Source organism: Inquilinus limosus (assembly GCF_051487185.1).
GTDB classification, from domain to species: Bacteria; Pseudomonadota; Alphaproteobacteria; order DSM-16000; family Inquilinaceae; genus Inquilinus; species Inquilinus limosus_F.
Window position 1 is genome coordinate 1 of sequence record NZ_JAHVDK010000028.1, and the last position, 57,035, is coordinate 57,035.

The window sequence follows — 57,035 nt, forward strand, 5'->3', positions numbered from 1 at the left end:
TCGATGAGCTCGAGGTCGATCTTGCCGGGGTTCTCGAGCTTGTGGTCGGTGCCGATCGGCAGGTAGACGGCCTCGTTCTCGCGCAGGATGCGGGACTGGCCCTCCATGGTGACGCGGGCGGTGCCGGAGAGCACGACCCAGTGCTCGGAGCGGTGGTAGTGGCGCTGCAGGGCGATGGCCTGGCCGGGGTGGATSAGGACGCGCTTGACCTGGAAGCGGTCGCCGGCGTGCAGCGACTTGACGGTGCCCCAGGGACGGTAGATCTCGCGGTGGATGACGGCCTCGGGGCGCTTGGCCGCCTTGAGTTTGTCGGTGACGGCCTTGACGTCCTGGACCTTGTCCTTGGCGGCGACGAGGACGGCGTCGTCGGTGGCGATGACGATGGCGTCGTCGAGRCCGATGACGGCGGTGAGGATGCCGTCGGAGCGGACCAGGCAGTTGCGCGAGGCCAGCGCCAGGGCGTCGCCCTGGGTGAGGTTGCCGTCGGCGTCGCGGTCGCCGATCTCCCACARGGACGACCAGGAGCCGACATCGGTCCAGCCGATCGCGGCCGGGACGATGCCGGCGCGGTCGGTCTTCTCCATCACCGCGTGGTCGATCGAGATCGAGGGGGCCTGGACGAAGGCGGCGGGGTCGAGGCGSAGGAAGGTGAGGTCGCGCGAGGCGGCCTTGAGCGCGGCGTCGGCGGCGGCGAGCACGGCCGGGGCGTGGCGGGCGGCCTCGGCCAGGTACTGGCCGGCGGKGAACAGGAAGATGCCGGCGTTCCACAGGTGGCGGCCCTCGGCGAGGAAGCGCTCGGCGGTCTCGCGCGGCGGCTTCTCGACGAAGCGGGCGACGGTGCGGGCGCCGGGGGCGYCCGGGATCTCGTCGCCGGGCAGGATGTAGCCGTAGCCGGTCTCGGGCGCGGTCGGCCGCATGCCGAAGGTCATGAGATGGCCGGCGCGGGCGGCCGGGGMYGCGGYGGCGATGGCGGCGCGGAAGCCCTTGGGGTCGGCGATGTGGTGGTCGGCCGGCAGCACCAGCATCAGGGTGTCGGGGTCGCGGTCGGCGAGAAAGCGGGCGGCGACGGCGACGGCCGGGGCGGTGTTGCGGGCCGAGGGCTCGAGGATGATGGCGTCGGGCGCGACGCCGATCTGGCGCATCTGCTCGGCGACGACGAAGCGGTGGTCGTCGGCGCAGATGAACACCGGCGCGGCGAAGCCGTCGGCCTCGCCGACCCGCACCACCGTCTCCTGGATCATCGTCCGGCCCGACACCAGCGGCAGGAACTGCTTGGGATAGCCCGCCCGCGACAGCGGCCACAGCCGCGTCCCGGACCCGCCCGACAACACCACCGGCACCACCGCCGAATTCAACACTGCGAAACCCATCTAATTCCGGGAAAATCTTCCGATATTCCGAACTTCTTCCGGTGATGACATACCGAATTATGAAGTCCGGGAAGCGGAGCACTCTCCCGACATCCGATGGTGTGGGGTTTCCGCCGCTGGACCGACACGAAACCAGATTTCGCGTCGTTATAATTTGAATTTAGGTGCGCTGCAGCATAGTCTTCGATTCCGGACGGCGCGTCCAGTCGCCCGTTCAAAACCATGGTTTCCCCGGTCGAAGGATCGTCGGCGATGAAGATTCAAGCCTTGGTCGCAGCTGTGATTCCTGATGCCTCCGGTTCGGCGATCGATCCCAACGAGTTGCAGGATCTGATCGATGCGGCGGATTGGGACGGCGTGAATGCGCTGTCCCGGCAGTCCCGCACCGCCTCGTCCCGGGACGAGGCGGCGGGGATGCCACCGACCCGGCGCACCGCCCTGCTCGACCGGCTGTACAGCGTGGCCCGGGATTCGGACGAAGATTTCGACCCCGCGGCTGCGGCCAAGGCGGCCGCGGCGCTGTGCCTGTCGCAGCACAACCATGTGCTGTCGCCGCTCGACCAGCCGGCGATCGGCGGCATCTTCGTCGAGGACGGCATGCTCCATCTCTGGGGCATCAACCAGCTCGACCCGGCCCAACCGGTCGATCTCGGCCTGGTGATCGACGGCCGCCGGATCTTCGACGCACGGACCGATCCCGCCACCGGCCGGGTGGCCTTCGCCGCCACCCGCATGCATGGCCGCCACCGCTCGCTCGGCTTCGAGCTCGACGGCACGGTGGTCCCCGGCCCCGCCTTCACCGGCCTGTCCTTCTGGAAGGATCCGGACGCGCTGCACGAGCTGGCCGACCACCTGACCGACATACTCGGCCGCACCGCCTATCTCGGCGCCCGCTACAAGTCCAAGTGCGACCTACCGAAGACCATGGCGCGCCTAGACGCCAATGGCGACGACAAGGTCAAGGGCCGGATCCCCGAGTTCGTCCGCTATATGGCGAACAAGTACGATTGCGACACCAAGAACCTGGTCGGCTACTACGGCACGGCGCAGTGGATCATCTCCGACATCATGGAGTATGCCGACCGCCGCGCCATCTTCTGCATGACCAACGAGATCCATGAGGCGCTGTCCGAGGGCGTGTTCAACAAACGCGCCCTGAAGAACGACGTCTCGCTGGCGCTGTTCGCCTTCTGGCGCCGGCACTACCAGCACATCGACATCTTCAGCGACGAGGGGCTGCGCAAGGTCCAGTACAAGTTCGCCACCGCGCCCTTCATCAGCGACAAGAACAACCAGCTGCTGATCTCGAAGGCGCTGAAGGAGCGGCTGAGCCAGGTGGTCGACGCCTACCGCACCCGGGCCCTGCCCTGGAGCTGGTACTGGCTGTTCCGGCATGAGGACGAGGGCACCACCCACAAGATGATGGAGGCCGGCTACGCGCTGACCCTGTCGTTCAAGGAGGTGCTGGCCGATCTGGTCGAGGAGAACCGCTGCTCCTTCAACCCGCGCAACTGGATGTCCTACTGGGGCTCGACGCCGCCGGAGGTCACGGGCCACTTCACCCGCTTCGACCTGGCCCTGATCTCGCTTCTGAACGGCCGGTCGGTGCCGGAGGAGCTGATCGCCGAGCGCGGGCCGGAGGCGCTGCGCCAGCAGCTGATCGACGCGGTCTACAGCCGCGCCCCGCGGCTCGCCGCGATCTCGGCGGTGGCGCCCGAGCTGGCGGCCGCGCCGGCGGCGGAGCCGGCGATCCAGCGCGTCGACCTGGTGATCATCGGCCATGCCAACGGCACCGGCCTCGGCCGCAACCTCAACATGTTCGTCGAGGCGCTGTCGGACTTCGATCCGCTGGTGTTCAACGCCGATGACGGCCAGTGCGTCAACTCCGAGGGGCGCTATCGCGAGGACATGAATCTGCGCGCCCGGGTGGTCCTGCTCTGCGTCAACGCCGACCGGGCGCCGGAGATGATCGCCCGCTTCGCCCCGATCTGCGAGGACGCGCACATCATCGGCTTCTATCTCTGGGAGACCGACACGCCGCCGGAGACCCATCTCCTCGGCGCCAATGCGGTTGACGAGATCTGGGCCCCGTCCGGCTTCGTCGCCGAGGGCTACCGCAAGATCACCTCGACCCCGATCAGCAACGTCCGCAAGGGCCTGGCGCAGCCGCCGGCCCGGGTGTTCAGCCCGTTCCTCGACCGCTTCCGGCGCAGCCCCAGCGAGTTGATCTTCCTGTCGCTGGCCGAATTCGGCTCCTCGATCGTGCGCAAGAACCCGCTGGCCGTGGTCAAGGCCTTCCAGCAGGCCTTCCCCGAGGGCGAGGAGGAGGTCCGGCTGCTGCTGAAGATGCGCGAGATCGACCCCGCGCACTGGAGCAACTTCGACGGCTATTGGGAAGAGGTGGAGGAGCGGATCACCGGCGACAGCCGGATCGAGATCGTCGAAGGCAACCTGACCGACGCGGAATACTGGTCGCTGATCGCCTCCTCCGACGTCTTCGTCGCGCTGCATCGGGCCGAGGGCTTCGGCTACGGCATCGCCGATGCGATGATGCTGGGCAAGCCGGTGATCGTCTCCAACTACTCCGGCACCCAGGACTTCTGCGATCCGGACAACTCCTTCCTGGTCGGGGTCGATATCGTGCCGACGCCGCCGGAGCAGATGCGCAGCAAGTCCTATGTCGGCCATTGGGCCAGCCCGCGGATCGATCAGGCGGCGGCGGCGATGCGCGCCATCCTGACCAACCCCGAGGGGGCCAAGGCCCGGGCGCTGAAGGGCCAGGCCCGGATCCTTGCCGACTACAACTTCGACGACTGGAAGAGCGGTCTGTCGACCCGGATCCGAGACCACCTCGCGCGGCTGGCCGGCTGAGGGCACCGAAACCTGGTCTCTGCAATGACACTGTAGGTCGGGTTCGCCCGCAGGGCGAACCCGACATCCCGCCACCCGCTCATGGTGTCGGGTTCGCTACCGCGACCCGACCTACGGTCCGAATCCCTTCGCCTCTCCCGCCCCGCGGGAGGGGGCGGAGGCGCTTGCCCTCAGGCCGCGGCGCCGGCCAAAGGCGCGTCCAGGGCGCCGGTGGCGAAGGCCTTCTCCAGCTCCTCGATCGCGCAGATGATGTGGTAGAAGCTGCTGGCCGGCGCCGGTTCCTCGACGAAGGTGCCGTCGGGCTGCAGCTTGTCGCGCCACAGGCCGGGTACCGGCACCTCGAGATAGGTCAGCAGCGCGGTCACGCCGGCGACGATCCGGCCGCGCCACAGCGCCTTCTCCCGCTCGGTCGCGGCGATACCGGCCAGGGCCACCGCCGCCTTGATCCGCTCGGTCTGCGGCCACAGCCGGGCGCCGGAATCGACCGGCGCGCCGTCGTCGAGGATGGCGTTGACGGCGACGTTGCGGATCGGGTCGACGCCGGTGGCTTCGGCCGCCTCGGCCATGCGCCGGGCGGCGGCGATCGCATCGTCGCGGCCGCGCAGCCTGCCCCAGCGGACCAGCAGCCAGGCCCATTCGAACAGGTGTCCGGGCTCGACGATGCGGCCGTCCCGGCCGGGTGCCGGCCGCCAGTCGCCGTCGAAGAACTCACGCAGATAGCCGGTCGCCGGGTCGATGAAGCGGGACAGCGACAGCTCGGCGATCTCATCGGCCAACTTGTGCCAGGCCGGCTGGTCCGGGCCGGAGCCGAGCTCGACCCAGGCCAGCGACGCCTCCAGCAGATGCATATGCGGGTTGGCCAGCAGCGGCAGCTTGCGCGGCGCCGCCTCCTCGAAGCCGCCCAGCGGGTGCTTCAACGTCGCCTCCAGCCGTTGCCGCAGGCGCGTCGCCGCCGCGGTCAGCGGCGCCGGGTCGGCGACCACGGTGCCGGCGACGGCCAGGGCGAACAGGGCGAAGGCCTGGTCGTACAGCACCACGCTGTCGTCCAGCGTGGCGCCGTCGGGCCCGACCAGGGTGCGGAAGGTCCCGTCCGGCCGCTCATAGGCGCGGCGGAAGAAGGCCAGGCCGTGCTCCACCGCCTGGCGCGACGGGCCGGACCAGCCCAGCCGGCCGGCGACGGCATAGGCGAAGACCTGCCGCGCCTGCACCCGGGCGCGCCGCGGCTCGATGCAGGGGTTGCCGTCGAGTGCCAGCCGCTCGTGGAAACCGCCGCGCTCGCGGTCGGCGCCGGTCTCCCACCAGATCGGCAAGGCCTGGGTGGTCAGCCAGGTCATCAGCCGGTCGCGCAGGCCCTGCAGGGCGGCACTCTGCTCGGTCGGGGTCGGGGTGGTCATCATCGGCTCCAGCGGCAGGTCACTCTCAAATCGTCTGATTGTAAGCGCCGACTTCGGGATTCTCACGCAGCACGCCGTCGACGGCCCGGAACATCTCGTGCAGCCGGTCCTTCGATACCGGGCTCTCGACCACCACCACCAGCTCCGGCTTGTTGGAGGAGGCGCGGACCAGCCCCCAGGTGCCGTCCTCGGTCGTCACCCGGATGCCGTTGACGGTGACCAGATCGACGATGCGATGGCCCCCCGGCAAGCCGCCATTGGCGGCGATGTCCTGGAAGCGCTTCACCACCCGGTCCACCACCTCGTACTTCACCTCGTCGGCGCAGTGCGGCGACATGGTCGGCGACCCCCAGGTCTGCGGCAGGGCGCGGTACAGATCGGCCATGGTCTTGCTGGGGCTGCGGTCCATCATCTCGCAGACCGCGATGGCGGTGACGAGGCCGTCGTCATAGCCGCGGCCGATCGGCGGGTTGAAGAAGAAATGGCCGGACTTCTCGAAGCCGGCCAGGGCGTTCAGGTCGCGCACCCGGCGCTTGATATAGGAATGGCCGGTCTTCCAGTAGTCGGTCTTGGCGCCCTGGGCCTGCAGCACCGGGTCCGCGGCGAACAGGCCGGTCGACTTGACGTCGACCACGAACTGGGCGCCGGGATGCAGCGCCGACAGGTCGCGCGCCAGCATCACCCCGATCTTGTCGGCGAAGATCTCCTGGCCCTCGTTGTCGACCACGCCGCAGCGGTCGCCGTCGCCGTCGAAGCCGAGGCCGAAATCGGCGCCGGTCTCCTTCACCTTGGCGGCGATGGCGTGCAGCATCTCCATGTCTTCGGGGTTGGGGTTGTAGTTCGGGAAGGTGTGGTCCAGCTCGACGTCTAGCGGGATCACCTCGATGCCGATCGCCTCCAGGACGCGCGGGGCGAAGGCGCCGGCGGTGCCGTTGCCGCAGGCGGCGACGACGCGCATCGGGCGCGTCACCTTCCGGCCCTCGGTCAGCTCCCGCACATATTGCTCGGCGAAGCCCTTGACGAAGCGGTAGCCGCCGCCGGAGCGCGGCGCGAAGGCGCCGGACAGCACGATGTCGCGCAGCCGGCCCATCTCCTCCGGCCCGAAGGTGACCGGGCGGCTGCAGCCCATCTTCACCCCGGTCCAGCCATTGTCGTTGTGCGAGGCGGTGACCATCGCCACGGCCGGGACGTCGAGCGCGAACTGGGCGAAATAGGCCATCGGCGAGACCGCCAGCCCGATGTCGTGCACGGTGCAGCCGGCCGCCATCAGCCCCTGCGCCAAGGCGATCTTGATGGCCATGGAATAGCCGCGGAAGTCGTGGCCGACCACCACCTCGGGCCGCACCCCGGCCTCATGCAGATAGGTGCCGAGGCCGAGCCCGAGCGCCTGCACCCCCATCAGGTTCAGCTCCGGCGGCTTGTCCGATCCGGGATGCCCGAACCACCAGCGGGCGTCGTATTCGCGGAAGCCGGTCGGCTTCACCAGCGGCGTGGTCTCGAAGGCATAGGTGTTCGGAACCAGCGAGGCGGAAGGCTTCGGAAACATCGGGATCCTCGGCGGCGGGAGGGGCGGGGATGGGCAACAGGGACTGGTTCGCCGGCCCGGCCGGGCCGGCGGCTACCAAGCGCAGCTCGCGGGAGGGGCCTGCACGCGGAACCCGGCGGGTGCGGCTGGGTCCCGGTGCGGCGGTCTCAGCCGTTCAGGGCTTCGCGGACCGGCTTCGACGGGCTGAACACCACCTTCTTCGAGGCGGCGATCACGATCGGCTGCCCGGTGGTCGGGTTGCGGCCTTCGCGCTCCGGCCGGATCGCGACCTTGAAGCGGCCGAAGCCCGAGATCGAGACCTGGTCGCCCCGCGCGGCCGAATCGGTGATCGCCTGGAAGATGGTGGTGACGATGCGCTTCGCCTTCACGCGCGACAGATTATGGTCCTGGGCCAACAGCTCGATCAGTTCAGAGGTGTTCATCGAGGGTCCTCTAGATGGCAGTGGGCGCGTCGCACCCGGTGGAAGGGCATGGGCGCTCGATCCCAGGCCCAAGGCGCATGCTCGCGGCGAGCATGTCGGGAAGGCCGGCGGGCCGGCGATCACGGCGTCGGCACCGGCAACTCGTCATCTTCCTCCTCCTCGACGTCCTCGATCGGCGGATCGTCGTCGGTGGCCGGCTCGTCGGACTTGAACGCCAGGATGGCGTCGCGCACCGAAGAGAAGGTCTGCAGCCGGGCGTCGGACAGGATGGCGCCGGTATCGGCGAAGCGGCGCAGCAGGCGCGGCCGCTTGGTGGTGAAGACCAGCGTCGCCTGCTGCCGCCGAGCGTCGACCAGGCGCTCGCACCAGTCGCGGAAGCCGGGTGGGCCGCCGATCAGCGATTCGTCGGCGAGATAGATGTCGAAGGGCAGGGCGTAGGCGGTGGTGAACAGAAGGCGGCTGCGCTTGTCGCCGGTGAAGGCGGAGAAGGGCTTGTCGAAATCGGTGCCCAGCCCGGCATGCGCCTCGACGAAGCGGATCACCTCCCTGGCGTCGGCGCCGTAGAGGCGGGCGGTGAACCAGACATTCTCGCGCCCGGTCATGGTGGTGACGAAGGGGCCGGCGGTGCCGACCAGGAAGGACACCCGCCCCCGGCGCAGCACCCGGCCGGAATCAGGCGGGATGGACCCGGCGATCAGGCGGATCAGGGTCGATTTGCCGGCGCCGCGCTTGCCCAGGATGCCGACCGTCCGGCCGGATTCGAACACGGCGCTGACATCGTCGAAGACCAGCTTGCTCTGGCCGGTGCCGTGCGAGCGGTAGCGCTTGCTGACGCGGTCCAGCACGATCATTTCGCCGCCATCCTGCGGTTCCGCAGCGCCCGCTCCATGGTGAGGCCGAGGAAGATCGAGCCGAGCGCCCAGGACAGGAGATAGGTCTTGTCCAGGCACAGCGTCGGATAGGTCGGGTAGAAGCCGGTGCGGAACCACTCCACGCCGTGCAGCACCGGGTTCCAGACCAGCCAGTCGCGGATCTGCGTCGGCATGTAGTCGGGCACGTAGAACACGGCGCTGAGGAACAGCAGCGACCGGCCGAACACGCCGTAGACCACCGCCCACAGCCGGAAGAAGGAGCCGATCACGCCGTTGACGATGCCGACGCCGATCGCCGCGGCCGTGATCGCGGCGAAGGCGGAGATCGCCGTCAGCGGTCGGGCCGGCCAGGCGTCGCGCACCCCGATCACGACATAGATGAAGCTGAACAGCAGCATCGCCACGACCGCGAGCTGCAGCGTCTCCAGGAACGACCGGGCCAGCATCAGGTCCAGCGGCTTCACCAGCGGCACGCTCTTGGTCAGCCCGCTGCCACGCACCGCGCCCATCGCCTTGGAGGAGATGTGGACGAAGGTGAAGTACGGGATCATGCCGGTGCCGAGGAACAGCAGCATGCTGGTGCCGAAATCCGCCTGCCGGCCGATCGCGGCGAACACCGTCATCATCATGGTCAGCTGCAGCATCGGCTCGAGCATCTCGAGCAGGTAGCTGAGGCGCGAATGCTTGGCGTGCATCCGCATCTCGCGCAGCATCAGCGACACCACGACCCGGGCCTGGACCCCGATCGCCTGGCCGAAGCGCGGCGGCGCCAACGCAGTCATGCCGCGGCTCCGGACATGGTTCGGGAAAGGCGGGCGCCCGTCGGCATCGTGCGGCCCGCCTCAGAGGCCGTTTTGGAACTCGCTGCGAGGAGTCGGCTGGCGTGGTTTTCGAGAACCGGAGCGCAGCGGATATGGAGGTCCGTGAGCACCGGAAGCGCAGAAAACCACGTCAGACGGCCGTCGCAGTAGAGGTTCAAGGCGGGCTCTCAGATCATGTGGTCGCGCACGGCATAGACCGTGAGCATGGTGATGGCCCAGGCCACGCCGGCGATCAGCAGCACGATCAGCACGTCCTCGACCCGCGCCGGATACAGCGGGTACTCGGCCATGGCCGGCTCGACATAGGGCATCAGATAGGTGCGGTCCGACATGGCGCTGCTGCGCACCTGGTCGAGCGCCGTCAGCATGTTCTGATAGCTCTGCTGGGCGAATTGCAGCTCGAGCCGGATGTCCTCGTAATCCGACAGGGTCGCGGCGTAGCCTTCGTCGGTCGGCTTGGCGCCCTGCGCCACGCCGGAGCCGAGCTCGCCCTCGATCTTGTTGAGCTGATCGCGGGTGGCGGCGATGTTGTTCTTCAGGACTTTGATGGTCGGCGCATCCGGCGCCATATGGGTCGACAGCGAGGTCAGCTGCGCTTCCATCTGCGCCAGGTTGGTGCGCAGCTGCAGCGACAGGCCGAGGGTCGAGGACGCGCTGGTCGACAGGTCCGGGCTCTGCTGCACGTTGCGGAACTGGCGCAGCTTGGCGGTGACGTCGCGCAGCCGCTGCTCCGCGCTCCTCACGTCCCGCTCGGCGAAACGCACCGCATCCTCGCGGGCCCGCTCGGCGATGCGGTTGACCAGGTCTTCGCTGGAGGCGATCAGCGCCTTGGCGACGCGCAGCGCATCCTCGGGCGAGAAGGCCCTGACCTGGACGATCGAGATGCCGGTCGACACGTCGAAGCTGGCGTCGACCCGGTTCTGCCAGTATTCCACCAGCTTCTCGACCGGCACGTTGGGGTCGAGCTTGGCCAGGAAATCGGCCTTCGGGTCGCTGTAGATCTGGCGCAGGTCCACGGTCTTCAGCAGGTCCGACACCGCCTCGCGGCTGCTGATGTAGTCGGCGACGATGAAGTTGTCGCTGAAGGCGGACAGCCGGGCCGACTGGCCCAGCGCGGCGCCAACCAGATCGGTGGTGGCGGAGGAGGCCGAGGCGTTCGACGACTTCACCGCGAAGCGGAACTCGGAGACGTACTGGTCGGCGGCGACGAAGAAATAGTAGTAGGCGGCCAGCCCGGTGGGCAGCACCACCATCAGCAGCAGCGACAGCCAGAATCCGACCGACAGCCTGGCCTTGCGGCTGGGCAGCTTGAGCGGCTCGGTCGCCGCGTCGACGCGGCGGTCGGGGAGGCGCCTGGCCGTCGGCGGCGGCGCCGACCGCACCGGGACATCGCGGACGAAGCTGGTCATCGGCTCCTCGGCAGGCGGCCGCCGGCGGGGCAGCGAAGTGATGGTGGCATCGGTCGGCGGTGTGTCCGCCTCCGTCTCAGGGCCGGAGACGTCCCCGGCGCGGCGGGCCGCCAGCCGCGCCCGGGCGGCGCGCAGCTCGGCGATCGACCGGCGCGACACCCGCGCATCAGCGGAGTCCGGGACCGAGGCCTGCTGGTCCAGCTTTTCGGAGAGGTCTTCCGAGGGATTGTCCGGTGTCTTGCCCAAGCCATACCTCACGACAGTCGGGGCGGCTGCGCTTCCGTTCGCTGCACCGCAGCATAGCAGACGAGGTGCGACGAGGAAACCTGCGAAACCACCAAACCTTTCCGCTCCGTTCCCAATTCCTCAACGAAACCTTTGATCTCCATCCGCGAGAACCGGCGTTCCGGCCGCCGGCTCCGGCGCCGCCGCGGCCGGCGCCTGTTCTCCGGCCGGCAGCAGTCGCCGGTACATCTCGGCCAGCCGGCCGCGGTAGCGGTCCGGCGAATACAGAGCCGCCTGGCGGCCACCGCGCTGCGCCAGATCGCCGCGCAGCTCGGCATTGGCATCGAGGGCGCGGATCGCTTCCGCCAGCGCGTGGGTGTCGTAGGGGTCGACCAGCAGCGCCGCGTCGCCGGCGACCTCCGGCACCGCGCCCTCGGTCGAGGCCAGGACCGGCGTGCCCAGGCGCATCGCTTCCAGCACCGGCAGGCCGAAGCCCTCGTACAGCGACGGGAAGGTCACCGCCTTGGCGCCGCGGATCAGGCTGACCAGCAGCGGGAAGGGGGCATAGTCGATGCGCAGCACCCGGTTGCGGGTGAAGGTCAGGGTGTCGACCTGCTCCAGGTAGCGGATCGTCGAGTCGTTCAGGAGCCGCAGCTCCTGGTCGGTCTTCCAGGCCAGCTTGCCGATGATCACCAGCGGCGTCTTGATCTGGCTGGCGAGATAGCCCTCGATCAGTCGGCCGATGTTCTTCTTCGGCTCGATCGCGCCGAAATAGAGCAGGTAGTCCTTGTAGACCAGGTTGAAGGTGCCCTCGACCTCGCGCTTGACCGCCTCCTCCGGCTTCTCGGCGTATTTCGCCGGGATGTCGACCGCCTGGTAGGTGTTGGTGATGCGCTCCTCGGGATAGCCGAACAGGTCGACGATGTCGCGCTTCGAGGTCTCCGACACCGTGACGATGTGGTCGGCGCGGCGCAGCAGCATCCGCACCAGCTTGTGATAGCGGCGCTTGTTGTCGAGCGTGGTGTAGGGCAGCCGCAGCGGCACCAGGTCGTGGATGGTGTAGATGTTGCAGGCGCCGGCCATGCGCAGCGGCAGCGGATAGGTCCAGTGCATCAGCCGCGGCGCCTGGCGCGCGGTGACCGTCATCCGGTTGCGGTAGATGGCGAAGTGCCGGTACGAGCGGTTCCACAGATCCGGCACGGTCCAGATCCGGTCGTAATAGGGCAGGCGCGACCGGTAGGTCTTGGCGATCACCTTGCCGGTGATCGGCACCGGCTTGGCCCGCACCCCCGCCGGCGAATAGATCAGCTCGTTGACATAGCGCAGGAACTCCAGCCAGCGCGGCGTGTCGCCGACATTGGCCGGGTCGAAGAAGGCGATCTCGCGCAGCAGCTGCTGGGTGCTCGGCGCCGCCCGGCCGCCATACAGCACCTCCGTGCGGTAGCCGATATTGTGCAGCTCGTAGCTGAGGTTGCGGGCATAGGTGGCCACCCCGGTGCCGGTTTCGAGGCCGAGATTGTAGCCGTCGATCATGATCGTCTGAGGCGTCACGGCGTGGTCCTGTGCTGTCCAGCGACTCGGAACGAAGGCTTCGGCAGCCCCCGATGACGAAGGCCGTATCGGAACACAGCCCCGCCGACATCGCCATCGGAGATTTGGCGTGCCCCTATAGATATAAAACCTAAAGCGGTCTACGAAAACAGGAATTTGAGGTTGAGAGTCCTGGAAGCCGCGCGGTGCCTTGGATTCCGGATTCGAATGTGAAAGTGTGGTTGCATGGAACATTGGCTCCCGCGTCCGAAATCTGGTATGCACCCAAGCATTCGCGCTGCGGCGCTCAGCAGAGAGACGACGTCTCAATGACTTGGCGACTGGCTTGGCTCGTTCCCGCCGTTCTCGCGCTTCCCGCCTGCGGTGAGCTGCCGAGCCACGGCCCCCTGGCAGGCCAGATCCTGGCGTCGGGCGAGAAGGCATCGGCTGCGGAGGCGGCCCAGGCCGTCGATACCCGATATGCCATCGTCGATCTCAACGAGACGACGCTCGCGGCGCTGAATCGCGCCCCCCGCCCCAGCCTGATGCAGCGGTTCGGCGACAAGGCGCCGGCGCCGATGCAGCAGATCGGCGTCGGCGACGTCGTCTCGGTGCAGATCTGGGAGGCCGGCACTGGCCTGTTCGCCGCCGGCGGCGGCGTCACCCCGACCGGCGCCGAGGGGGCGCACAGCGTCACTTTGCCGCCCCAGGTCGTCGACCAGCGCGGCAACATCACGGTGCCCTATGCGGCGAAGCCGATCCGCGCGGTCGGCCGCACGCCAACCCAGGTCGCCGAGGCGATCGAGCAGGCGCTGACCAGCCAGGCCAGCCAGCCGCAGGTGATCGTGACCGTCCCCCAATCGGCCTCCGCCTCGGCCTCGGTGCTGGGCGACCAGACCGGCGCCGCGCGGGTGCCGCTCAACATCAAGGGCGACCGGCTGCTCGACGTCGTCGCCCAGGGCGGCGGCATCCGGTCGCTGCCGGCGGAGACCTTCATCACCCTGACCCGGGCCGGGGCGTCGGAGACGGTGGACCTTCCCACCGTCCTGAAGGACCCTTCGGAGAACATCTACATTCAGCCCGGCGACGTCATCTACGTGACCCGCCACCCGCAGACCTTCACCGCGCTCGGTTCGGTCAGCAGTTCCGGCGAGCTGCCGATCGATCAGGAGCCGTTCACCCTGGCGCAGGCGGTGGGCCGGGCCGGCGGGCTGGCGCCGAACGCCGCCGATGCCAGCGCCGTCTTCATCTTCCGCTTCGAGTCGCGGGCGGTGTTCCGCCAGATCCGGGACAACTCGCCGCTGCTGGCGACGCGGCAGCCGGTCCCGGTGGTCTATCGCCTCAGCTTCGAGGATCCGCGCGGCTTCTTCTATGCCCAGCAGTTCCCGGTGCGGAGCCGCGATCTGATCTATGTCGGCACCGCGTCCTCGGTCGAGTTCCTCAAGTTCCTGTCGGTGGTGCGCGGCGCCATCTCGGTCGGCACCCCGGCGACCACGGTGGTGTCGGGCGGCGGCTGAGCGCGGCCGCGGAAGGAGGCGGCGCCATGCCGGTCGCACCCGAGTTGATCGGTCTGGCCGGCGGCGCCGTCGCCTGGGAGGCGGTGGACTCGCTGGCCCGGCCGCGGCGGGGGACCTTCGGCGGCAGCCGCGCCGCCCTCCTCGGCCGCGCCGTCGTGTTCCTGCTGCTGCTCGGCGCCTGGCTCGGCCTCCTTGGCCGCTTCTGGTTCGCGCTCGTGGCCAGCCTGATCACCCTCGCCATCCTGGTCGCGATCTCGAACGCCAAGCACCGTGTGCTCCACGAGCCGCTGGTGTTCTCGGATTTCGCCTTCATCCTGCCGATGCTGCGGCATCCGAGCCTGTTCTATATCGAGCGACGTGAGGGGCTGGTCCTGGCCGGCGGCGTCGCAGTGCTGCTGGCGGTGATCGCGGCGTGGATCGGGCTCGAACCGCGCAGCATCCCGGTGCCGGCGCAGCTGGCCCTGCTGGCGGTCGAGGCGGCGCTGCTCGGCGCCGCGGCTGCCCTCATCCCCTGGCCGAAGGCGCTGACCTTCGCCGATGCCTGCGACCCGCGCGGCGCGGTCCGGCGCTTCGGCCTGGCCCTGTCGCTGCCGACCGCCTGGCTGCGCTGGCGCGGCGAAAGCCGCCGGCCGCTGCCGGCGCTGCCGCCGCCCGGCCCCGGCACGGGCGTCGACGCGGTGGTCGCGGTCCAGTCCGAATCCTTCATGGATCTGCGCCGCATCGGCATCGCGACCGAACTGCCCGAATTCGACCGGCTCAGGCCCCGTGCCCTGGTGCATGGCCTGCTCGACGTGCCGTGCTTCGGCGCCTACACGCTGCGCCCGGAGGTCGCGGTGATCACCGGCCTCGGCGCCGAGGACCAGTCCTTCGACGGGCTCCACCCCTATCTCCGGCCGCAGCGCTTCGCCCCGGCCTCGCTGGCGGCGGCGCTGCGCCGCCGGGGCTGGCGTACGGTGTTCCTGCACCCCTATGACGAGCGCTTCTTCCGGCGCCGCGAGGCGATTCCGGCGCTGGGCTTCGACCGCTTCATCGGCCAGCGCGACCTGCCGGGCGCCGAGCGCTGCGGCTACTACATCTCCGACGCCGCCGTGGCCGGGGTGATCGAGGACGAGCTGCGCCGGGCGCGGCAGGACGGGGTCAGGCTGTTCCTGGTCTGCGTCACGATGGAGGCGCACGATCCCTTCCGCCCGGGCCGGGTGCCGGGCAAGGACGAGCCGCTGCAGCAATATCTGCACCATATCGGCAACGCCGATACGATGCTGGCCCGGCTCGCGACCCATTTCAATACAGCGGCGGACCGGGTGCTACTGGCCTTCTACGGCGACCACGCACCGGTGCTGGCGGAGGTGGATCCGGAGCGCGAGCGTCGCACCGACTTCATGATCCTGGACTGCGGTCGCGCCGCGCCCCGGCCGGGCGGGCAGGGCAGGGCTTCGGTGCAATGGCGGCCGGAGCAGATCAACAGCTTCATCCGGTCGTGGCTGGACGGGGGCGCCGGCTGACCGGGCGCCCGGCCTGCCGCGGCGGGAACCGGTCCCACGATCCAGCCGTCATAGCAGGAGCAACCGCGTGGGGAACGCTCATGCTGACTCTGGATCGCCGCTTCGAGTTTCGCGGCCAGGCTGTGGCCTGGGGCGCGATTGGTGACGGGCCGCCGCTCGTCCTGCTGCACGGCACGCCGTTCTCATCACAGGCCTGGCGCCGGATCGCACCGCTGGCCGCGAGCCGCCGGCGGGTCTACGTCTTCGATCTGCTGGGCTACGGCCAGTCGGAGCAGCGCGACGGCCAGGACGTCTCGCCAGCCGTCCAGACCGTGCTCTTCGCCGCCCTGCTGCGCGAATGGGGGCTCGAGGAGCCGGAGATCCTGGCGCACGATTTCGGCGGCATGACCGCGCTGCGGGCCTGCTATCTCGAAGGCTGCCGCTACGGGCGCCTCACCCTGGTCGATCCGGTGGCGCTGGCGCCGTCCGGCTCGCCCTTCTTCCGCCACGTCGCCGCGCATGAGGCGGCCTTCGCCGGGCTGCCGGACCACGCCCATGACGCGCTGCTGCGGGTCTATATCCAGGGCGCGGCGCGGAATCCGCTCACCGAGGAGGCGATGGGCATCTACATGCGGCCCTGGCAGGGGGAGACGGGGCGCCCCGCCTTCTACCGGCAGATCGCGCAGATGGATGACCGCTATCTCACCGAGATCGAGCCCCGCTATGCGGCGATGGGCTGGCCGGTCGAGATCCTGTGGGGCGAGCAGGACGCCTGGATCCCGATCGCGCAGGGCGAGCGGCTGGCGGCGAAGCTGACCGGCGGCAGGCTGACCCGCGTCCCCGATGCCGGCCATCTGGTGCAGGAGGACGCGCCGGAGGCGATCGTCGCGGCCCTGTTCCAGGGGATGTGAGCGCCTGTCTCAGAGACCGTTTGGAAATGCGCTGGCGTGAGTCGGCTGGCGGTGGTTTCGAGAACCGGAGCGCAGCGGACATGAAGGTCCGTGAGCACCGGAAGCGCAGAAATCGCCGTCAGACGGCCGCGCCAGGTGCATTTCCAAGCGGTCTCTCAGCAGATGCTGTATTTCCGGCGCACGTCGGAGACGACGTCGTCGAATATGTTGAAATGCCGGTCCCAGGTCGGCGCCTTGAAACGGGCCAGCCGCGCCATCTGCGCCTGGCGGCGCGGCGAGTTCGGCTTGGCGTAATCGATGATCGTCTCCATCCAGCCGGGGCCGTCCAGCGGGTCGAGATATTCCGGGATGCCGCTGCCCAGTTCGTGGAACACCGGCAGGTCGGAGCAGATCACCGGCACCGAGCAGGACAGGCCTTCGACCAGCGGCAGCCCGTAGCCTTCGGCGAAGGAGGGGAACAGCACGGCGCGGGCGCCGATCAGCAGGCGGTGCAGCACCGCGTCGGGCACCCGGCCGCATTCGATGACATGGTCGGCGATCTGATCGCAGCGCTCGATCATGTCGATCACGTTCTCGTTTTCCCAGCCGCGGCGGCCGACGATCACCAGCTTCGGCGCCGCCTTGCCCAGCTTCTGCACCAGGGCGCGCCAGACCTGCAGCATGAACAGATGGTTCTTGCGCGGCTCGATGGTGCCGATGATCAGGAAATAGGGCTCGCTCTCCAGGTCGTTGACCTTCTGCGGCGCGAAGCGGTGGTCGACCCCGAGCGGTGCGACATAGACGCCGTCCATGCTGCCGTGGTGGCGCTGCACATGCTTCATCAGGTCGCGCTTGGTCTGCTGCGAATTGACGATGGTGGCGGCGGCGGTGGTCGAGATCGCCTCGATCCGGGCCACGTGTCGCGCGGCATAGCCGGGGCGGACATATTCCGGATGGTCGATCGGGATCAGGTCGTGCACCAGGTAGATCGGCGCCAGCTTGCGCCGCGACACCAAGCGCTGCAGCGTCGCCGGCTGGTGCAGCCCCTCATGCGAGACATTGACGTAGATCGCCTGCTGCCGCCGGGCGCTGATGCTGATCATGCGCGACAGCAGCCCGCGGGCGCCGAGCAGGGCGTCCATGCCGAGCTGCAGCAGGGGCGCCGAAGGCCGCAATGACGGGGCCGGCGTCACTGCCGTCCGGCCGCCGCTGAACTGTTCCGGCGGCACGCCGATGAAACGCGCGATTCGGTCCGCCTCGTGGCTGCGGATGCGCTGGGCGCCGAAGCTCCAGCGTTCCAGCCGGTTGGCGACGAACTGGGCGAAGGCGGGGGTCGAGAGCTGCCAGTAGCGCGAGCGCCAGCGGGCGATGAACTGGACCTCGCCGGGATAGCGCTCGAGCATGTGCCGGCCGTAGGTCAGCTCAACCCGGTCGACGCCCGTCGGCGTCGCGCTGCCGGATCGACGCACCAGCCGGGTCACATCGAACAGGATCTGGTCCTGAGCCATACGTCCTGCTCCTTTCCAAGCTGTCGTCCGGCCGCCGGAACCGGCGGCACGGTCGTCATGGGGACAAGTCGTCCGAACCGAAATCTTCGGGACGTTGCGCTCCCCCTGGTCCGCCGGCGCCCGGATCTTGGGGGATCCCGACGCCGGCGGCACGGCATTACGACGACCGCTTGTGCATGAACCCGAAACCATAGGCTATGTAAGCTATCATCAGTCTCCGCGAAATAGGAAATCCTTTCCGCATTGCAAAACAATCGACAATCTGAGCATTAAAATCTGCAAAATCCAATCAAATCGAATCCTTCCGATAGGGCTTCGCCCAAATGCATCCGGCCGTGCCCATGGCAGCGGAATGCGGTAACTAAGGGCGAAGCGAATCGCGTCTCCCCAGGTTCCGCAGGCATCGCGCCGTCCTGCCCTCGCCCATCGGAGAGATCGGAATGAGCCTGTCCATCGCCCAGCGTCTGCATCGCCTGGACGCCCGCATCGCCGAGATTCTGTGCTGGCGGGAGCGGGCGAGCGAGCCGATCGAGCATTGGCGCTGCGACGGCCGGGGCCTGGCGCTCGGAGATCCCTGGCCGCACAAGGAAGGCGTCCTGGCCTTCGCCGCCGAGGCCGAGGTGCCGGCCGCCTGGCCGCTGGACGAGACCCGGCTTCATCTCGATGTCGGCGGCGAAAGCCTGCTGACCCTGCATGAGGAGGGTGTGGGGACCACCCGCTTCGGGCTCGACCCGAATCACCGCGAATTCCCGCTGCGCGCCCGCCGGATCCGGATCGAGACCGAAAGCGTGCCGCGCCTGCCCTTCGGCCAGCCGGTGCACCATCCTCGGCTGAACGAGGCCCGGCTGGTCTGGATCGACCCGGTGGTGCACCGCCTGGCCCTGCTGCTGCGCCAGGTCTGGGAGACGGCGCTGGCACTGGAGGAGCACGAGGCGGTGCCGCATCTGCTGGCGGCGGCCGAGGCGGCGCTGCGGTCGCTCGACTGGCCGTCGGCGACCGGAGCCTATCTCGCCCGCACCGCGCGGCTGCCGCAGCAGCAGGCGATCTGGCAGCTGCCCGAGCTCGACCGCCGGCCGCCGGCGCTGGGCGAGGCGGAGCGGGCGGCGGCGGCCGCGGCGCATGACGGGCTGGTGGCGGCGCTGCGCGGTCTGCGCGAACGGTTCCCGCCGCAGGGCCGGCTCGCCATCACCGGCCATGCCCATATCGATCTGGCCTGGCTGTGGCCCTATGCCGAAACGCGGCGCAAAGCCCGGCGCACCTTCCACACCGCGCTGCGGCTGATGGAGCGGTTCCCGGGTTTCGTCTTCAACCAGTCGACCGCCGCCTATTACGTCCAGGTCGAGGACGACGACCCGGAGCTCTTCGCCCAGATCCGCGAGCGGGCGGCGGAAGGGCGCTGGGAGACGATCGGCGGATTGTGGGTCGAACCCGACACCAACATGCCGACCGGCGAAAGCCTGGTGCGCCAGATCCTGTACGGCCAGCGCTATTTCGAGCGTGTCTTCGGCCGGCGCCACACCGTGTGCTGGCTGCCCGACTGCTTCGGCTTCTCGCCGGCCCTGCCGCAGCTGCTGCGCCAGGGCGGCATGGACAGCTTCTTCACCATCAAGGTGAACTGGTCGGAAACCAACCGCTTCCCCCACGACCTGTTCCAGTGGGAAGGGCTCGACGGCAGCCGCGTCCTGGTCCACACCTTCGACAACCCGATCCAGGGCTACAACGGCACCATCCGGGCCGATTGCGTGCTGCCGACCTGGCGCAACTTCCGCGGCAAGACGGTGCATGACGAAAGCCTGCTCGCCATCGGCTTCGGCGACGGCGGCGGCGGGGTGACGCCGGAGATGCTGGAGCGCCAGGCCCAGCTGGCCGATTTCCCGGCGCTGCCGGAGCTGCGGCTGGCGCGGGTCGATGAGTTCTTCACCCGCATCCGCGAGCGCGTGGCGGTGGAGGAGCTGCCGGTCTGGCTCGGCGAGATCTATCTCGAGCTGCACCGCGGCACCCTGACCAGCCAGGGCCGCACCAAGCGCCTGAACCGGCAGGCGGAGCGGGCGCTGATCGCGGCTGAGGTCGCCGGCAGCCTTTCGGCGCTGCTCGGCGGGCGCCGTTTCGACGGGTTGGAGCCGGCCTGGCGCGGCCTCTTGAAGAACCAGTTCCACGACATCCTGCCCGGCTCCAGCATCCGCGAGGTCTATGAGGATGCGGAGCGTGAGCTGGCGGCGGCGCGCGACGCCGGCCTGGCCCGCCAGGCCGAGGCGATGGCGGCGATCGCCGCCGCCCTGCCGGCGGGCGGCACCGCCGACGCGCTGGTGGTGGTGAACCCCGACCTGTCGCCGCGCCCGCTGCGGCTGGAGCTCGACGGGCAGGCCGCGGCCCCCGACCTGACGGTGCCGCCGCTCGGCGTCGTCGTGCTCGACCGTGCGGCGCTGGAGGCGGCGCCCGGGTTGTCGGCTGGGTGGTCGACCACGGGCAGCCATCTTGAGAACCGTTTCCTGCGGGTGGAGATTGGCTCCGACGGCACCATCGCCCGCCTGCTGCACAAGCCGACCGGCCGCGACGCGCTGGCCGGGCGCGGCAACCAGCTCTGGCTCTACCCGGCCGACAAGCCGCGCAGCTGGGACGCCTGGGACGTTGAGGCGGATTACGATCGCGAGGGCTTCGAGCTGACCGGGCTGGAGGCGGCGGAGCTGGTCGAGGACGGGCCGCACCGGGCGGCGCTGCGGCTGGTCCGCCGGTTCCGCGACTCGATCATCACCCAGACACTGACGCTGTGGGCGAACTCGCCGCGGCTCGACATCCACACCCGGCTCGACTGGCACAACCGGCGGGTGCTGCTCCGCGCCCTGGTGCCGGTCGCGGTGCGGGCGGAGACGGCGAGCTTCGAATGCGCCTTCGGCGTGGTGCGGCGGCCGACCCACCGCAACACCTCCTGGGACCAGGCGAAGTTCGAGGTGCCAGGCCACCGCTTCGCCGATCTGTCGGAGCCGGGCTTCGGCGTCGCCCTGTTGAACGACGGCAAATACGGCCACAGCGCGCTCGGCAACGTGCTGGGCCTCAGCCTGGTCCGCGCGCCGATCTACCCCGACCCGCTGGCCGATGAGGGGGTGCAGGAGTTCACCTATTCAATCCTGCCGCATGAAGGCGACTGGCACGAGGGCGGGGTGCGCGAGGCGGCGGAGGACCTGAACCAGCCGCTGCTGGCGCTGCCGGCCCGCAATCTCGCGGTCGGGCTCCACACGCCCCTGATGATCTCCGGCATCAGGGTCGGCCTGGCCGCCCTGAAGCCGGCGGAGGAGGGCGACGGCCTGGTGCTGCGCCTCTATGAGCCGGCCGGGGCGCGTGGGCCGCTGTCGATCACCGTCCCGGAGGGCTGGCGCCTGGGCGAGCCGGTGTCGCTGCTGGAGGAGCCGGCGCCGCGCGACCGGCCGCACGACCTCGAGCCGTTCGAGCTGCGGAGCTGGCGGCTGTTGCCGGACCGCTGATCAGGGTTGGGTCAGGGCAGCTCAACGGCCTTCCTTCGGCTTCGCCGGGGCCGATCGGCGGTCCTCCCCCGCTCCGGCGGTGCCGGGGTTGAAAGAGGGCGGATCGCTCGCGTCCATGCTCTCGGCCGAGGCCTCGTCGACCTTCCGGTTGGCCGCCTTCCGGTCCTTCTCCGGACGCGCTTCTTTGGTGGGCTTGCGGGGCGTCGTCATGCTGGCCTCCTCGCCGACGGAACGGCGGCGGAGGCGCGGCGGTTCCGTCGGGCGGGAAGGCTTGCAAATAGGGGGGCCGGCAACCCTGGAACGGTGCTTCCCTTCGTTCCAAGCTGGCCTCAGGTGCCCTCCGTCCATGACGGCGCCATAGCCCGGCCCGAGGCTCCCCCCACCACGCCTCGGGCCGGGCTTCCTTTTCGCCCCATTGGCGTCGCTGGTGCCGGCCTTGTGCATTTGCGATCCTGCCGCAGGGTCGGCATGGCAGCCGGATCGGGATGCAGCGAGGGCGGGCTAGGCGTGCAACTCCGACATCTGAAGACATTCGCGGCCGTGGCTGCGCGCCTCAACATGACGCGGGCGGCCGAGGAGGTCCATCTGGCCCAGTCCAGCGTGACGGAGCAGATCCAGGCGCTCGAAGCGGATCTCGGAACGCCGCTGTTCGACCGGTCGCGGCGCCGGCTTCGGCTGACCGAGGCCGGCCGGCGGCTGCTCGACTACGCCGGTGATCTCCTCGCCCTCGCCGACGAGGCGCGCTCGGCGGTGGCGGATGCGGCGGGTCTGGCCGCCGGGACGCTGACGATCGGTGGGCTGGAGACGCTCGCCACCAGCCGGCTGGCGCCGCTTCTGGCCACGTTCGGCCGGGCGCATCCCGCCATCGCTCTGCAGCTGAAGGTCGCCGGCAGCGGCGAGCTGCGCCGGGGCGTGCGCAGCGGCGAGATGGATGTCTGCTTCGCCTTCGGCGGTGTGCCCGAGCCGGAACTGCAGAGCGAGCCCGTTGCACAGGAGAGGCTCGTCGTGATCGCCCCGCCGGGCCACCGGCTGGCGGGGCGCGACACGATCGGGACCGGTGATCTCCTGGGCGAATCCTTCCTGGTGACGGAACAGGGCTGCGTCTATCGGCAGATGTTCGAGAGCGCGTTTCCCGCGGAAGCCCCGGGCCGCCCGGGCGTGGCCGGGGAGTTCAGCAGCATCAACACCATCCGGCGTCTCGTCGAGATGGGGGCCGGATGCGCGCTGGTTCCCGGCCTGGTCGCCGCGGAGGCCGGCGGGAGCGTCGTCGCCTTGCCATGGGTCGGCGATATCGACTTCGTTCCCGTGTCCATGATCTGGCGCCGGCGGCGCGTGCAGCCGCCGACCCTGCGCCTGTTCCTGGACGCGGCCCGCGACGGCTTCAGGCTCTCAGACCAGCCGATGCCCGCCCTCGACATGCAGCACCGTCCCGGTGACGAAGCCGTTGCCGATCAGGAAACGGATTGCATCGGCGATGTCGGCCGGCCGTCCAACCCGTCCGACCGGCAGCTTCTTGGCCATGGCCTCGAGCGTCGCGGCCTTGGCGTCGCCGGCGACGAATTGCCAGATCGGTGAATCGACCCAGCCCGGCGAGACCACGTTGACCCGGATCGGCCCGAGCTCGACCGCCAGCGCGGCGGCCAGCGAAGCCAGCGCGCCGTTGATCGCGGCGACGACCGAGCCCCGCGCCGCGGGACGATAGGCGGCGATGCCCGAGGTGAAGGTGATCGAGCCCGTGGGCGAGAGCGCCGGCGCGCCGTGTTTGGCCAGGAGCAGCGGGCCGATGAGCTTGGAATCGATGACCCGGCGCGCGGCGGCGAGCTCCAGCGAGGGCAGGAGCTGATAGGCGCCTTCGATATCGGCCGCGGTGGTGACGATGTGATCGAGCGGGCCGCTCTGCTCGAACAGCCGCACGACCTGGTCTTCCCGGGCGATGTCGGCCGCGATCGTGCGCAGCCGCTCCTGGTGCAGCAGGCTCGCCCGGGCCGCTGCGAGCCGGGCCGCGCCCCGGCCGACGATCGTCACCTCGGCGCCGTCCGCCAGCAGGCGTTCGGCCAGCGCCAGCCCCATCCCGGAACTGCCGCCGACGATCAGCACGCGTGGCTTCGCTGTCTCGATGTTCGAACTCATGGGACCTCCATCCTGGGCTGCCGGACGGATCGATGGGACGGCAGCGCCTCGCGGCGGTTCTCCCGTGGCGGCGGCAAGAAGGGAAACGGGAATGCCCGAAACTCATCATCGGGGATTCCGATGATCGCGCATCAGGCTACGCCAAGCATCGACGAGCTCGGCACCGTCGTGCTGTTCTTCGCTTCGAGTCGGCCGGCTGCATCACCGGCCGGTGGATGAATCTGGACGGTGGACGATGAGCACGGTCGAAACCCTGCTGCTGGACCGGTTCGAGCGGCATGTCGAAGAGCTGAAGCAATACTGCTCGATCCCGAGCGTCAGCACCGATCCCGCCTATGCGCCGGAGGTGCAGCGGGCGGCCCGCTTCATCGCCGACCGCATGGCCCGGGCGGGGCTGGAGAGGGTCGAGATCCTGCCGACCGACGGCCATCCGGCGGTGGTGGCGGAATGGTGCCACGCCCCGGGCGCGCCGACCGTGCTGGTCTACGGCCATTACGACGTGCAGCCGCCCGACCCGGTCGAGCTGTGGACCTCTCCGCCCTTCGCGCCCGAGATCCGCGACGGCCGCCTCTATGCCCGCGGCGCCTCGGACGATAAGGGGCCGTCGCTGATCCCGATCCTGGTGGCCGAGGCCTTCCTGGAGCGCGAGGGCCGTCTGCCGGTGAACCTGAAGTTCCTGTATGAGGGTGAGGAGGAATGCGGCAGCGCCCATCTCGAGGCGCTGGTCGCGGCCGAGAAGAAGCGGCTGGCCGCCGATGTGGTGCTGTCGGCCGACGGCGCGATGTGGCGGCCCGACCTGCCGACCGTCACCGTCGCCAGCCGCGGCATGCTGGCGCTGGAGCTGGAGCTGCATGGCGCCGCCAAGGATTTGCATTCCGGCCGGCACGGTGGCAGCGCCCCCAACCCGCTGCCGGCCCTGGCCCGCCTCTTGGCGACGCTGCACGACGAGGCCGGCGAGGTCGCGGTCGAAGGATTCCATGACGGCATCACCCCGCCGGATCCGAAGCTGGTCGAGGCCATCCGCGCCTCCGGCTTCGACCCGCAGGGCTATTTCGCCGCGATCGGCGCGCCGGCGCCGCAGCCGATGCCGTCGGCCGAGGATCTTCTGATCCGGCAATGGCTGAAGCCGACGCTGGAGCTGAACGGCATCACCGGCGGCTATGGCGGGCCCGGCACCAAGACGGTGATCCCGGCCAGGGCCGGCGCCAAGCTCTCCTGCCGCCTGGTCGCCGGCCAGGACCCGGAGCGGGTCTTCGCCGCGATCGAGGCGCATCTGCGGCGGCACGCCCCGGCCGGCTATCGCCTCGAGATCCGGCGCCACGGCCCGGGCTCCCCGGCCTTCGCCCTGCCGGCCGACCAGCCGGTGCTGGGGCTGACCGAGGCGGTGCTGGGCGAGCTGTTCGGCCAGCCGCCGCTGCGGGTGGCGATGGGGGCGACGATCCCGATCGGCACCGTCTTCCGCCGCGTCCTGGGGATCGAGACGGTGTTCTTCAGCTTCTCGACCGCGGACGAGGACTACCACTCGCCGAACGAGTTCTTCCGGCTGGAGCGGTTCCGCGACGGAATGCTCGGCTGGGCCCGGCTGCTGCCGCGCCTGGCCGGCCACAGCCCGGGCTGAGGTGCGGCCGGAACAGGAAGGGCGGAGAAACGGGGATCCGTCTCTCCGCCCTCATCATCTTGTCTTGTCAGGGAAATCCGCGGCACGCGGTTCCAATCTTGGTAGCTGGGGAGGGATTTGAACCCCCGACCAAGGGATTATGATTCCCCTGCTCTACCACTGAGCTACCCAGCCATCGGGCCCGAGCGTATACGCGCCCGCCGCCGCCGCTGTCAAGCCGCCCGGAAAGCCCGGCGCGACGGCGCGCCGGCTTGCGGCGCCGGTGGCGCTTCCGGTACCAAGGACGCATGACCGCGATGCGCCTCTCCCTCCGCCGGCTCGCCGCCGCCCTGGCCCTGGGCGTCGCCGTAGCCATGCCCGCCTTCGCCCAGGAAACGGCGGCGCCGCCCTCAGCCCCGCCGGCAGGCGGGCCGCCGCTGGCGGCGCCGGCGCCGCTGCCCGACGACCTCCGGATCGCACCGCAGGCCCGCAGCTTCATCCTCGACAACGGGCTGCAGCTGATCGTCATCCCGGCCGGCACCGCCCCGGTGGCGACGCAGATGGTGTGGTACCGCGTCGGCGCCGCGGACGAGGCGCCCGGCCAGTCCGGCATCGCCCATTTCCTCGAGCATCTGATGTTCCACGGCACCACGTCCAAGCCGCAGGGCTATTCGCAGGAGCTGGCGGCGCTGGGCGGGGTCGAGAACGCCTTCACCACCGCCGACTACACCGCCTACTACCAGTCGGTGGCGAAGGAGAACCTGCCGCTGGTGATGCGCTACGAGGCCGACCGGATGCAGAACCTCGTGCTCGAGGAGAAGCGGGTCAACGCCGAGCGCGACGTGGTGCTGGAGGAGCGGCGGATGCGGATCGAGAACGAGCCGTCCTCGCGGCTGGGCGAGGCGATGAACGCCGTGCTCTACCTCAACCACCCCTACCGCGCGCCGGTGATCGGCTGGCCGGCGGAGATCGAGGCGCTGCGGCGCGAGACCGCGCTCGCCTTCTACGACCGGTTCTACACGCCGAACAACGCCACTGTGGTGATCGCCGGCGACGTCGATCCGGACGCAGTGCGCAAGCTGGCCGAGGAGATCTACGGCCCGGTCCGCCGCCGGGCCGAGCCGCCGCCGCGCATCCGGGCGAAGGAGCCGGAGCCGCCGGCGCCGCGCCGGCTGGAGCTGACCGACGCCCGCGCCGGCCAGCCCTATCTGCGCCGCAACTATCTCGCCCCGTCGGTGGTCACGGCGGCGCCGGGCGAGGCGGCGGCGCTGCAGGTCCTGACGGCGGTGCTGTCGGGCGAGACCGGCCGGCTCTACCGCGCCCTGGTGACCGGACAGGGCAAGGCGGCGATGGCCGGTGCCGGCTACGACCCGGACATGCTCGACTACAGCCCCTTCGCCATCTACGCCGTGCCGCGCGGCGACACGACGCTGCCGGAGCTCGAGGCGGCGATGGATGCGGTGCTGGCTGAGGTGCGCGACGAGACGGTGCCGGAGGAGGAGCTGGCGCGGGCCAAGCGCCGCCTGCTGGCCGGCGCGATCTACGGCCAGGACGATCCGGGGGCGCTGGCCCGGGTCTTCGGCGAGGCGGCGGCGCTGGGCCGCAGCGTCGCCGACGTGCAGGGCTGGCCGGCCCGCATCGCCGCGGTCACCGCTGCCGACGTGCAGCAGGCGGCACGGACTTATCTGCAACTGCCGCGCTCCGTCACCGGGCTCCTGACCCGCCCGGCGGATGCGGTCCAGGCGAAGCAGCCCTGAACGCGCGAGGATGATGCCGATGAAGCCGACCCTGTCCCCGCTGCGCGCCGCCCTGGCCGGGGCCGGGCTGCTGCTCGCCGCCGCCACGCTGCCCGCCGCCGCGACCACGATCGACCGCGTGGTCAGCCCGGGCGGCATTGAGGCTTGGCTGGTCGAGGACCACACCGTGCCGGCCATCACCGTGTCCTTCGCCTTCGAGGGCGGCGCGGCCCAGGATCCGGAGGGCAAGGCCGGCCTGGCCTCGCTGCTGGGCGAGATGCTGACCGAGGGGGCCGGCCCCTACGACGCCGCCGGCTTCAAGGCGGCGCTGGCCGACCGCTCGATCCAGCTCAGCTTCTCCACCTCGCAGGACTACAGCGGCGGCCGGCTGAAGACGCTGACCACTGAGCGCGACGCCGCCTTCGAGCTGCTGCGCCTGGCGCTGGCGGAGCCGCGGCTGGAGCAGGACGACCTCGACCGGATCAAGGCCGGTCGCCTGGCCGAGCTGAACTTCCAGGAAAACGACCCCGGCACCATCGCCGACGACCGCTGGTCCGCCGCCGCCTTCCCGGGCCACCCCTATGGCCGGCCGACCATCGGCACCAAGGACAGCGTCGTCGCAATCACCCGTGACGACCTGGCGGATTTGCGCCAGCGCCTGTTTGCGCGGGACGGGCTGCGCCTGGGGGTCGTCGGCGACATCGATGCCGCCACGCTGGGCCCGGTGCTGGACCGGATCTTCGGCGGCCTGCCGGCCAAGGGCGACCGCCGGCCGGTGCCGGAGATCACGGTGGCCGCCAAGGGGGCCGAGACCGTGCCGATGGCGGTATCGCAGGCGTCGATCCAGCTCGGCGTCCCGGCGCCGCGGCGCGACGACCCCGACTATTTCCCGTCGATCGTGATGAACCACATCCTCGGCGGCTCGACCTTCACCTCGCGGCTCTACCGTGCGGTGCGGGAGCAGCGCGGCCTGGCCTATTCGGTCGACAGCGACACGATCCAGCTGAAGCGCACCGGGCTCCTGCTGATCACCGCCGGCACCCGGGCCGACAAGGCGGGGGAGAGCCTGTCGGTGATCCGGGACGAGATCGCGCGATTGGCGGCGGAAGGCCCAACCGAGCAGGAGGTGGCGGAGGCCAAGAGCTATCTGATCGGCAGCTATCCGCTGGGCTTCGCCTCCCATGATGCGCTCGCCGGCTATGTGCTGTCGCTGCAGCTCGCCGGCCGCGGCCGCGACTTCATCGACCGCTATCCCGGCCTGATCGGGGCGGTGACGCCGGAACAGGTGAAAGCGGTCGCCGCCCGCATCCTGCAGGTCAAGGACCCGACCGCGGTCGTGGTCGGCACGCCGGGCACGTAGGCGGGCCGGGCCGTCGCTTGGGGCAGCTTGGCAGAGTTCTTCGGCGACCTCCTTGCCTGAGCGCTGCACCAGCGTGGCATCGCCACAGCAAGGCTGCGACCGTTGCCGCATGTCTGGGAACAGGTGGTACGGCTCAGGTTTCTTGACATTCGGCATGTATGTACATACATGGATAAGGATCCACAGGTGCGGTGGCTGAAGCGTCCGGCTATCCACCGCACTCAATAACCAAGTCGGACGCACGAGTAGGGGAAGACGTGATGCGCAGAAAATTCTGGCTAAAGCCATCAAAAAGGGACTTGCATCGTGGAATACCTCTACCAATGGGACAAGAGGAAGGCCGAGAAGGTGTGGAGGGACCGCGGCATCGCGTTCGAGGACCTTCCTGAGCTGATTGAAGGGCGCGCGACGTTGACCTCTTATTCGCCTCGCAACGGCGAAGACCGTTTCGAAACGATTGGAGCGCTTACAGGTCACGTGCTCGTCGTTATCTGGATGTACACAGAGGAGCCGAAAGTCCGGCGGATCATCACCGCCAGGAAGGCTAGGCCCTACGAGAAGGAGTTGTATCGTGACCGCATCGCCCGAGAAGGGCCGTCGGAAGACGGATTGGGCTAAGGTCGAAGCGACAACGGCGGAGGAGATCGACGCACATCAAATCGAAGACGAAGGTCGTGTGCGTCATCTCGACAAGGAGTGGTTTGATCGCGCTTCCCGAGACGTTCCCGAGCCCAAGGTCTCCATCACCATCAGAGTGGACAAGCACGTTTTGGACTATTTTAAGGGTGAGGGAGCTGGTTATCAGACTAGGATGAATGCCGTCCTGGCCGCCTTTGTGGCTGATCAAGAGCGCCACTCACGCCCATCTAAGAGCCGACGGTAAGAGAGGGGCCGCCGATGGGTGAGCCCTCTCCCTTTGCTATATGCGGCGACGATTATGCCGTTCCGGGCTGGCCAGCTACGCGGGCTTGGCCGTCGCCCGCGTCCGGCCGGGCAGTGTCATCGCGGCGACGCCGATCACCACCAGCACCAGCCCGGACAGCGCGGTCGGGGCCGGGGTCTCGCCCAGGAAGACCACGCCGATCGCGACCCCGATCGGCACCCGCAGATAGGCCTGCGCCATGGTGGCGACCGAGCCGAGCGAGGCGATCAGCCGGAAATAGATCACGAAGGCGAGGGCGGTCGAGACCACGGCCAGCCCGGCCAGCGCGCCGAGTGAGGCAGTGGAGGGCGCCAGCGCCCAGGGCCGGTCGAGGAGGAGGCTGAGCGGGATCAGCATCGCCGCGCCCGCCAGCATCGACCCGGCGGCCGGCACCATCGGGTCCAGCCCCTTGAAGTTGCGGCCGAAGATGGCGGCGATGCCGTAGCACACCGTGGCGGCGACGATCGCGAGCTGCGGCAGCAGCTGTTGCCCGGCGCCGGACAGGGCGTCCAGGCCGATCACCAGCGTGATCCCGGCCACGCCGGCGGCCACACCGAGCAGCTTGCGGCCGGTCACCGCCTCGTGCCGGGTCACCGCCCAGGTGAACAGGAAGGTGAAGATCGGCGAGGTCGAGTTCAGGATCGCCGCCAGCCCGGCATCGACCCGGGTCTCGCCCCAGGCGATCAGGACGAAGGGGATGGTGCTGTTGACCAGCGCCTGCACCGCGAACAGCCGCCAGGTCCGCCCGTCGCTCGGCAGGGCGATGCCGCGCAGCCGCAGCACCAGCAACAGGATGGCGCCGGCGATCAGGGTGCGCGCCGCGATCAGCGTCACCGGCGGGATGGTGGCGACGCCGAGCTTGATGAAGCTGTAGGAGGCGCCCCAGAGGGTGGCAAGCAGCGCCAGCAGCAGATAGTCGGCGACGGGCGGCGCGGCACGGTCGGCGGGCATGGGGGGCCTCCTCGGTTGCCGGTCCACCATGCTCTGCGCGCGGGCGCGTGTCGCGCGTCGACGCTGCGGTGTCCGTCGAAGTGTCGGAGGGCCGGCCCTCAGTCGTCCAGCAGCGCCGCCAGCTTCATGCCGACGGTGAGCGACCCGTTGGCTTTGATCTTGCCGGTCATGTAGGCCATGGTCGGGCTCAGGGACCCGTCGATCATCCGCCGTAGCGTCTCCGCCTTCATGCTCAGGGTCACGTCGGCCGGGGCGTCGCCGATCGAGACGGCCGGCGCCGGGCCGGTGCCGTCGAGCACGATGAAGCCGTCGGCGCCAAGGTCGAACTTGACCCGGGCATCGAGCGGGGCGCCACCGGCGGCGCGGCCGCGCACGGCTTCGGCGAGGGCGTCGAGCGACATGGGCGAAGGTCCTCTCTGTCCGTGGGAACGTGGGATCAGGCGGCGGCGCGCTCGGCCCGGGCGATGAAGCCGCCGCCGAGCACGCGGTCGCCGTCATAAAGCACGGCGGCCTGGCCGGGCGCCACCCCGTGCTGCGGCGCGTGCAGATCCAGCACCGCCGAATCCGGCCCGGTCAGCCGCACCGTCGCCGGCACCGGCGCCTGGGCGGAGCGCAGCTTGGCCTCGACCTGCCGGCCCTCGGGGCCGGGCGCCCGGTCCAGCCAGTTCAGCTCGGTCAGAGCCACGCTGTGCCGGGCCAGCGCCGACCAGGGGCCGACGATCACCCGCCGCGCCTCGGGGTCCAGCCGGACGACGTAGAGCGGCTCGTCATCCGACTTGCGGCCGCCGATGCCCAGGCCCTTCCGCTGGCCGATGGTGTAGTTGACGATGCCCTGGTGCCGGCCCAGCACGGTGCCGTCGAGATGCACGATGTCGCCCGGCCCGACCGCGCCGGGGCGCAGCCGCGCCACCACCTCGCCGTAGCGGCCCTCGGGCACGAAGCAGATGTCCTGGCTGTCCGGCTTGTCGGCGACGGCGAGGCCCAGGCGCACGGCCTCGGCCCGGGTCTCGGCCTTGCTGTTGCCGCCGAGGGGGAAACGTAGAAAGGCCAGCTGCTCCGCCGTGGTGGCGAACAGAAAGTAGCTCTGATCCTTGCCGGGATCGACGGCGCGGTGCAGCTCCGGCCCGTTCGGCCCCTCGACCCGGCGGACATAATGGCCGGTGGCCAGGCAGTCGGCGCCCAGGTCGCGCGCCGTCTCCATCAGGTCGCGGAACTTGACCCGCTGGTTGCAGCGGATGCAGGGGATCGGCGTCTCGCCGCGCAGGTAGCTGTCGGCGAAATCGTCCATCACCGCCTGGCCGAAGCGGCTCTCGTAGTCCAGCACGTAATGCGGAATGCCGATGCGGTCGGCCACGGTCCGGGCGTCGTAGATGTCGGCGCCGGCGCAGCAGGCGCCCTTGCGCTGAATGGCGATGCCGTGGTCGTAGAGCTGCAGCGTGATGCCGACCACGTCATAGCCCTGCTCGGCCAGCTGGGCCGCGACGACGGAGCTGTCCACGCCGCCGGACATGGCGACCACGACCCGCGTCGCGGCCGGGGGCTTGTCGAAACCGAGAGAATTCATGGCCGGCAGAATATAGGGATCGCCGCCGGTTTCCGAAACCCGCCCGATCGACTGCTGCTCAACCGGAAGAATGGCGGTTATTGTCCGACATGATGCGTCGGTCCTACACTTCGGCCGAATCGAGGAGGAAACCCCCGGAATGTTTCGCCCCAACCGGTTGAAGGAAAGGCTGCGCCGCGGTGACAAGCTGTTCGGCGCCTGGGTCGGCAGCGGCTCGCCCACGGTGGCGGAGATCATGGCCCATGCCGGCTTCGACTTCGTCATCCTGGACACCGAGCACGGGCCCGGCGGCATCGACGACACCATCGACCTGCTGCGGGCGATTCAGGCCGCCGATACCCCGGCGGTGGTGCGGGTGCCGGCGCATGACCCGGTCTGGCTGAAGCGGGTGCTGGATGCCGGCGCCGACAGCCTGATGGTGCCGATGATCGAGAGCGCCGCCGATGCCGAGGCACTGGTCCGCGCCTGCCGCTATCCGCCAGCCGGCCGGCGCGGCTATGCGGCGCCGGTGGTGCGCGCCTCGACCTATGGCTTCGAGCCGGACTACATGCGCAAGGCGAACGACAACCTGCTGCTGCTCGCCCAGATCGAATCCAGGGAGGCGGTGCCGGAGGCCGCGGCCATCGCCAAGGTCGACGGCATCGACATGGTGTTCATCGGCGTCAACGATCTCGGCGGCTCGATCGGCCTCTTGGAGCAGCTGCACGACCCGCGGGTGCAGGATCTGGTCAAGCAGATCGAGGATGCGGTGCGGCCGACCGGCACGCCGCTCGGCACCGTGCCCAGCTCCGCCGCCACCTGGGCCGAGCTGTTCGACCGCGGCTATCAGATGGTGACGGGCGGCGGCGACGTGCCCTATCTGCGCCAGGCGGCGTCCGGCTCCGTGGCCGCGTACAAGGCCTATCGTGAGGGGGCGGGCCTCAAGGAGGCCAAGGGCGGCGGCTACTGATCCAGGCGCCGCACCTCGAACCCGGCGCCAAGACCGGGAGTTGACCAGACATCACGACAAACAGAAGGGGGAAACCATGCTCAAGACCGTGATCGCCGGCCTCGCCGGCACCGTGCTGGCCGCCGTGGCGGCGCCCGCCGCGCAGGCGGAATGGCCGGAGCGGCCGATCACCTACATCGTGCCCTGGGCCGCCGGCGGCGGCACCGACGCCGTCTCCCGCATCCTCGCGTCGTTCCTGGAGAAGGAGCTGGGCCAGCCGGTCAACGTCGTGAACCGCACCGGCGGCAGCGGCGTCGTCGGCCACACCGCGATCGCGACCGCGCCGGCCGACGGCTACACCATCGGCACGCTGACGGTCGAGATCAACATGATGCACTGGCAGGGGCTGACCGACCTGACCTGGGAGAGCTACACGCCGCTGGCGCTGATCAATGCCGATCCGGCGGCGATCGAGGTGGCGGCGGACTCGCCGCATGGCGACTTGAAGGCGCTCTTGGAGGCGATCAAGGCCAATCCCGGCAAGCTCAAGGCCTCCGGCACCGGGCAGGGCGGCATCTGGCACCTGGCCTTGGCGGGCATGCTGCGCGACGCCGGGCTCGACCCCGCGGCGGTGACCTGGGTGCCCAGCCAGGGGGCGGCGCCGGGGCTGCAGGACCTGGTCGCTGGCGGCGTCGACCTGACGCCGGTGTCGCTGCCTGAGGCCCGATCGCTGATCGATGCCGGCAAGGTCAAGGCGCTGGCGATCATGGATGCGGAGCCGAGCGCCCTTTACCCCAACGTGCCGACGCTGAAGAGCGTGACCGGCAGCGGCTGGACGATGGGCGCCTGGCGCGGCGTCGGCGGCCCCAAGGGCATGCCGGAAGATGTGGCCAAGAAGCTGACCGAAACGATTGGCCGGATCGTGCAGAGCGCCGAGTACCAGGAGATGGTCACATCGCGCGGCTTCGGCACCAAGGTCGCGCTGGGCGAGGAGTTCGCCGCCTATATGAAGACCTCGAACGACGCGCTCGGCGAGGTGATGAAGGCCACCGGCCTCGCCAAGTAGCTGGATCCGTCTCGTGCGCTTCAACGATGCGATCTTCGGGGCCGTCCTGCTGCTGGCCGGCATCGCCATCGCCTGGGCCGCGGCAGGGCGTCCGCCCATGCCGGGCCAGGCCTTCGGGGCCGGGTCCTTCCCGCTCGTCATCGGCGTGGCGCTGGCGGTCACCGCCCTGCCGCTGATCCTGGCCGGGCTGCGGCAGCGCAGCCCGGCCCTCGGCCTCAGCGACTGGGCGCGGTCGCCGCGCTCCTGGCGCGACCTGGCCCTGACCCTGGCGGCGCCGGCCGTCTACATCCTGGTGGCCGACCATATCGGCTTCGTGCCGACCGCCTTCGTCCTCCTGCTGGTGCTGGCGGCCACGCTCGGCGCCCGGCTGGCCACCGCCGCCGTCTTCGCCGCGGTGATGGCGGTCGGCCTCTATCTCGGCTTCGCCAGGGGGCTGCGGGTGCCGCTGCCACGCGGCTGGCTCGGCCTCCTTCTGGGGTGACGCGATGACCGACCTGATCCAGGCCCTCCATCTCGTCCTCGACCCCTATGTGCTGGCGGTGATCGCCGGCTCGGCCGTCTACGGCATGCTGGTCGGCGCCATTCCGGGGCTGACCGCGACCATGGCGACCGCCCTCCTGATCCCGGTCACCTTCTTCATGCCGCCGATCCCGGCGGTGGCGGCGATCGTGACCGCGACCGCCATGGCGATCTTCTCCGGCGACATCCCGGGCTGCCTCCTGCGCATGCCCGGCACCCCGGCCTCCGCCGCCTATACCGACGAGGCCTATGCCATGACCCGCAGCGGGCGGGCGGAGATGGCGCTCGGCGCCGGGCTGTTCTTCTCGGCGCTCGGCGGGCTGTTCGGCACGGCGGTGCTGATCCTGGCGGCGCCGGCCCTGGCCGATTTCGCGCTGAGCTTCAGCTCCTTCGAATATTTCTGGCTGGTCCTGCTGGGCCTGTCCTGTGCCGTCTTCATTTCCGGCGCCCAGGTCACCAAGGGCCTCGCGGCGCTGCTGCTGGGCCTGTTCGTCTCCTGCATCGGGCTGCAGAACCCGGCGGGCGTGCCGCGCTTCACCTTCGGCAGCGTCGACCTGATGGGCGGCATCAACCCGATCAACGTCATGGTCGGCCTCTTCGCCGTGTCGGAGGTGATGCGCGCCGTCCTGGCGATCCGCCAGCCGATCGAGGTGGCGCGCCAGCCCTCGGGCAATGTCCTGGCCGGCCAGCTGCGGCTGCTCCTCACCTATCCGCTCGGCTTCCTGCGCGGCAGCGTGCTCGGCACCATCATCGGCATCCTGCCGGGCGCCGGCGCCGACATCGCCGCCTGGATGTCCTACGCCGTCTCCAAGCGCTTTTCGAAGACGCCGGAGAAGTTCGGCACCGGCCATGTCGAAGGCATCATCGAAAGCGGCTCGGCCAACAACTCGGCTCTGGCCGGCGCCTGGGTGCCCGCGCTGGTGTTCGGCATCCCCGGGGATTCGATCACCGCGATCGCGATCGGCGTGCTGTATCTCAAGGGGCTGAACCCTGGGCCGACCCTGTTCATCGAGCAGGCGCCGCAGATGTACGCCATCTTCCTGATCTTCATCCTGGCGAACATCGTCATGATTCCGCTGGGCCTCGCCACCATCCGGGCGGCGCGGCAGATCCTGCTGCTGCCGCGCAGCCTGCTAAGCCCGCTGATCCTGATGTTCTGCATCGTCGGCGCCTTCGCGATCGAGAACTCGCTGCTGGGCGTGCTGGTGATCCTGGTCTTCGGCGTGATCGGCTTCGTGATGGAGGAAAACGGCTTCCCGGTGGCGCCGATGATCCTCGGCCTGATCCTCGGGCCGATGCTCGAGGACCATTTCTTCACCTCGATGATCAAGGCGGACGGCGACGTCCTGGCCTTCTTCGAACGGCCGATCGCCGGCGCGCTCGGGGTGCTGGCGGTGGCGATCTGGGCGCTGGTGCTGCTGGCCGGCGTCCGACGAGCGCTGCAACCTACTTCAGCGCCCCGGCCGTCAGCCCGCTGACGATCCGGCGCTGCAGCAGGGCGAAGACGATCAGGATCGGGGTCACGTAGATCGCGGCATAGGTCATGATCCCGCCCCAGTCATTGGTGTTCGGGCCCATGAACGAGGACAGGCCGACCGTCGCGGTCTGCAGATTCTCCGCCGCGATCAGCGATCGCGAATAGACGTACTCACCGAAGGACTGCAGGAAGATCAGCACCGACACCACCAGGATGCCGTTGCGGGCGAGGGGGATCATGATGCGCAGGAAGGCGCCGACGCGCGAGGCGCCGTCCACCCGCGCCGCATCCTCCAGCTCCCGCGGCACCTGCAGGAAGGTCGACCGGCACAGCACGATGTAGAGCGGCAGCACCTTGGCGGTCTGGGCCAACACCACGGCGGCGCGGGGCGTCTCCAAGAGGCCGACCTGGCTGAAGGCGACGAAGATCGGCGTGACCATCAGCGACGGCGGCAGCACCTGCAGCATCAGCACCAGGAACAGGGCGACGGCGGTCCAGGCGTTGCGGTGCCGCGACAGGGCATAGGCGGCGCCGGTGCCGATCAGCGTCGCCAGCGCCGTGGTGCCCATCGCGATCAGCAGCGAGTTCCAGAGATACCGGTCCATCGCTTGCTCGGCGAAGATCCGGCCGAACTGCCATTGCGGATCGGTCGGCCAGAAGCTCGGCGGGAAGGCGAAGATCTCGCTGCCGGACTTCAGCGCCGTCACGTACATCCAGTACAGCGGGAACAGGTAGATCGCCGCGAAGATCAGGGCGAGGCCGAGGAGGATGAAGGGCTTGGCCGACTTCATGCCGCGTGCTCCCGTTCGGTCGAGCGGACATAGAGCGCCGCGACCAGGATCACGAGGGCGATCATCAGCACGGCGACGACGCTGCCGGCCGAGATCTCGTAAGTCTCGAACGACATCTGCCAGGACCAGTACTGGGCGACGTTGGAGGCGTTGGCCGGGCCGCCTTTGGTCAGGGCCGCGATCAGGTCGAACTGCTGCAGCGTGAAGATGATGCCGAGAGCGATGACGGCGCCGAGCGTCGACCGCATCAGCGGCAGGGTGATGTGCAGGAATCGGCGGCCCGCCCGGGCGCCATCGATCTCCGCCGCCTCGTACAGGTCGCGCGGGATCGCGGCGAGGCCGACCGACAGCAGGATCATGTTGAACGGGATGCCCAGCCAGATATTGGCGATGATCACGGCGAACAGGGCCACGTCCGGGTCGGACAGCCAGAAGATCTTGCCGCCGGTCAGGCCGAGGCTGGTCAGGGCATAGTTCAGCACGCCGAAATCGCCGGCGAAGATCCATTTCCAGATCGCGCCGACCACCAGCGCCGGCATGATCCAGCCGGCCAGGAACACGCCGCGGATATAGGTCGCGCCCGGGAAGGGCTGCTGGAAGAACAGTGCCAGGCCGAAGCCGATGCTCAGCTGGAAGGTGATCGACAGCACGACGAAGAGGACGGTGTTCCTCAGGATCTGCAGCGCCTCCGGCCGCGAGAACACGTCGCGGTAGTTGTCGAGGCCGACGAAGGGCCGGTCGAAGGAGGCCAGCGAGAACATGTCAACCTGCTGCAGCGACATCACCAGCGTGTAGACCAGCGGGAAGGCGGCGAAGACCAGCAGATAGCCGACCGCGCACAGTACCAGCGCCACGTCGAAGCCGCTGCCGTCCCGCAGGGTGCGCAGCAGGGGCAGGCGGGCGAAGGCGGGTCGAGAATTCACCGAACGATCAGTCATCGATTGGCGGATCTGGGCACTCGTCATCGACACCCCCTCCCCCTGCCCCCTCCCGCGAGGGGAGGGGGAGCTTGAATGATCAGGCCGTGTCCGGTCGTCCTCACTTCTTCAGCACGCGATCGATCGTCGACTGGGCGGTCGCGAGCGCCGTCTTGGCGTCGGTCTGATGGGTCAGGGTCGACTGGATCGCGGTCTGGATCGCCTTCGAGATCTTCGGCCAGTCCGGGTTCGGGCCGCGCGGCCGGGCATACTGCATCTGCTCGGTGAACACGGCATAGGCCTGCGGCCATTGCGGCGAGTCGGCCTTCGCGTCCTGGATCGGCGGCAGCAGGCCGAACTCGTTCCAGATCCGGTGGTTCTGCGAATAGATGTACTCCAGCAGCATGAAGGCCTCCTTCGGGTGCTTGGAGGTCTTGAAGATCACGTTGTTGAAGTCGCCGAGGGCCGAGGCGCGCGGGCTGCCCTCCTTCTCCACCGGGAACAGCGCGACGCGGTAGTCGAACTTGGCCTCCTTGGCCATGAACGGCAGCTCCCAGGGACCGGAGATGACCATGGCGGCGCTGCCGGCGTTGAAGGTGCCGGCGGAATCGTGCTGGCTGCGGATCAGCGTGTCGGGCGATGCCAGCTTCTCGTCCAGCAGCTTCTGCCAGAACTCCAGCGCCCGCACCGCGCCGTCCGACCCGACGCTGTCGTAGTCGGCGCCGGCGCTCTGGATGAAGGGCAGGAACTGGAAGGTGCCCTCTTCCGTGCCGATGGCGGAGAAGGCGAGGCCATAGACGTTCTTGGTGGGATCAGTGAGCTTCTTGGCCGCCTGGTACAGCTCGTCCCAGGTTTGCGGCGGCTTGTCGGGGTCGAGGCCGGCCGCCTTGAACATGTCGGCGTTGTAGTAGAGGGCCAGGGTGTTGGAGGCGCGCGGGATGGCGAAGAGCTTGCCGTCCCAGGTCGAGGAGTTGCGCGGGCCGGGATAGAAGGCGTCGGCCTTGATCACCTGCGACTGCTCGACATAAGGCGTCAGGTCCAGAAGAACGCCGCGTGCCGCGAACATCGCCGTCTCGGGGTTGTCGATGCCGATCACGTCGGGGGCCGAGCCGGCGGCGTAGGCGCGCATCGCGTCGTTGACCACGTCGGCGAAGTTGACGTGCTTGATGTTGACCTTGATGTCGGGATGCTGCGCCGCGAATTCCTTGGCCAGCACATAGGTGAACTCGCCCTCATCGTCATGGGTCCAGACCTCCAGCGTCACCGGCTCGGCCCGGGCGAGCGTGGCGGAGGCCAGAAGGGCGGCGGTTCCCAACAGAAGTCGCAGTGTCCTGGACATGAGCTTCCTCCACTGTGTTGGTTATGGATTGGCGACGAACTCCCCGCCGCGGCAGCGCTGCAGGTAGCGCAAGCCCTGGACCTGGCCGGTCATCTCCAGCTCGTCGCGATAGACCGGGTCGTGCCAGCCTTCGATGTCGATCGAGCCTCTGAAGCCGCCCAGCCGCAGCTCGCTGATCACCCGGGTCCAGTCGGTGTCGCCGAAGCCGGGGGTGCGGTGGAAGGCGAAGGGCAAGCGGCCGTGGATGCCGTGCTCCTTCACCACGTCCCAGCGCACGGTCGCGTCCTTGCCGTGGACATGGAAGATCTTCGGCGCCCAGCGCCGGATCTGCGGCACCGGGTCGATCAGGTAGTAGAGCTGGTGGCAGGGCTCCCACTCCAGCCCGAGATTGTCGTCCGGCAGGGCGTCGAACATCAGCTCCCAGGCCGCCGGGTTGTGGGCGATGTTCCAGTCACCGGTCTTCCAGCTGCCCTCCATCGGGCAGTTCTCGAAGGCCAGGCGCACCCCCTTGTCGGCGGCCCGCTTCGCCAGCCGGCCGAACACCTGCTTGAACCGCGGCAGGCTCTCCTCAAGCGGCCGGCCACGCACCCGGCCGGTGAAGCCGGCGACGATGTCGGTGCCGAACAGATGGGCGTGGTCGATCAGCGCCTCCCAGCCGGCCAGGGTCTCGCGATCCTGCGCCTGGTCCTCCAGCGGGTTGCCGAAGATGCCGAGCGCGCCGACGGTGACGCCGCTGTCGCCGATCGCCTCGCGGATCTCGGCGGCGAGGCGCGGGATGTCCTTGCCGCCCAGCGTCTGCCAGAAGAACGGCTCGATGCTCTCGAAGCCGAGGGCCACGAGCCGCCGGACAGTGCCGGCCGGATCGTCGCCATTGGCCTTCACCATCGTGCCGATGCGGATGTCCTGATGGTTCGTTCGATTGGGCCGTGTGCTGGTCATGGTTCCTCGATCGTCTCGATGGCCACGCGGCGGCCCTGGCGCGCGCTCTCGATCGCGGCGAAGACCATGGCGAGGCTGTGGAAGTTCCGGTGGCTGACGGTTTCGGGCTCGGCGCCGGTGCGGATGGCGTCGATGAAGTCGCGCATCACGCCGAGATGGCCGCCGATCCGATCGGCCGGGTCGAGCGGCGGCACCGCGACCGTTTCGGGCTGGAAGAACAGGCCCTCGCGCCGGCCGGTGGCGACCTCGGCGCGGAACTCCTCGGCGCCGTCCCAGGTCAGACTGCCGCGGGTGCCGGTCAGGCGCCAGGCGCTCTCCCAGCTTGTGCGCAGCCCCTCGGCGCACCAGCTGCCGCGATAGGTCAGGACGGCGCCGCCCTCCAGCTCGAAGACGGCATGGGCGCTGGCGCCATGCGCGTACCAGGACCCGGCCGGGTTGCTCTCGTGGCAGTAGACGGCGAGGGGGCGGCGGCTGGCGACATGGCGCGCGGCGTCGAAGGTGTGGATTGCCATGTCGAGCAGCAGCACATGCCGCATCTCCTCCCGGAAGCCGCCGAAATGCGGCGCCAGGAAGAAATCGCAATGCACCCCGGTCAGCTCGCCGATCAGGCCGCTCTCGACCGCGCGGCGCAGGCGCCGGATGCCGGGGATGTAGCGCCGGTTCTGCACGACCGCATGCAGCCGTCCGGTGGCCCTGGCTGCCGTCACCAGCTCCCGCGCCGCGGCCAGGCTGTCGGCCATCGGCTTTTCGCTCAGCACGTGGCAGCCGCGCTTGAGGCCGGCCAGCACCACCTCGCGGCGAGCGGCGGGGACGACCACGTCGAACAGGATGTCGGGGCGCAGCCGGTCCAGCAGGGCCGGCAGGTCGGTGCCGATCTCGGCGCCCGCCAGCTCGAACTCGGCGGCGCGGTCCCGCGCCCGTTCCGGGTCCAGGTCGACGAGGCCGATGACCTCCAGCCCCTGGATCTGGCGGGCGGCATCGAGCCAGGCCCGGCTCATGGCGCCGCATCCGGCAAGCACGGCTCGCACTCGGGTTCCCCTCCTCGATCGGCGGCAAATTGTTCGATAATGTCGCCGTAAACGTTTACGATATTGATATCGAACGCATCCGACTGTCAATCCGCTTCTGGCGCGGCCGGTACGTTTCGCTGCACTCTGTCCGCGCCGGAGGGAGGGAACGCTTGGGAATCCGCGAGCTCGCGAAGCATCTGAACATCTCGATCGGGACGGTCTCCCGCGCCCTCAACGGCCGCGGCGACGTCAACCCCGAAACCCGGCGGCGCGTGCTGGAGGCGGCGGCGGCGCTGGGCTATTCGCCGAACCAGTCCGGCCGCAGCCTGCGCAAGGGGTCGACCAACGCCGTCGCCTTCATGCTGCAGGCCTATAGCGGGCCGGAGCCCTATGGCGAGCCGTTCTTCATCGGCCTGTTCGACGGGGTGCAGGAGGTGCTGGCCCGGCACGGGCTCGACCTGGTCGTGCTGCTGAACACGCCGGACGGCGACCACGAGGCGCAGCTGCGCCGGGTGGTGGAGCGGCGCCTGGCCGACGGCATCCTGCTGCCCTGGACCCGGCGGATCGACCCGCGGCTCGACTATCTGGCGCAGCGCCGCTTCCCCTTCGCGGCGCTGGGCCGCAGCCTGTCGGGCGGCGACCACCCCTGGCTGGACCTCGATTTCCACCAGGCGGCGGCGACCGCGATCGACCGGCTGGTCGGCTTCGGCCACCGCCGCATCGCCCTCGGCAATGCCGGGCACGACCTGATGCAGGGGCATATTCTGCTGGACGGGTATCGGAAGGCCCTGGCGAAGCACGGCATCGGCTTCGACGAGGCTTTGGTGCAGGCGGAGGAGATGACCGAGGCCGGCGGCTACCGCATGGCCGACGCGCTGCTGCGCCGCGGCCCGCCGCCAACCGCGCTGTTCGTGGTCAACGAGCGGATGGTGGTCGGCGCCTATCGCCGGCTGAACGAGGCCGGCCTCAGGCCCGGGCGGGAGATCGCGGTGATCGGCGGCATGATCGACAGCCCGTTCAGCCGCTTCCTGTCGCCGGCGCTGACTTGCTTCCGCCTGTCGCTGCACGATCTCGGGGTGAAACTGGCCGAGGCGCTGCTGGCGACCATGCCGGACCACGCCGACAATTCCGCCGCCGGCCCGGTCCAGGCCCTCTGGCCGCTCGAGTTGGTGCCGCGCGAGAGCGACCGGGTGATGCTGGGCGGATAGTCCGTCGCAGCGACGGTTCCGATTGACGAGATGGGAATTCCATCCGTAGCCTCCCTGTCACGAAATTGTCATGAGTCATTCACGGCCCAAAGGGGGAGGGCGGTCATGAGCCTGAGCTTCAGGGGTGTCCTTTCCGAAGTCGGACAGAATCGCAGCGCGGCCGGCACCAGGCGGTCTTCAAACGCCGCGGACCAGTTCACCCTGTCCGTCCAGCGCGCCAAGGACGAGAAGCCGGCCGAACCGCCGGCGCAGCCGGAGGCGCCGCCCACCTATCGCTGGAACGAGGGCCCGCGCGGGATTTCCGAGCACAAGGTGGAACCCGGGCTGTGGCCGTTCCGGATCTACGCGAAGGCGGGCGTCGACCCGAACGACAGCAAGGCCCTGCACGCCCAGCTGGCGGCCACGCCCCAGCTCGACCCGAAGGCCTTCGGCAACCGGCCCGGCGCCCCGGCCGACATCGACCAGCAGCTCGAATCCTTCGACAAGGTCTATGTCCTCGATTCGAACCGACTCGGCCTCTTGGAAAATCAGCGCCAGGCCCTCGCGGTCGCCGGCGATCCGAAGAAGAGCGAGGCGGACCGGGACAAGGCGAAGGACGACCTCGTCGTCGCCATCGCGCAGGAGGTCGACCACGCCTCGCAGGGCCAGGGTGTGCCCAGCTTCGGCCGCGACGCCAACGGCAACGGAAAGCTTGATCGCGGCGAGTTCAGCGACCTGGTCGCGCCGATCGCCGAGCGCGCGCCCGATGATCCGGTCTTCCTCGACGCGCTCAACCAGGTCCGCGAGATGAAGGAGCGGGCGTGGAAGGCCGACGGGCGGACCACCGACCAGCTGGGCCAGATCGCGGCCGCGGGCGACCGCGGCGACTATGCCCAGGTCACGGCCGACACCAAGCGGCAGCTCCTCGCCCTCGCCGATGCCACGGAAGGGCCGGAAGCGGCGAAGATCACCGCCCTCACCAAGCGGGCCGGCGTCTATCAGACCTATGTCGGCAGCGACGAGAAGCAGTATCTCGCCGCCGTCCAGGAAGGGGTGAAGCAGGCGGTCCAGGAGCTCCGGGTCGAGCGCCCGGTCCGGGAGCTCGAGGCCGCCTGGGGCAAGGGCGGCACGGACGGGGCCAAGGCCTTCCTGGCCAAGCTGCGCGAGACGACGGACACGAAGGACAGCCTGCCGGGCAGCGGCTCGCTGCTGGCCTCCGATCCGCGCGTCCAGAAGATGGTCGACCAGTCGATCGACGCGATCGCCGGCTCGCGATCCAGCGGCGACGACCGGAAGGGCCAGATCCAGGCCCTGCTCGACCTCGGCGCGGCCTGCCAGACCATCCTCTACAATGACGGGGCCAAGGCGGGCGCCGGCAAGGCCTTCGTCGATCACGTGGCGTCGCGGATCGTCGACAAGATGAACAGCGACCTGCCCGGGGACCATATCAATCTGCTGCACGAGCAGCAGTTCTTCAGCATCATGAGCCGCGAGGACGCGGAAGGGTCGGGCACGTCGCTGCTGACCGCCATCGCCGCCCGCACGGCGACGCTCGGCGCCGACAAGAAGGCGGAGCTGGAGCAGAAGGGCGAGCTCGGGCACAACGAGTATCTGTCGCAGAACTCGAACGCCCAGTGGGCCGTGCGGCGCAGCATCGAGAACTTCGACGCCGCCGCGACCAGGCAGGACGACAAGATCAACCAGCTCTACAACGAACTCTATCACGGGCTCAGCGGCTGGGGCGGGGTGAAGTCCGACGACCCGATCTCCGCGGCGGACCAGCTCGCGCGGGACATGGAGGCGATCGACGACCTGCCGGGGAACGAACAGAAGGCGCAGGATCTGACGCGCGAGGGCGAGAAGAAGCTGCCGCAATGGGAGCGGCAGGAAAGCATCCAGCTCGCGCTCGACCTCTACAAGACCGACCTGAAGAAGGTCGACGGCTTCGACAACGACGCGCCGATCCCGCAGCTCTTCGGCACCGGGATCATGATGACCAAGTCGAAGTCGATCCAGGAGGCGATGGACGGCCTGCCGGAGCTGCCGGAGACCAAGACCGATCCCTATGCCAACACCGGGACCGCCGAACCGCAGACGCCCGGCACGATCTGGGTCCAACGCTCGACCCGCGCCCTCGCCACCTTCGCCGTGGTCGAGACGATGAAGGGCGGCGTCAAGAACATCAACCAGGCCATGGCGGAGAATCGCTACCAAGCGATTCTCCGTGGCGACGCCACGGCCAGTCGGGCCGAGATCGACGCCCTGCAGAAGTACGTCAACGGCACCAGGCCGAACCCCAATCGAGACTTTGCCAAGTTCCTCGACGGGCTGAAGGCAAGCATGGGGCAGGGAAGGCTGGAGGACATCATCGCCGGGCGGGCGCAGCCGACCGAGACCGAGCGGCGGCAGATGGCGAGCGCCGAGCGGCTGAACATCGGCACCAACGCGATCACGCGCATCTCCGGCGGCGGCAGCGCCATCCTGTTCGGCCGCAACCTCGATGCGCTCGACACCTCGCCGGCCGATCTCGTCTATTACGTGCCGCACACGATGATGATGCTCAACGCGGCCCAGACAGCAGTGCTGCCGAATGCCCGGGAGATCCTGACCGGAAAGGATCGAGGCGCGCCGACCAGCCTGGAGACCCGGATCAACAATGCGCAGACGCGGGTCGCCAACAGCAATCTCAGCCCGACGCAGAAGGCTGTCTGGGGCAAGACCCTGAGCGGGCTGGAGAAGTTGCGGGGCGGCGGGGTCGACGTGCTCTATGTCGGCGCGGACCTGACCAATGCGATCTTCAACGGCTTCGGCGTGGCAGGGACGAAGCAGGATTTCGTGAAGTCCGCGGGCTATGCCACCGCCACGGTCAGCGATGCCATCTTCGCCGCCTCAGCCACTGCGACGCTGTCCGACGGAACGATCGCCGAAACGGCCCTGGGCCGGCTGATCACCCGCCTGGGTCCGCTGAAGGTCAGCGGGGTGGCGGCGGTGCTGCAGGTGGCCGGCGCCGGCATCGTCCAGGGCAAGGGCGCCTACGACGCGGCCCACAAATACGACAAGGCCGATGCGGACGCCATCCAGGTGCTCTACGGCGTCAAGGACCGGAAGGTGGCGGAGGTGCTGGCGGAGCACAACGACTTCCTGGACGAAGGCCTGCTCGGCATCCTCCAGACGGTCTTCCCCGGCGACGAGCATCTGATGGGCGGCGACGAGCTGACCCGGAGCGCGGGCAACGTCCTGACCGGCACCTACAGCGATCTCGACTACACCCGGGCGCGCCTCGGCCGCATCTTCAACAGCTGGACGCCGGAACAGGCGGAGGAGGTGGCCGAGACCGTCAGGGCCATGACCGCCAAGGACGGCAAGCTGCCCGAGACGCAGGACGATCTGAAGTACCTGCAGCTGCCCCCCGACCCGACCAAGGCCGATCTCTCGCGGTATCCGGGCGTCCGCTACAACAGCGAGACCAAGCGCTACGAGGATTCGGCCAGCAACATGTACTGGCAGGGCGACCGGTGGTGGGCGCCGCAGAAGAAGAGCGATGCTCCGGTCGGCCTCGGTTCGGTGCCGAGCCAGGATCCGCTCTGGTACGATCCCGAGCAGCGGACGCTCATGCACGCCAACGGCTTCGCCAAGGAGGTGAAGCCGGACAGCCAGGAGGGGCTCAAGGCCTGGCTCAAGGGCAAAGGCTATCTCGACTGAGTGTCGGGGCACGGCCGGGGAGGACCCGGCCGTGCCGCCGTCGTCTCAGACGATCTGGGTCCGGACGTCGACGTTGTTGCGGGTGGCGTTGGAATAGGGGCAGACCTTGTGCGCCTTCTCCACCAGCTCGGCGGCCTGCGCCCGGTCGATCCCGGGCAGCGAGACGCGCAGGTCGATGTCGAGGCCGAAGCCGCCCGGGATCTCGCCGATGCCGACCTCGGCGGTCACCGCGGCCTCGGCCGGAACCTGCACCTTCTCCTTGCCGGCGACGAATTTCAGCGCGCCGAGGAAGCAGGCGGAATAGCCCGCGGCGAAGAGCTGCTCGGGGTTGGTGGCGTTGCCCTGGCCGCCCATCTCCTTCGGCCGGGCGAGGTCGAAGTCCAGCCGGCCGTCGGAGGTCCGGGTGTGCCCGTCGCGCCCGCCGGTCGAGGTGGCGGTGGCCCTGTAGAGTATATTCATCGCGTTCTCCTTGTCTGGGCCGCACCGGCCGATGCGGCTATGGGGACGGAACGACATCACAAAGATGGGGCGGCGGCCCGGGGCTGCCACCCGGCGTTACTGCCCGAAGCGCCGGGGATCGACCGCGGCGAAGCCGTCGCCGCGGGTGAAATTGTCCAGGCGGACCACCAGCGGCGTCTCCGCCGGGTCGCGATAGGGCCCGAACTTGAAGTACTGGTCGCCGCCGTCGAGGGAGCCGATCGGCCCGCGGATTGTGACGACGGGCCGGCCGTCGGCCCAGACCTCGACCAGGTCGTCCGGGCGGCCGGCGACGCGCAGATGCACCACCATGTCGACCCAGGTGCCGAAGGGCGAGGGCAGCGGCGCTTGGCGGTCGATGGCGAGGCCGCGGCTGCAATCGGCACTGCGGTCGGTCGGCAGCTCGGCGCCCAGCTCGTCGGCGCCGCCATGCAGGAAGCTGCGATGGCCCGGGAAATCCGAGAAATCATAGCCGTCCTGCCAGGCCACCAGCACCCGGCACTGCTGGCCCGGCGACGGCCCCGCCTGCTCCACGGTCAGGTGGAAGGCGCCGTTCTTGAAGCGCTGGGCCAGGAACGGGCTGCGGCTGCCGTTCTGCTTCCATTGGCCGACCACCAGCCGGTTGCCATCGGCCGCAGCGGCCGGCCCGTCGATCCGGAAGCTGAAGCCGAACCAGCGGTCGGCGCCCGCCGGCTCGGTCGATTGCAGCCACAGCTCGGCGCGCTGGTCGTCCTCCGGGTTGAACACCGCACCCGGCATGGTGTCGAGGCAGCCGCTGCGCCGGCGCCGCACCTCGACGGAGGGAATGGCGGGCGGCACGCTCCCGTCCGCCAGCAGGGCCATGCCGGCGGCGTAGCGGCCAGAGCGCACCATCGTCTCCTCGATGAAGAAGCGGTTCTCGGCGCGCGGGCAGGGCGCCCAGACCTGCGGGTCGATGCGTCCCGATTCGAATCCATCGGTGATGTCGGCAGCGGAGGCCGGTGCCGTGGCGATGATCAGGACGGCCGGCAGCAGGGCTCGAAGCATGATCGCTCCGGGGCTATCTGGCCGAAGCAGGATAGGCGGCCGGCCGGGCGCAGCCAAGCGGCGCCGGGCCCAGGCCTCACACCGAGTCTTTATGAAGAACGACTTTCGTCAACCTCAAGCCGTCATCGCGAGGTGCGAAGCACCGTGGCGATCCAGGGGCCGGTGCCGCTGGATGGCCACGCCCCTTCGGGGCTCGCCATGACGGTTATGGGCATGAGTTCTGATCAGTTGGCATTACCGGTCGAAGCGCCGCGGATCGACCTCCTCGAAGCTTTGGCCCAGGCCGAAATTGTCGAGGCGGACCGCGACCGGGCTGTCTGCGGGGTCGCGATAGGGGCCGATCTTGAAATACTGCCGGCCGCTGTCGCGATAGCCCAGCGGGCCGCGGACGGTGACGATCGGCTGGCCGTTGGCCCAGATCTCGATCAGGTCGTCGGGCCGGGCGTCGACGCGGATATGGATCACCATGTCGACCCAGGCCCCGTAGGGCGAGGGCAGCGACGTCTTGCGGTCGATGGTGAGGTCGCGCCGGCAGTCGGTGTCGTAGTCGGGCGGCAGCTTCGCGCCGGTGGCGTCGAAGCCGTCATGCAGGAAGCTGTGATGCGCCGGGAAATCGGAGAAGTCGTAACCGTCCTCCCATGCGACCAGCACCCGGCATTGCTGGTACCGCGCCGGCCCGTCCTGCTCCACCGTCAGATAGAACTTCCGGTTGCGGAAGCGCTGGCCCAGGAAGGGGCTGTACTGGCCGGCCTGCTTCCACTGGCCGACCAGGAATCGCCGGCCGTCGGCCTCGGGCGCCGGCGGCGCGTCGATGCGGAAGCTGAAGCCGTACCAGAGGTCGGTGCCCTTCGGCTGGGTCTCCCGCAGCCACAGCTCGGCCCGCTGGTCGCTGCCCGGGTCGAACTCCGTGTCCTGGTCGGAGTCGATGCAACCGCTGCGCAGATGCGGGCCGTTGGCTATTTCGATCGCGGGCGGCAGGTCCGGCGTCGGCAGCAGCGCCATGCCGGCGGCGTAGCGGCCGGAGCGCGCCAGCATCTCGTCGATGAAGAAGCGGCCCTCCGGCCGCCGGCAGGGCGACCAGACCTGCGGCGTGATGCGCCCGCCCTCGAAGCCATCGCTGAGGGGATCGGCGGCGGCCGGAGCGGCGGCCAGCAGGAGGACGATCGGCAGCAGTGACCGCCGCAGGAAGACTGGAAGCATGGACGGGCCTGGCTGCCAAATCAGGACGAAAATCGCATTATCGTTCAGCGCGGCGGCCGGGTGGCCCCGAGCAGCCGCGGCAGGTCGCCGCGCCAGGCAACCAGCGAGAACACCAGCGCCGCCACCGCCACGAACAGCACCGTCACCGCCGCCATCACCGGGGTGTAGCCGTAGCGCAGGGCGTTGAAGATCTTGATCGGCAGCGTCACCACGGTCGACCCCGCCACCATATAGGCGACGATGTACTCGTTCAGGCTCAGCACGAAGGCGAAGGCGTAGCCGGAGATGACGTAGGGCCGGATCGAGGGCAGCACGATGGTGCGGAACACGGTGCGCTCATCGGCCCCCAGCGTGCGCGCCGCCTCCACCGCCGCGCGGTCGATCGAGGCCAGGCCGAGCGCGATGTTCACCAGCGGCAGGGTGACGAAGAAGATGCCGTGCGAGACGATGGTGGCGGCGATGTGGCCGTACAGGCCGAAGATCTGCCAGAAGATCAGGAAGCCCAGCGCCGAGACCACCGGCGGCAGGATGAAGGGGGCGATGCCGAGGGTGTAGAGAGCGCGGCCCCAGCGCGGGTTCCAGCGCCACAGATACCAGGCCATGGGCAGCGCGATCGCCACCGACAGGGCGGCGGCCAGAACGGCGATGACCAGGCTGTTGCTCAGCGCCCCGACCCATTCCGGGTCCCGGAGCATCTCGCCGAACCAGGCGAAGGACAGGCCTTGCGGCGGGAACAGCAGGCGCTTCTTCTCGTTCAGCGACACGCCGGTGATAACGATGATCGGTGCCAGCAGGACGGCCCCGATCAGGCCCATATAGAGGCGGGAGAGCATGCGGCCCATGGTCATCGTCTCCGCCCCTGGCCCAGCAACAGGGTCAGCCCGATCAGGGCCAGGCTGACCAGCACCAGGAACACCGCCAGTGCCGCGGCGAAGGGGATGTTCGACTGGTAGATCGCCTGGTCGGTGATCAGCACCGACAGGGTCCAGTGCTCCGGCTTGCCCAGCACCTGCGGCAGGATGTAGGAGCCGAGGGTGAAGACGAAGACCAGGATCATCGTCGCCAGGATCGCCTGGCGCAGCGACGGGACGACCACGGTGAAGAAGGCGCGCTGGTGCGAGGCGCCGAGCGTGCGGGCGGCTTCGGTGATCTCCGGGTCGAGGCGGTTCACCGCCGGGTACAGCATCAGCACGGAATAGGGGAAGCCGATGAAGCACAGCCCCATCAGGAGCGCGCCGAAGCTCGGCGTGTAGGCGTCGGGCGTGCCGAGGATGCCGAGGGTGACCAAGAGGTTGGAGATGCCGGCCGAGCGCGACAGCAGGATCGACCAGGCGAAGCCCATGATCACCTCGGACAGCGACAGGATCGACAGGATGCTGACCAGCCAGGCCACCTGCACCGACCGGCGGGTGCGGCTGAGGAACCAGGTGAAGGGGACCGAGGCGGTAACGCAGATCACCGCCGCCAGGCCGCAGATCATCAGCGAGAAGCCGAGCACCCGGGTGAACAAGGGTGTCCAGAAGCGGGCGTAGTTCTCCAGCTCGAAAGCCGGCTGGTACATCCCGCCCTCGACGCGGTGGTAGAAGCTGAACGCCACCATGATCACGAAGGGGATCAGGAAGAAGACGCCCAGCATCGCCGCCGGCCACAGTGCCGGCAGCCGGGCGACCAGGCCGCGGGGGGCTGCAGGGGCGGCCGGTCCGGCCGGTGTCGCGACTATGGCGGGGGTAGGCGCGGTCATGCCGCCTCGATATCGGTCTGCGGGAAATCGTCACCCTTGTACAGCAGCGGCAGCCTTGCTTGGCGGGCGCAGGCATAGGCGAAGCAGTCGCCGAAATTCAGCGCCGCCGGATGGCGCGACTTTCCGTAGCGCGCATAGGCATCGATGGCGAGGGCCCGGGTTTCCGCCGCGACCGGGATCACGGCGATGTCGGCGAGGACGAGAAAATCCTCGACCCCTTGCTGCGCCGCCGGGATCGAGAGGCCGAGAATGCGGCCAATCGCGATCACCGTCTCCCATACCGCCAGAGGGGAGGTGACGCGGCGGTTTGCATTCTGCAGACGGGCGAGGAGCTCGCGCGCGTCGCGCTCCTCGGTCAGGATCGCTGTCAGCGCCGAGGCATCGACGAACATCAATGCTCCTCGTAAAGGCTGTCGATGAACGGCTTGTCCGCCGGGCGGGAGGCTTTGCGATCGCCGCGGGCGCGTAGAGCGCGGGCGAACTCGATACCTCGCTCGACCAGGGTCGGATGAGCGCGGGCGCGCTCCAACTCATGCTGCAGGGCACGACGCACCGCCTCAGTCTTGCTGATCTTATGCAAAGCGGCGAGGCGTTCCGCCAGCTCGGCGACCTCGGCATCCTTGACGTAAAGCGGCATTGGATATCCTCCAGAATATCCAAATATAAACCTCCTATATCCCGATGCAAGCGCGGTGGATGCACGTCTCATGCCGCCAGCACCACGCAGGATTCGGGCGGCAGCTCGACCGTCACGGTCTGGCCGGCCGCGATCGGCGGCAGGTCCTTGCGCGCCGCGGCGGCGATCAGCCGGGTGCCGGCGCAGTCGACATAGACCTCGACCGAATTGCCGACGTCGCGCACGAAATCGACCGTGCCGGGCATCCGGTTCGGCCCAGCCTCGCCGGCCGGGCGCAGCTGCACCTCCTCCGGCCGCACCAAGAGTGTGGCGCCGGCGCCCGGCGTCAGGCTGTCCAGCCCCTCGCTCGCGGTCAGCACCGCGTCACCGAGGCGCAAGCCCCCATTGTCCACCCTGACTGGCAACAGGTTGCCGGTGCCGATGAAATCGGCGACGAAGGCATTGGCCGGGCGGCGATAGATCTCCAGCGGCGCGCCGGCTTGCTGGATCCGCCCATTGCCCATCACCACGATCAGGTCGGCCATGGTCATGGCCTCGCGCTGGTCGTGGGTGACCAGGATGGTGGTGACGCCCAGCCGCTGCTGCAGCTGCCGCAGCTCGATCTGCATCGCTTCGCGCAGCTTGGCATCGAGCGCCGACAGCGGCTCGTCCAGCAGGAACAGGCCGGGGTCGATCGCCAGCGCCCGGGCGATGGCGACGCGCTGGCGCTGGCCGCCCGAAAGCTGCGAGACGTGGCGGTCGGCCACGCCGGGCAGCTGCACCAGGGCCAGCAGCTCCTCGGCCCGCTTGCGCTGGGCCACCTTGTCGGCGCCGCGGATGCGCAGGGCGTAGGCGATGTTCTCGCCGACCGTCAGATGGTCGAACAGCGCCAGCGACTGGAACACCATGCCGAAATTGCGCTGGTGCGTCGGCACCGGCGTGATGTCGCGGCCATCCAGGAGGAGCTGGCCCTTGGTCGGGGATTCGAGGCCGGCGATGATGCGCAGAAGCGTGGTCTTGCCGCAGCCCGACGGGCCGAGGAAACAGACCAGCTTCCCCGCCGGGACGGAGAGGTCGACATCGGTAACGGCGGTGACCCGGCCGTAATCCTTGGCGATGCCCTGGAGGCGGAGCTCGTGCATGCGGGCTGTCTCGGAAATGGGCCCCGGCCGCCCCTCTTTAAGAGGGAAGACGGCCGGGGCGGATGCAGGATCAGCCAGTGATCATCGCCGTCCACTTGTCCGCGACCCAGTCGCCGCGTTCGGTGTACAGGCGGTAATCCGGGATGATCGGCTTGATGTCGCTGGAGACGGCGGCGAACTCCTCGGGCGAGAGGGTCAGCGCGTCGCGCGGCACGATCGGCGCGGTGCCGACCTTGCGCGACAGCAGCTCCTGCTGCGCCGGCTGGCACATGTAGTCGATGAAGACCTGCGCCTCCTCCAGCTTCTTCGACGCCTTGCTGACGGCCCAGGAGCCGCGGTCGGAGACGCCACCCTCCTTCGGGAAGGTCGAGCGCACCGGGAACCCGTCCTTGGCGGCGAGGCCGGTGACATCGTGGTAGTACTGGCCCATCGGGATCTCGCCCGACTGCAGCGCGTTCTGGAACTGGCCCTCGTCGCGGTACCAGAGGGCGACGTTGGGCTTCAGCTCGGCCAGCTTGGCCAGGACCTTCTCGACGCCCTCATTGGTCGCCAGGATGTCGTTGTTGCCGCCGAAATAGGTGTGCGCCGCGATCTCGAGCAGGAAGGAGTTCGAGGCCAGCGCCAGGAGGCCGATCTTGCCTTTGTTCGCCGGGTCCCACAGCGCCGCCCAACTGGTCGGCGCCTCGGGATAGGCCTCGGTGTTGGTGACGAGGGTGATGAACCAGGCCACCGCCGCCACGCCAGCGATGCGGCCATCCTCATACTTGTTGATGAACTCGGGGAAGACCTTCGCGGCATTCGGCATCTTTGCCGGGTCGAGCGCCTGCCACAGGCCGGCCTTCGCGCCGCGCAGCATGGCGACCTGGGCCATCATCGACACGTCGGCCGGGGCCTCGCCGGCATTGGCCGCGGTCTGCAGCTGCACCAGCCAGGCCTCGCCGGTCGGCTCGCCCACCGACTCGACCTTGATGCCGGACGCCTTGGTGAATTCCGGGAAGACGTGCTTGTTGAAGCTCTCCTCGAAATAGCCGCCATAGGTGCCGATCTTCAGGCTGCGCTCCTGCGCATGCACGAAGGGCGCCCGGCCGATCGTGGCCAGCGCCGCGCCGGCGGCGGACAGCTTCAGCAGCGTCCGCCGGCTCGGGGAAAAACGATAGATCTCGCGAGTCATGAAACCTCCTCGTGTTTTTTATGCAGCGTCGCGGGACGCCAGCGCCGCCGTCAGCCGGTCGGCGACGATGGGGGCCGCGTCGCTGCCGACATTGGCGAAGGCGACGCGCAGGAAACGGTCCTGCCCCGGCCCGAACATGCTGCCCGGCAGGGTCAGCACATTTTGCTCCAGCGCCAAGCCGCGGGCCACCGCGACCGCCTCGCGCCCGGGGAAGGGGTGCTCGAGATAGGCGAAGAAGGCGCCCAGGCTGACCAGGCGCCAGCCCTCCAGCCCCGACAGGGCGGCGCGGAACACGGTCGCCCGCTCGCGCATCGAGGCGGTGTTGGACCGGACCCAGCCGTCGAGCTGCTCCAGGCCGAACAGCGCCGCCTCCTGCCCGATCCGCGGGGCGCAGATGGCGACGCAGTCCATCGCCTTCTCGACCTGGGCCATCAGCGCCGGCCCGGCGGTCAGGGCGCCGACGCGGTGGCCGGTGATCGCGAAGACCTTGGAGAAGCTGTAGAGATGCACCAGGGTCGACGGCCAGTCCGGGTCCTCGAACAGGTCATGCGGCCGGTCGTCGGTCGGCAGGAAGTCGATATAGGTCTCGTCCAGCACCAGCGCGATGCCGTGGCGCCGGGCGAGGGCGTAGAAGGCCCGCAGGGTCTCGGCCGGGTAGATCGCACCGGTCGGGTTGTTCGGCGTCACCAGCACGATGGCGCGGGTGCGGTCGGTGATCAGCGCCGCCACCTCCTCGACATCCGGCACGCCGCCGGCATCGGGCCGGAAGGCCGGATGCAGCGCCTCGACGCCCATCGCATCCAGCCACATGCGGTGGTTGAAGTAATAGGGCAGCGGCAGCACCACCTGGTCGCCGGGCCTGGCCAGCGCCGCCATCGCCAGGCAGAAGGCCTGGTTGCAGCCGGCGGTGATCGCCACGTTCTGCGGACCGATGGCGCCGCCGTAATAGCGGGCGAAGCGCGCCGCCAGCGCATCGCGCAGGGCGGACAGGCCGAGGATCGCGGTGTAGCGGTGCACGGCGGGGTCGCGCAGCCGCTCCGCCAGATGCGCCACCAGCGTCTCCGGCGGGGCGTAGCCGGGCACCGCCTGGGCCAGGTCGATCAGCGGCCGGTCGGCCGGGAAGCTGCGGCCCTCGACCCAGCGCTGGGCCTCGGCGATCGGCGGCGCCGCGACGGCGGCGAGGAGTGGGTTGAGCGTGAGCATGGCTCCTGATTACACCCGATCGCGCTTCAGCGGCATGGTCATGCAATGGATGCTGCCGCCGCCGGCCGCCAGCAGATCCAGCTCCGGCTCCAGAACCGTCAGCCCCTCGGCGCGCAGGACGGCGTTCACCCGGGCGCTGTGCTTCGGCGACAGCACCCGGTCGCGGCCCAGCGCCAGCAGGTTGCAGCCCATGCGCATCACCTCCTTGTAGGTGACGTCGATCAGCTTGATGTGGTGCGCCTTGAGCCAGTCCAGCAGCCCATCGTCCAGCACCTCGGTGCAGGCCACGGCAAGGCCGTCGGCGGCCATGCAGAAGATCACGTCGAGATGCAGGAAATGCTCGGGGAAGGGCTCGATCCGCACCTCCCAGCCCTCGGCCTCGAACCAGCGCGCGAACTGGCGGGCGCCGGCCTCGTTGGTGCGCTCGCCGGAGCAGCCGATCAGCAGCAGGCCCGGGCGGATGATGTGGATGTCGCCGCCCTCCAGCGTGCCGTCGGTGGAGTAGCGCCAGACGCCGCCATGCCGCTGGTAGAACTCGATCACCGAGGCGTATTCGCCGCGGCGCTGCGGCCGGAACAGCTGGGTGACCACCGGGCCCCAGGGCGTCACCTGGCTCGAATCCCGCGTGTAGACCTGATAGGGCAGGTGCGGCTCGGCCTTCAGGTAATGGCAGATGACGCCGGCGCCTTCGAGGGCGTCGACCATCTGCCGGTACTGGCCCTGGGCCCGCTGGTGGTCATAGGCCGCCCCGGCCTCCAGCGTGGCCCGGGCGATGCTGTTGGTCGGCTGCCAGGAATAGTGCTCCGGCGTCGCCAGCAGCACGTCGCGCAGCACGCCGGTCTCGGAATCCAGGGTCCAGGTCACGCAAAGCCTCGCCGTCTGCACCGTGTCGTTGCCGGAAGGATGACAGAGGCTGCAATGCCGAAAAATAGCGGCGCCGCGACGTTCACTTTGCAGATTCTCGATGTAATCTCGTCGGCATGAAGAACGTGACCGATGTGGAGCTGCGGCTGTTGCGGATCTTCGTCACCGTGGCCGATGCCGGGGGCTTCGCTGCGGCGCAGGCGGCGCTCAATCTCGGCGCCTCCACCGTCTCGACGCAGATGGCGCAGCTGGAGCGGCGGCTGGGCGTCCGGCTGTGCGAGCGCGGCCGCGCCGGCTTCCGCCTGACCGAGAAGGGGCGGGCGGTCTATGACGCGGCGCGCCGCCTGCTCGACGCGGTCGAGGCGTTCCGCGGCGAGGCGTCGAACCTGGATGCCCGCCTGGCCGGCGACCTGCGGATCGGGCTGCTCGACGCCACCGCCGGCGATCCCGGGTCGCCGGTGATCGCGGCGCTGCGCCGGTTCGGCGGCCGCGACCACCGGGTGCATCTGCACGTCACCATCGACACGCCGCCGATGCTGGAGAAGCGGCTGCTGGACGGCCGGCTGGATCTCGCCATCGGCAGCTTCCCGCGCCGCGTCCCCGGCCTGGCCTATACGCCGCTCTATCCGGAACGGCACCGCTTCTACTGCGGCGCTGGGCACCGGCTGTTCGCGGCGCCCGACGCGCCGGAGACGCTGGCCGAGATCCGCCGCGAGCGGCTGATCACCCGCGGCTACTGGAACTTGAGCGACCTGACTCGGCTCGGCCTGTCCGAGGCCTCGGCCGCGGCCACGGTCGATGCGATGGAAGCGCAGGCGATCCTGATCCTGTCCGGCGGCTATCTCGGCTTCCTGCCGGTGCATTACGCCACGCCCTGGGTAGAGGAGGGGCGGCTGCGGGCACTGCTGCCCGAGATCCTGCAATACGATGCGCCGTTCGAGATCGTGACCCGGAAAGGCGCCACCGCCTCCCGCGCGGCGCAGCTCCTGATCCAGGATCTGCAGGCGGCGCGGCTGCACTCGTAGAGGCCGGCCTGCCGCCCTCCGACTGCAGGCCGGATGGCACCGTCAGACAGGCTGCCAGAGCGTCGGGCTGGTCGCCGGGCTCCAGCCGGCGCCGACCCAGGCGGTGTGCGCCTGCAGGCAGCGATAGTTGCGGCCCTGATAGGACACGACCTGCCCCACCGTATAGCTCGCGCCCTCGACCCAGGTGGTCGTGCCACCGCCGCCAGCCGGCGCCTGTTTGTCGATCTCGTAGGAGTAGCCGGCGTAGGATTTGCTCAGATAGACGCGGTTGGCGGTGGCGGACTGGGCCGGCACGATGCTCGCCGTGCCGCTGCCCGACTGCAGCACGCCGATCTTGAAGATCTGCGATTCCGCATTGACCTTCTGCGCCAGCGTGTACGGCCACATCGACGCCTTGCCGGTCGCGGCGGTCAGCGTCACCGAATGCTTGGCCGCATCGCGCCCGGACGGGTCGAAGACACGCAGCGTCACCGTGCTGCCGGCGGCCAGGTCGCTGTTGGCGACCAGCGGGCCCTGGTCCTCCCAGCCCGTGGTCGGCACCGGCGTGCCGTCGCCCGGGAACTTCACGTCCGAGCAGGCATAGAACGCCTCCCGGCTGTCGGCGCGCTGCCAGATGCCGTAGATGACGTGGTCACCCTTCCGGCCCTGGGGCAGCTTCACCGTCATCCGATACTGGTCGCCGACCTTCTGCGCGGCCGAACCCGCCACGGTGGCGAACGCCTCCATGTCGCTCCACTTCAGCGGCGCGTTCGGGTTCCAGCCGTTCCTGGTGATGTAGTACTGGAAATAGCTGGTCGCATGCGGCGCCGTCGCCTTCCAGACGAAGGTGTAGTCGCCGGCCGCCGTCGGGACGATGGACGACTTCGTCCAGTCGGGGCGGGCCAGGTCGAGGCCGCGGAACTCCGCGCCGCCGCCCGAGCAGAGCTGGCCGTCCGGCACCACCTGCTGGTGGTTGCCGCCGGCGTCGCCCTGGCGCACGCCATTCCAGTCGTAGAAGGCCTGCGGGCCGGCGACCGTCTTCGCGGCCTTGCACGCCTCGGATTTCGGGTCCTCCGGACCTTCCTTGTAGCAGGCATAGACCCGGCTGATCGGCATCTCCA

General features: G+C 69.4%; 48 protein-coding genes, 1 tRNA gene and 1 pseudogene (1 of these 50 running past the window's edge). 18 read left to right on the top strand and 32 right to left on the bottom strand.

All coding sequences use genetic code 11. The features are described 5' to 3' along the window. On the bottom strand, nt 1-1,370 hold a 1,370-nt coding region (locus KXR53_RS26965), incomplete at its 3' end, for a mannose-1-phosphate guanylyltransferase/mannose-6-phosphate isomerase (RefSeq protein WP_437378397.1). Nucleotides 1,371-1,622: 252 nt separating this feature from the next. Between KXR53_RS26965 and KXR53_RS26970 the strand changes: the two genes are divergently transcribed. Beyond that, a complete protein-coding gene (locus tag KXR53_RS26970) occupies nt 1,623-4,241 on the top strand; it encodes a glycosyltransferase family 4 protein (protein ID WP_437378398.1) in 2,619 nt (872 codons plus the stop codon). 170 nt (nt 4,242-4,411) lie between these two features. On the opposite strand, the gene KXR53_RS26975 is transcribed toward KXR53_RS26970, so the two are convergent. From KXR53_RS26975 to KXR53_RS27005, 7 genes are all read right to left on the bottom strand, one after another. Beyond that, nucleotides 4,412-5,635, bottom strand: coding sequence for an AGE family epimerase/isomerase (locus tag KXR53_RS26975; RefSeq protein ID WP_437378399.1), 1,224 nt, complete (start codon nt 5,633-5,635; stop codon nt 4,412-4,414). A 25-nt stretch (nt 5,636-5,660) separates the two neighbouring features. Continuing rightward, a complete protein-coding gene (locus KXR53_RS26980; protein WP_437378400.1) occupies nt 5,661-7,181 on the bottom strand; it encodes a phosphomannomutase/phosphoglucomutase in 1,521 nt (506 codons plus the stop codon). 146 nt (nt 7,182-7,327) lie between these two features. Then, nucleotides 7,328-7,603 carry an HU family DNA-binding protein gene (locus tag KXR53_RS26985; RefSeq protein WP_026872678.1) on the bottom strand — a complete coding sequence of 92 codons (276 nt, stop codon included), beginning with the start codon at nt 7,601-7,603 and terminating at the stop codon, nt 7,328-7,330. 119 nt (nt 7,604-7,722) lie between these two features. After that, nucleotides 7,723-8,454 carry an ABC transporter ATP-binding protein gene (locus KXR53_RS26990; protein ID WP_437378401.1) on the bottom strand — a complete coding sequence of 244 codons (732 nt, stop codon included), beginning with the start codon at nt 8,452-8,454 and terminating at the stop codon, nt 7,723-7,725. After that, complete coding sequence (locus KXR53_RS26995) at nt 8,451-9,257, bottom strand: ABC transporter permease (RefSeq protein WP_437378402.1); 807 nt, start codon at nt 9,255-9,257, stop codon at nt 8,451-8,453. Before KXR53_RS26995 ends, KXR53_RS26990 begins: the two co-directional genes overlap by 4 nt. 206 nt (nt 9,258-9,463) lie before the next feature. Beyond that, the gene (locus KXR53_RS27000) at nt 9,464-10,951 is read right to left on the bottom strand and encodes a hypothetical protein (protein ID WP_437378403.1); all 1,488 of its coding nucleotides are present in this window, start codon (nt 10,949-10,951) and stop codon (nt 9,464-9,466) included. 120 nt (nt 10,952-11,071) lie between these two features. Then, nucleotides 11,072-12,481 (bottom strand): glycosyltransferase family 4 protein, encoded by a 1,410-nt coding sequence (locus tag KXR53_RS27005; protein WP_437378404.1) that lies wholly within the window; start codon nt 12,479-12,481, stop codon nt 11,072-11,074. A 308-nt stretch (nt 12,482-12,789) separates the two neighbouring features. Here KXR53_RS27005 and KXR53_RS27010 point away from each other — a divergent pair, with 308 nt between their 5' ends. The 3 genes from KXR53_RS27010 (at nt 12,790) to KXR53_RS27020 (ending at nt 16,369) form a co-directional block, all read left to right on the top strand. Continuing rightward, entirely contained in the window at nt 12,790-13,977 is a 1,188-nt protein-coding gene (locus KXR53_RS27010) for a polysaccharide biosynthesis/export family protein (RefSeq protein WP_437378405.1), read from the top strand. 26 nt (nt 13,978-14,003) lie between these two features. After that, the gene (locus KXR53_RS27015; RefSeq protein WP_437378406.1) at nt 14,004-15,479 is read left to right on the top strand and encodes an LTA synthase family protein; all 1,476 of its coding nucleotides are present in this window, start codon (nt 14,004-14,006) and stop codon (nt 15,477-15,479) included. An 80-nt stretch (nt 15,480-15,559) separates the two neighbouring features. Further along, nucleotides 15,560-16,369, top strand: coding sequence for an alpha/beta fold hydrolase (locus tag KXR53_RS27020; RefSeq protein ID WP_437378407.1), 810 nt, complete (start codon nt 15,560-15,562; stop codon nt 16,367-16,369). A gap of 155 nt (nt 16,370-16,524) precedes the next feature. Here the strand turns inward: KXR53_RS27020 and KXR53_RS27025 are convergent, their stop codons facing one another. Further along, nucleotides 16,525-17,856 carry a glycosyltransferase family 4 protein gene (locus tag KXR53_RS27025; RefSeq protein ID WP_437378408.1) on the bottom strand — a complete coding sequence of 444 codons (1,332 nt, stop codon included), beginning with the start codon at nt 17,854-17,856 and terminating at the stop codon, nt 16,525-16,527. Between the two features lie 440 nt (nt 17,857-18,296). Here KXR53_RS27025 and KXR53_RS27030 point away from each other — a divergent pair, with 440 nt between their 5' ends. After that, the gene (locus tag KXR53_RS27030; RefSeq protein WP_437378409.1) at nt 18,297-21,335 is read left to right on the top strand and encodes an alpha-mannosidase; all 3,039 of its coding nucleotides are present in this window, start codon (nt 18,297-18,299) and stop codon (nt 21,333-21,335) included. A gap of 21 nt (nt 21,336-21,356) precedes the next feature. Here the strand turns inward: KXR53_RS27030 and KXR53_RS27035 are convergent, their stop codons facing one another. Continuing rightward, nucleotides 21,357-21,545 (bottom strand): hypothetical protein, encoded by a 189-nt coding sequence (locus KXR53_RS27035; RefSeq protein WP_437378410.1) that lies wholly within the window; start codon nt 21,543-21,545, stop codon nt 21,357-21,359. A gap of 258 nt (nt 21,546-21,803) precedes the next feature. Here KXR53_RS27035 and KXR53_RS27040 point away from each other — a divergent pair. Beyond that, nucleotides 21,804-22,706, top strand: a pseudogene (locus tag KXR53_RS27040) (LysR family transcriptional regulator); the annotation flags it as partial. Nucleotides 22,707-22,724: 18 nt separating this feature from the next. Here the strand turns inward: KXR53_RS27040 and KXR53_RS27045 are convergent. Beyond that, nucleotides 22,725-23,465, bottom strand: a complete 741-nt coding sequence (locus KXR53_RS27045) for an SDR family oxidoreductase (RefSeq protein WP_437378411.1) — start codon at nt 23,463-23,465, stop codon at nt 22,725-22,727. 235 nt (nt 23,466-23,700) lie between these two features. Here KXR53_RS27045 and KXR53_RS27050 point away from each other — a divergent pair, with 235 nt between their 5' ends. Beyond that, entirely contained in the window at nt 23,701-25,083 is a 1,383-nt protein-coding gene (locus KXR53_RS27050) for a dipeptidase (RefSeq protein ID WP_437378412.1), read from the top strand. A 99-nt stretch (nt 25,084-25,182) separates the two neighbouring features. Here the strand turns inward: KXR53_RS27050 and KXR53_RS27055 are convergent. Beyond that, nucleotides 25,183-25,257, bottom strand: a tRNA-Met gene (locus KXR53_RS27055). A gap of 122 nt (nt 25,258-25,379) precedes the next feature. Here KXR53_RS27055 and KXR53_RS27060 point away from each other — a divergent pair. The 4 genes from KXR53_RS27060 to KXR53_RS27075 all read left to right on the top strand — a co-directional run bounded on the left by KXR53_RS27060 (nt 25,380) and on the right by KXR53_RS27075 (nt 29,041). Then, nucleotides 25,380-26,819 (top strand): M16 family metallopeptidase, encoded by a 1,440-nt coding sequence (locus KXR53_RS27060; protein WP_437378413.1) that lies wholly within the window; start codon nt 25,380-25,382, stop codon nt 26,817-26,819. Nucleotides 26,820-26,838: 19 nt separating this feature from the next. Further along, entirely contained in the window at nt 26,839-28,158 is a 1,320-nt protein-coding gene (locus KXR53_RS27065; RefSeq protein ID WP_437378414.1) for a M16 family metallopeptidase, read from the top strand. 306 nt (nt 28,159-28,464) lie between these two features. Beyond that, nucleotides 28,465-28,776 (top strand): BrnT family toxin, encoded by a 312-nt coding sequence (locus tag KXR53_RS27070; protein WP_437378415.1) that lies wholly within the window; start codon nt 28,465-28,467, stop codon nt 28,774-28,776. Further along, nucleotides 28,730-29,041, top strand: coding sequence for a BrnA antitoxin family protein (locus KXR53_RS27075; RefSeq protein WP_437378416.1), 312 nt, complete (start codon nt 28,730-28,732; stop codon nt 29,039-29,041). The genes KXR53_RS27070 and KXR53_RS27075 overlap by 47 nt, the downstream gene beginning before the upstream one ends. 75 nt (nt 29,042-29,116) lie before the next feature. On the opposite strand, the gene KXR53_RS27080 is transcribed toward KXR53_RS27075, so the two are convergent. The 3 genes from KXR53_RS27080 to mnmA form a co-directional block, all read right to left on the bottom strand. Then, entirely contained in the window at nt 29,117-30,031 is a 915-nt protein-coding gene (locus KXR53_RS27080) for a DMT family transporter (RefSeq protein ID WP_437378417.1), read from the bottom strand. Between the two features lie 98 nt (nt 30,032-30,129). Next, the gene (locus tag KXR53_RS27085; protein WP_026872416.1) at nt 30,130-30,432 is read right to left on the bottom strand and encodes an SCP2 sterol-binding domain-containing protein; all 303 of its coding nucleotides are present in this window, start codon (nt 30,430-30,432) and stop codon (nt 30,130-30,132) included. Between the two features lie 35 nt (nt 30,433-30,467). Beyond that, nucleotides 30,468-31,595, bottom strand: coding sequence for a tRNA 2-thiouridine(34) synthase MnmA (gene mnmA, locus KXR53_RS27090; protein WP_437378418.1), 1,128 nt, complete (start codon nt 31,593-31,595; stop codon nt 30,468-30,470). A 139-nt stretch (nt 31,596-31,734) separates the two neighbouring features. Here mnmA and KXR53_RS27095 point away from each other — a divergent pair, with 139 nt between their 5' ends. The 4 genes from KXR53_RS27095 (at nt 31,735) to KXR53_RS27110 (ending at nt 35,586) form a co-directional block, all read left to right on the top strand. Further along, on the top strand, nt 31,735-32,544 hold the full coding sequence (locus tag KXR53_RS27095; RefSeq protein ID WP_437378419.1) for an HpcH/HpaI aldolase family protein: 810 nt from the start codon (nt 31,735-31,737) through the stop codon (nt 32,542-32,544). 76 nt (nt 32,545-32,620) lie between these two features. Beyond that, nucleotides 32,621-33,589 carry a tripartite tricarboxylate transporter substrate binding protein gene (locus KXR53_RS27100; protein ID WP_437378420.1) on the top strand — a complete coding sequence of 323 codons (969 nt, stop codon included), beginning with the start codon at nt 32,621-32,623 and terminating at the stop codon, nt 33,587-33,589. 13 nt (nt 33,590-33,602) lie between these two features. Further along, on the top strand, nt 33,603-34,070 hold the full coding sequence (locus KXR53_RS27105) for a tripartite tricarboxylate transporter TctB family protein (RefSeq protein WP_437378421.1): 468 nt from the start codon (nt 33,603-33,605) through the stop codon (nt 34,068-34,070). Between the two features lie 4 nt (nt 34,071-34,074). Beyond that, nucleotides 34,075-35,586 (top strand): tripartite tricarboxylate transporter permease, encoded by a 1,512-nt coding sequence (locus KXR53_RS27110; protein WP_437378422.1) that lies wholly within the window; start codon nt 34,075-34,077, stop codon nt 35,584-35,586. On the opposite strand, the gene KXR53_RS27115 is transcribed toward KXR53_RS27110, so the two are convergent. The 5 genes from KXR53_RS27115 to KXR53_RS27135 all read right to left on the bottom strand — a co-directional run bounded on the left by KXR53_RS27115 (nt 35,555) and on the right by KXR53_RS27135 (nt 40,599). Then, the gene (locus KXR53_RS27115) at nt 35,555-36,376 is read right to left on the bottom strand and encodes a carbohydrate ABC transporter permease (RefSeq protein ID WP_437378423.1); all 822 of its coding nucleotides are present in this window, start codon (nt 36,374-36,376) and stop codon (nt 35,555-35,557) included. The genes KXR53_RS27110 and KXR53_RS27115 overlap by 32 nt on opposite strands. Next, nucleotides 36,373-37,299 carry a carbohydrate ABC transporter permease gene (locus KXR53_RS27120; protein ID WP_437378424.1) on the bottom strand — a complete coding sequence of 309 codons (927 nt, stop codon included), beginning with the start codon at nt 37,297-37,299 and terminating at the stop codon, nt 36,373-36,375. The genes KXR53_RS27115 and KXR53_RS27120 overlap by 4 nt, the downstream gene beginning before the upstream one ends. A gap of 115 nt (nt 37,300-37,414) precedes the next feature. Then, on the bottom strand, nt 37,415-38,632 hold the full coding sequence (locus KXR53_RS27125) for an ABC transporter substrate-binding protein (RefSeq protein ID WP_437378425.1): 1,218 nt from the start codon (nt 38,630-38,632) through the stop codon (nt 37,415-37,417). 21 nt (nt 38,633-38,653) lie between these two features. Further along, complete coding sequence (locus KXR53_RS27130) at nt 38,654-39,571, bottom strand: sugar phosphate isomerase/epimerase family protein (RefSeq protein WP_437378426.1); 918 nt, start codon at nt 39,569-39,571, stop codon at nt 38,654-38,656. Next, complete coding sequence (locus KXR53_RS27135; RefSeq protein ID WP_437378427.1) at nt 39,568-40,599, bottom strand: Gfo/Idh/MocA family protein; 1,032 nt, start codon at nt 40,597-40,599, stop codon at nt 39,568-39,570. The genes KXR53_RS27130 and KXR53_RS27135 overlap by 4 nt, the downstream gene beginning before the upstream one ends. A 152-nt stretch (nt 40,600-40,751) precedes the next feature. Between KXR53_RS27135 and KXR53_RS27140 the strand changes: the two genes are divergently transcribed. Beyond that, a complete protein-coding gene (locus KXR53_RS27140; RefSeq protein WP_437378428.1) occupies nt 40,752-41,789 on the top strand; it encodes a LacI family DNA-binding transcriptional regulator in 1,038 nt (345 codons plus the stop codon). 105 nt (nt 41,790-41,894) lie between these two features. Then, nucleotides 41,895-45,470: a hypothetical protein gene (locus KXR53_RS27145; RefSeq protein WP_437378429.1), complete on the top strand. Its 3,576-nt coding sequence runs from the start codon at nt 41,895-41,897 to the stop codon at nt 45,468-45,470. 45 nt (nt 45,471-45,515) lie between these two features. On the opposite strand, the gene KXR53_RS27150 is transcribed toward KXR53_RS27145, so the two are convergent. The 11 genes from KXR53_RS27150 to KXR53_RS27200 form a co-directional block, all read right to left on the bottom strand. Then, entirely contained in the window at nt 45,516-45,929 is a 414-nt protein-coding gene (locus KXR53_RS27150) for an organic hydroperoxide resistance protein (RefSeq protein ID WP_437378430.1), read from the bottom strand. Nucleotides 45,930-46,025: 96 nt separating this feature from the next. Next, on the bottom strand, nt 46,026-46,973 hold the full coding sequence (locus KXR53_RS27155; RefSeq protein WP_437378431.1) for a heparin lyase I family protein: 948 nt from the start codon (nt 46,971-46,973) through the stop codon (nt 46,026-46,028). 234 nt (nt 46,974-47,207) lie between these two features. After that, nucleotides 47,208-48,173, bottom strand: coding sequence for a heparin lyase I family protein (locus KXR53_RS27160; protein ID WP_437378432.1), 966 nt, complete (start codon nt 48,171-48,173; stop codon nt 47,208-47,210). Between the two features lie 44 nt (nt 48,174-48,217). Further along, the gene (locus KXR53_RS27165; protein WP_437378433.1) at nt 48,218-49,015 is read right to left on the bottom strand and encodes an ABC transporter permease; all 798 of its coding nucleotides are present in this window, start codon (nt 49,013-49,015) and stop codon (nt 48,218-48,220) included. Between the two features lie 2 nt (nt 49,016-49,017). After that, nucleotides 49,018-49,914: an ABC transporter permease gene (locus KXR53_RS27170; RefSeq protein WP_437378434.1), complete on the bottom strand. Its 897-nt coding sequence runs from the start codon at nt 49,912-49,914 to the stop codon at nt 49,018-49,020. Further along, the gene (locus KXR53_RS27175) at nt 49,911-50,306 is read right to left on the bottom strand and encodes a type II toxin-antitoxin system VapC family toxin (protein ID WP_437378435.1); all 396 of its coding nucleotides are present in this window, start codon (nt 50,304-50,306) and stop codon (nt 49,911-49,913) included. Before KXR53_RS27175 ends, KXR53_RS27170 begins: the two co-directional genes overlap by 4 nt. Continuing rightward, complete coding sequence (locus KXR53_RS27180) at nt 50,306-50,551, bottom strand: type II toxin-antitoxin system VapB family antitoxin (protein WP_437378436.1); 246 nt, start codon at nt 50,549-50,551, stop codon at nt 50,306-50,308. Before KXR53_RS27180 ends, KXR53_RS27175 begins: the two co-directional genes overlap by 1 nt. Nucleotides 50,552-50,619: 68 nt before the next feature. Then, nucleotides 50,620-51,672 (bottom strand): ABC transporter ATP-binding protein, encoded by a 1,053-nt coding sequence (locus tag KXR53_RS27185; protein ID WP_437378437.1) that lies wholly within the window; start codon nt 51,670-51,672, stop codon nt 50,620-50,622. A 70-nt stretch (nt 51,673-51,742) separates the two neighbouring features. Continuing rightward, on the bottom strand, nt 51,743-52,843 hold the full coding sequence (locus tag KXR53_RS27190) for an ABC transporter substrate-binding protein (RefSeq protein WP_437378438.1): 1,101 nt from the start codon (nt 52,841-52,843) through the stop codon (nt 51,743-51,745). Nucleotides 52,844-52,861: 18 nt separating this feature from the next. Then, complete coding sequence (locus tag KXR53_RS27195) at nt 52,862-54,046, bottom strand: aminotransferase (protein ID WP_437378439.1); 1,185 nt, start codon at nt 54,044-54,046, stop codon at nt 52,862-52,864. A 9-nt stretch (nt 54,047-54,055) separates the two neighbouring features. Beyond that, a complete protein-coding gene (locus KXR53_RS27200) occupies nt 54,056-54,910 on the bottom strand; it encodes a dimethylarginine dimethylaminohydrolase family protein (RefSeq protein WP_437378440.1) in 855 nt (284 codons plus the stop codon). Between the two features lie 116 nt (nt 54,911-55,026). Here KXR53_RS27200 and KXR53_RS27205 point away from each other — a divergent pair, with 116 nt between their 5' ends. Then, on the top strand, nt 55,027-55,935 hold the full coding sequence (locus KXR53_RS27205) for a LysR family transcriptional regulator (protein WP_437378441.1): 909 nt from the start codon (nt 55,027-55,029) through the stop codon (nt 55,933-55,935). Nucleotides 55,936-55,977: 42 nt separating this feature from the next. On the opposite strand, the gene KXR53_RS27210 is transcribed toward KXR53_RS27205, so the two are convergent. After that, nucleotides 55,978-57,035, bottom strand: the 3' portion of a protein-coding gene (locus KXR53_RS27210) for a lytic polysaccharide monooxygenase (RefSeq protein ID WP_437378442.1). Its footprint extends 76 nt past the window's final position; only the last 1,058 of its 1,134 coding nucleotides appear in the window; the start codon falls outside the window, past its right edge; the stop codon is at nt 55,978-55,980.

Excerpts from the sequence above, each read along its gene's own strand:
- KXR53_RS26970 (WP_437378398.1), top strand. The coding sequence starts at position 1,623 with ATGAAGATTCAAGCCTTGGTCGCAGCTGTGATTCCTGATGCCTCCGGT.
- KXR53_RS26975 (WP_437378399.1), bottom strand. The coding sequence starts at position 5,635 with ATGACCACCCCGACCCCGACCGAGCAGAGTGCCGCCCTGCAGGGCCTG.
- KXR53_RS26980 (WP_437378400.1), bottom strand. The coding sequence starts at position 7,181 with ATGTTTCCGAAGCCTTCCGCCTCGCTGGTTCCGAACACCTATGCCTTC.
- KXR53_RS26985 (WP_026872678.1), bottom strand. The coding sequence starts at position 7,603 with ATGAACACCTCTGAACTGATCGAGCTGTTGGCCCAGGACCATAATCTG.
- KXR53_RS26990 (WP_437378401.1), bottom strand. The coding sequence starts at position 8,454 with ATGATCGTGCTGGACCGCGTCAGCAAGCGCTACCGCTCGCACGGCACC.
- KXR53_RS26995 (WP_437378402.1), bottom strand. The coding sequence starts at position 9,257 with ATGACTGCGTTGGCGCCGCCGCGCTTCGGCCAGGCGATCGGGGTCCAG.
- KXR53_RS27010 (WP_437378405.1), top strand. The coding sequence starts at position 12,790 with ATGACTTGGCGACTGGCTTGGCTCGTTCCCGCCGTTCTCGCGCTTCCC.
- KXR53_RS27015 (WP_437378406.1), top strand. The coding sequence starts at position 14,004 with ATGCCGGTCGCACCCGAGTTGATCGGTCTGGCCGGCGGCGCCGTCGCC.
- KXR53_RS27020 (WP_437378407.1), top strand. The coding sequence starts at position 15,560 with ATGCTGACTCTGGATCGCCGCTTCGAGTTTCGCGGCCAGGCTGTGGCC.
- KXR53_RS27025 (WP_437378408.1), bottom strand. The coding sequence starts at position 17,856 with ATGGCTCAGGACCAGATCCTGTTCGATGTGACCCGGCTGGTGCGTCGA.
- KXR53_RS27030 (WP_437378409.1), top strand. The coding sequence starts at position 18,297 with ATGAGCCTGTCCATCGCCCAGCGTCTGCATCGCCTGGACGCCCGCATC.
- KXR53_RS27035 (WP_437378410.1), bottom strand. The coding sequence starts at position 21,545 with ATGACGACGCCCCGCAAGCCCACCAAAGAAGCGCGTCCGGAGAAGGAC.
- KXR53_RS27045 (WP_437378411.1), bottom strand. The coding sequence starts at position 23,465 with ATGAGTTCGAACATCGAGACAGCGAAGCCACGCGTGCTGATCGTCGGC.
- KXR53_RS27050 (WP_437378412.1), top strand. The coding sequence starts at position 23,701 with ATGAGCACGGTCGAAACCCTGCTGCTGGACCGGTTCGAGCGGCATGTC.
- KXR53_RS27060 (WP_437378413.1), top strand. The coding sequence starts at position 25,380 with ATGCGCCTCTCCCTCCGCCGGCTCGCCGCCGCCCTGGCCCTGGGCGTC.
- KXR53_RS27065 (WP_437378414.1), top strand. The coding sequence starts at position 26,839 with ATGAAGCCGACCCTGTCCCCGCTGCGCGCCGCCCTGGCCGGGGCCGGG.
- KXR53_RS27080 (WP_437378417.1), bottom strand. The coding sequence starts at position 30,031 with ATGCCCGCCGACCGTGCCGCGCCGCCCGTCGCCGACTATCTGCTGCTG.
- KXR53_RS27085 (WP_026872416.1), bottom strand. The coding sequence starts at position 30,432 with ATGTCGCTCGACGCCCTCGCCGAAGCCGTGCGCGGCCGCGCCGCCGGT.
- mnmA (WP_437378418.1), bottom strand. The coding sequence starts at position 31,595 with ATGAATTCTCTCGGTTTCGACAAGCCCCCGGCCGCGACGCGGGTCGTG.
- KXR53_RS27095 (WP_437378419.1), top strand. The coding sequence starts at position 31,735 with ATGTTTCGCCCCAACCGGTTGAAGGAAAGGCTGCGCCGCGGTGACAAG.
- KXR53_RS27100 (WP_437378420.1), top strand. The coding sequence starts at position 32,621 with ATGCTCAAGACCGTGATCGCCGGCCTCGCCGGCACCGTGCTGGCCGCC.
- KXR53_RS27110 (WP_437378422.1), top strand. The coding sequence starts at position 34,075 with ATGACCGACCTGATCCAGGCCCTCCATCTCGTCCTCGACCCCTATGTG.
- KXR53_RS27115 (WP_437378423.1), bottom strand. The coding sequence starts at position 36,376 with ATGAAGTCGGCCAAGCCCTTCATCCTCCTCGGCCTCGCCCTGATCTTC.
- KXR53_RS27125 (WP_437378425.1), bottom strand. The coding sequence starts at position 38,632 with ATGTCCAGGACACTGCGACTTCTGTTGGGAACCGCCGCCCTTCTGGCC.
- KXR53_RS27130 (WP_437378426.1), bottom strand. The coding sequence starts at position 39,571 with ATGACCAGCACACGGCCCAATCGAACGAACCATCAGGACATCCGCATC.
- KXR53_RS27145 (WP_437378429.1), top strand. The coding sequence starts at position 41,895 with ATGAGCCTGAGCTTCAGGGGTGTCCTTTCCGAAGTCGGACAGAATCGC.
- KXR53_RS27150 (WP_437378430.1), bottom strand. The coding sequence starts at position 45,929 with ATGAATATACTCTACAGGGCCACCGCCACCTCGACCGGCGGGCGCGAC.
- KXR53_RS27155 (WP_437378431.1), bottom strand. The coding sequence starts at position 46,973 with ATGCTTCGAGCCCTGCTGCCGGCCGTCCTGATCATCGCCACGGCACCG.
- KXR53_RS27160 (WP_437378432.1), bottom strand. The coding sequence starts at position 48,173 with ATGCTTCCAGTCTTCCTGCGGCGGTCACTGCTGCCGATCGTCCTCCTG.
- KXR53_RS27165 (WP_437378433.1), bottom strand. The coding sequence starts at position 49,015 with ATGGGCCGCATGCTCTCCCGCCTCTATATGGGCCTGATCGGGGCCGTC.
- KXR53_RS27170 (WP_437378434.1), bottom strand. The coding sequence starts at position 49,914 with ATGACCGCGCCTACCCCCGCCATAGTCGCGACACCGGCCGGACCGGCC.
- KXR53_RS27175 (WP_437378435.1), bottom strand. The coding sequence starts at position 50,306 with ATGTTCGTCGATGCCTCGGCGCTGACAGCGATCCTGACCGAGGAGCGC.
- KXR53_RS27180 (WP_437378436.1), bottom strand. The coding sequence starts at position 50,551 with ATGCCGCTTTACGTCAAGGATGCCGAGGTCGCCGAGCTGGCGGAACGC.
- KXR53_RS27185 (WP_437378437.1), bottom strand. The coding sequence starts at position 51,672 with ATGCACGAGCTCCGCCTCCAGGGCATCGCCAAGGATTACGGCCGGGTC.
- KXR53_RS27190 (WP_437378438.1), bottom strand. The coding sequence starts at position 52,843 with ATGACTCGCGAGATCTATCGTTTTTCCCCGAGCCGGCGGACGCTGCTG.
- KXR53_RS27195 (WP_437378439.1), bottom strand. The coding sequence starts at position 54,046 with ATGCTCACGCTCAACCCACTCCTCGCCGCCGTCGCGGCGCCGCCGATC.
- KXR53_RS27205 (WP_437378441.1), top strand. The coding sequence starts at position 55,027 with ATGAAGAACGTGACCGATGTGGAGCTGCGGCTGTTGCGGATCTTCGTC.